The sequence below is a fragment of the Xenorhabdus griffiniae genome, assembly GCF_001028135.1.
Lineage (GTDB): Bacteria > Pseudomonadota > Gammaproteobacteria > Enterobacterales > Enterobacteriaceae > Xenorhabdus > Xenorhabdus bakwenae.
In genome coordinates this window covers 1-53,379 of the sequence record NZ_LDNM01000057.1, presented here as the reverse complement: position 1 = coordinate 53,379, position 53,379 = coordinate 1, and the positions used below count along the sequence as shown (strand labels likewise).

35 protein-coding genes, 1 tRNA gene and 1 pseudogene are annotated in these 53,379 nt (G+C 49.1%); 7 read left to right on the top strand and 30 right to left on the bottom strand.

The features are described 5' to 3' along the window. From AAY47_RS13095 to tssB, 18 genes are all read right to left on the bottom strand, one after another. The coding region (locus AAY47_RS13095) for a PAAR domain-containing protein (protein ID WP_047770586.1) at positions 1 to 3,128 on the bottom strand (3,128 nt) is incomplete at its 3' end. 12 nt (positions 3,129 to 3,140) lie between these two features. Then, positions 3,141 to 3,560 carry a DUF1795 domain-containing protein gene (locus AAY47_RS13090; protein WP_047770584.1) on the bottom strand — a complete coding sequence of 140 codons (420 nt, stop codon included), beginning with the start codon at positions 3,558 to 3,560 and terminating at the stop codon, positions 3,141 to 3,143. Between the two features lie 97 nt (positions 3,561 to 3,657). Continuing rightward, the gene (locus tag AAY47_RS13085) at positions 3,658 to 5,586 is read right to left on the bottom strand and encodes a type VI secretion system tip protein VgrG (RefSeq protein ID WP_369813285.1); all 1,929 of its coding nucleotides are present in this window, start codon (positions 5,584 to 5,586) and stop codon (positions 3,658 to 3,660) included. A 153-nt stretch (positions 5,587 to 5,739) separates the two neighbouring features. Then, positions 5,740 to 7,146, bottom strand: a complete 1,407-nt coding sequence (locus tag AAY47_RS13080; protein ID WP_047770580.1) for a VasL domain-containing protein — start codon at positions 7,144 to 7,146, stop codon at positions 5,740 to 5,742. A gap of 83 nt (positions 7,147 to 7,229) precedes the next feature. Next, positions 7,230 to 10,838 carry a type VI secretion system membrane subunit TssM gene (gene tssM / locus AAY47_RS13075; RefSeq protein WP_047770578.1) on the bottom strand — a complete coding sequence of 1,203 codons (3,609 nt, stop codon included), beginning with the start codon at positions 10,836 to 10,838 and terminating at the stop codon, positions 7,230 to 7,232. Then, a complete protein-coding gene (gene tssA / locus AAY47_RS13070) occupies positions 10,835 to 12,280 on the bottom strand; it encodes a type VI secretion system protein TssA (protein WP_047770576.1) in 1,446 nt (481 codons plus the stop codon). Before tssA ends, tssM begins: the two co-directional genes overlap by 4 nt. A 5-nt stretch (positions 12,281 to 12,285) precedes the next feature. Next, positions 12,286 to 12,954: a type VI secretion system-associated protein VasI gene (gene vasI / locus AAY47_RS13065; protein ID WP_047770574.1), complete on the bottom strand. Its 669-nt coding sequence runs from the start codon at positions 12,952 to 12,954 to the stop codon at positions 12,286 to 12,288. After that, positions 12,951 to 13,748 carry a hypothetical protein gene (locus AAY47_RS13060; protein ID WP_047770572.1) on the bottom strand — a complete coding sequence of 266 codons (798 nt, stop codon included), beginning with the start codon at positions 13,746 to 13,748 and terminating at the stop codon, positions 12,951 to 12,953. The genes vasI and AAY47_RS13060 overlap by 4 nt, the downstream gene beginning before the upstream one ends. Continuing rightward, the gene (tssH, locus tag AAY47_RS13055) at positions 13,748 to 16,465 is read right to left on the bottom strand and encodes a type VI secretion system ATPase TssH (protein ID WP_047770570.1); all 2,718 of its coding nucleotides are present in this window, start codon (positions 16,463 to 16,465) and stop codon (positions 13,748 to 13,750) included. The genes AAY47_RS13060 and tssH overlap by 1 nt, the downstream gene beginning before the upstream one ends. Before the next feature lie 9 nt (positions 16,466 to 16,474). After that, positions 16,475 to 17,242 (bottom strand): type IVB secretion system protein IcmH/DotU, encoded by a 768-nt coding sequence (gene icmH / locus AAY47_RS13050; protein ID WP_047770568.1) that lies wholly within the window; start codon positions 17,240 to 17,242, stop codon positions 16,475 to 16,477. Positions 17,243 to 17,244: 2 nt separating this feature from the next. Continuing rightward, positions 17,245 to 18,597: a type VI secretion system baseplate subunit TssK gene (gene tssK, locus AAY47_RS13045; protein WP_047770566.1), complete on the bottom strand. Its 1,353-nt coding sequence runs from the start codon at positions 18,595 to 18,597 to the stop codon at positions 17,245 to 17,247. A 2-nt stretch (positions 18,598 to 18,599) separates the two neighbouring features. Further along, positions 18,600 to 19,154 carry a type VI secretion system lipoprotein TssJ gene (tssJ, locus tag AAY47_RS13040; protein ID WP_047770565.1) on the bottom strand — a complete coding sequence of 185 codons (555 nt, stop codon included), beginning with the start codon at positions 19,152 to 19,154 and terminating at the stop codon, positions 18,600 to 18,602. Beyond that, positions 19,138 to 20,433 carry a type VI secretion system-associated FHA domain protein TagH gene (gene tagH, locus AAY47_RS13035; protein ID WP_047770563.1) on the bottom strand — a complete coding sequence of 432 codons (1,296 nt, stop codon included), beginning with the start codon at positions 20,431 to 20,433 and terminating at the stop codon, positions 19,138 to 19,140. The genes tssJ and tagH overlap by 17 nt, the downstream gene beginning before the upstream one ends. 5 nt (positions 20,434 to 20,438) lie before the next feature. Continuing rightward, positions 20,439 to 21,491 (bottom strand): type VI secretion system baseplate subunit TssG, encoded by a 1,053-nt coding sequence (gene tssG, locus AAY47_RS13030; RefSeq protein ID WP_047770561.1) that lies wholly within the window; start codon positions 21,489 to 21,491, stop codon positions 20,439 to 20,441. Beyond that, positions 21,455 to 23,287 (bottom strand): type VI secretion system baseplate subunit TssF, encoded by a 1,833-nt coding sequence (gene tssF / locus AAY47_RS13025; protein WP_047770559.1) that lies wholly within the window; start codon positions 23,285 to 23,287, stop codon positions 21,455 to 21,457. Before tssF ends, tssG begins: the two co-directional genes overlap by 37 nt. Beyond that, positions 23,288 to 23,728, bottom strand: coding sequence for a type VI secretion system baseplate subunit TssE (tssE, locus tag AAY47_RS13020; protein ID WP_047770557.1), 441 nt, complete (start codon positions 23,726 to 23,728; stop codon positions 23,288 to 23,290). It abuts the gene before it with no gap. A 2-nt stretch (positions 23,729 to 23,730) separates the two neighbouring features. Continuing rightward, the gene (tssC, locus tag AAY47_RS13015; protein WP_047770555.1) at positions 23,731 to 25,209 is read right to left on the bottom strand and encodes a type VI secretion system contractile sheath large subunit; all 1,479 of its coding nucleotides are present in this window, start codon (positions 25,207 to 25,209) and stop codon (positions 23,731 to 23,733) included. 20 nt (positions 25,210 to 25,229) lie between these two features. Beyond that, complete coding sequence (gene tssB, locus AAY47_RS13010) at positions 25,230 to 25,727, bottom strand: type VI secretion system contractile sheath small subunit (RefSeq protein ID WP_047770553.1); 498 nt, start codon at positions 25,725 to 25,727, stop codon at positions 25,230 to 25,232. Positions 25,728 to 26,644: 917 nt separating this feature from the next. On the opposite strand from tssB, the gene AAY47_RS13005 reads away from it, so the two are divergent. From AAY47_RS13005 to AAY47_RS12985, 5 genes are all read left to right on the top strand, one after another. Beyond that, on the top strand, positions 26,645 to 27,163 hold the full coding sequence (locus tag AAY47_RS13005) for an Hcp family type VI secretion system effector (protein ID WP_047770551.1): 519 nt from the start codon (positions 26,645 to 26,647) through the stop codon (positions 27,161 to 27,163). A gap of 626 nt (positions 27,164 to 27,789) precedes the next feature. Next, entirely contained in the window at positions 27,790 to 29,460 is a 1,671-nt protein-coding gene (locus AAY47_RS13000) for a ShlB/FhaC/HecB family hemolysin secretion/activation protein (RefSeq protein WP_047770549.1), read from the top strand. A gap of 110 nt (positions 29,461 to 29,570) precedes the next feature. After that, a complete protein-coding gene (locus AAY47_RS12995) occupies positions 29,571 to 34,016 on the top strand; it encodes a hemagglutinin repeat-containing protein (protein ID WP_047770547.1) in 4,446 nt (1,481 codons plus the stop codon). 140 nt (positions 34,017 to 34,156) lie between these two features. Then, on the top strand, positions 34,157 to 35,134 hold the full coding sequence (yhjD, locus tag AAY47_RS12990; protein WP_047770543.1) for an inner membrane protein YhjD: 978 nt from the start codon (positions 34,157 to 34,159) through the stop codon (positions 35,132 to 35,134). Between the two features lie 76 nt (positions 35,135 to 35,210). Beyond that, positions 35,211 to 35,417 carry a 2-hydroxymuconate tautomerase family protein gene (locus tag AAY47_RS12985; protein ID WP_047770541.1) on the top strand — a complete coding sequence of 69 codons (207 nt, stop codon included), beginning with the start codon at positions 35,211 to 35,213 and terminating at the stop codon, positions 35,415 to 35,417. Between the two features lie 74 nt (positions 35,418 to 35,491). On the opposite strand, the gene AAY47_RS12980 is transcribed toward AAY47_RS12985, so the two are convergent. From AAY47_RS12980 to glyQ, 11 genes are all read right to left on the bottom strand, one after another. Beyond that, complete coding sequence (locus tag AAY47_RS12980; RefSeq protein ID WP_047770539.1) at positions 35,492 to 37,633, bottom strand: phosphocholine-specific phospholipase C; 2,142 nt, start codon at positions 37,631 to 37,633, stop codon at positions 35,492 to 35,494. A gap of 300 nt (positions 37,634 to 37,933) precedes the next feature. Then, complete coding sequence (locus AAY47_RS12975; protein WP_047770537.1) at positions 37,934 to 39,403, bottom strand: insulinase family protein; 1,470 nt, start codon at positions 39,401 to 39,403, stop codon at positions 37,934 to 37,936. A 107-nt stretch (positions 39,404 to 39,510) separates the two neighbouring features. After that, the gene (locus AAY47_RS12970) at positions 39,511 to 40,218 is read right to left on the bottom strand and encodes a HAMP domain-containing protein (RefSeq protein WP_047770535.1); all 708 of its coding nucleotides are present in this window, start codon (positions 40,216 to 40,218) and stop codon (positions 39,511 to 39,513) included. Positions 40,219 to 40,470: 252 nt separating this feature from the next. Continuing rightward, on the bottom strand, positions 40,471 to 41,487 hold the full coding sequence (gene dppF / locus AAY47_RS12965; RefSeq protein WP_047770533.1) for a dipeptide ABC transporter ATP-binding subunit DppF: 1,017 nt from the start codon (positions 41,485 to 41,487) through the stop codon (positions 40,471 to 40,473). Then, a complete protein-coding gene (gene dppD, locus AAY47_RS12960; RefSeq protein WP_047770531.1) occupies positions 41,484 to 42,464 on the bottom strand; it encodes a dipeptide ABC transporter ATP-binding protein in 981 nt (326 codons plus the stop codon). Before dppD ends, dppF begins: the two co-directional genes overlap by 4 nt. A 12-nt stretch (positions 42,465 to 42,476) precedes the next feature. Beyond that, the gene (gene dppC, locus AAY47_RS12955; RefSeq protein ID WP_047770528.1) at positions 42,477 to 43,379 is read right to left on the bottom strand and encodes a dipeptide ABC transporter permease DppC; all 903 of its coding nucleotides are present in this window, start codon (positions 43,377 to 43,379) and stop codon (positions 42,477 to 42,479) included. A 9-nt stretch (positions 43,380 to 43,388) separates the two neighbouring features. After that, entirely contained in the window at positions 43,389 to 44,408 is a 1,020-nt protein-coding gene (gene dppB / locus AAY47_RS12950) for a dipeptide ABC transporter permease DppB (RefSeq protein ID WP_047770526.1), read from the bottom strand. A gap of 143 nt (positions 44,409 to 44,551) precedes the next feature. Next, positions 44,552 to 46,162: a dipeptide ABC transporter periplasmic-binding protein DppA gene (dppA, locus tag AAY47_RS12945; RefSeq protein WP_047770524.1), complete on the bottom strand. Its 1,611-nt coding sequence runs from the start codon at positions 46,160 to 46,162 to the stop codon at positions 44,552 to 44,554. A gap of 841 nt (positions 46,163 to 47,003) precedes the next feature. Further along, a tRNA-Pro gene (locus AAY47_RS12940) sits at positions 47,004 to 47,080 on the bottom strand. Positions 47,081 to 47,180: 100 nt separating this feature from the next. Beyond that, positions 47,181 to 49,253, bottom strand: a complete 2,073-nt coding sequence (gene glyS / locus AAY47_RS12935; protein WP_047770522.1) for a glycine--tRNA ligase subunit beta — start codon at positions 49,251 to 49,253, stop codon at positions 47,181 to 47,183. A gap of 9 nt (positions 49,254 to 49,262) precedes the next feature. Beyond that, positions 49,263 to 50,171 (bottom strand): glycine--tRNA ligase subunit alpha, encoded by a 909-nt coding sequence (gene glyQ, locus AAY47_RS12930; RefSeq protein WP_047770520.1) that lies wholly within the window; start codon positions 50,169 to 50,171, stop codon positions 49,263 to 49,265. Between the two features lie 192 nt (positions 50,172 to 50,363). Between glyQ and AAY47_RS12925 the strand changes: the two genes are divergently transcribed. Both AAY47_RS12925 and AAY47_RS12920 read left to right on the top strand, forming a co-directional pair. After that, a complete protein-coding gene (locus AAY47_RS12925) occupies positions 50,364 to 50,927 on the top strand; it encodes a DNA-3-methyladenine glycosylase I (RefSeq protein WP_047770518.1) in 564 nt (187 codons plus the stop codon). Positions 50,928 to 51,149: 222 nt separating this feature from the next. After that, complete coding sequence (locus AAY47_RS12920; RefSeq protein ID WP_047770516.1) at positions 51,150 to 52,406, top strand: valine--pyruvate transaminase; 1,257 nt, start codon at positions 51,150 to 51,152, stop codon at positions 52,404 to 52,406. 351 nt (positions 52,407 to 52,757) lie between these two features. Here the strand turns inward: AAY47_RS12920 and AAY47_RS12915 are convergent. Beyond that, positions 52,758 to 53,321, bottom strand: a pseudogene (locus AAY47_RS12915) (transporter); the annotation flags it as partial. Positions 53,322 to 53,379 lie beyond the last annotated feature (58 nt).

Genomic DNA, 53,379 nt, shown 5'->3' with positions numbered 1-53,379 from the left:
GTAAGATGTGTATAAGAGGCAGCAACATAACGCAGCCACTGCCGCTCATCGTTTGCGGCCACCAGATTGAGTGCCGCATCGTAGCGATATTCCCGATCCAGTCCCGCCAGTGTCGGCTGAGGGATATCGGCCACTTCATGGGCTTCAAAAAACTCAGTGTTACGCCCGGCACGTTGAGCGGTCAGTTGCCCCATCAGGGAGTGTTCCTGCCGCAGAATAAAACCTTTATCCGACTGACGGTGCCATTCATGGCCGTCGTCATCCCGTTCAAGGCTGAGTGTATGTTCACCGCTGAAACTGACTCGCCGCAGTTCACCGACTTTATTGGCTTCGGTTTTTGCCCGCCAGCCCTGATTATCGGTGGTGAGCAGTGTTCTTTCGACGGTGGCGCTGTCCGGGTAATCACGCTGGATGTCGCCGTGTGCCTGCGTTTCTTTCACGATGCGGTCTTTATCATCGTATTCGAACGTCAGCGGTGTACTGTCAGGCGTTGTGACGGCCAGCAAACGCCCCAGAATATCGTAACCGTAGGTGGTGGTGCCTTCGGGGGTGTGCATGGCCGTCATGCGGCTGGCTGCATCATACTCAAAGCGGGTGATATTGCCTAACGCATCCCGTTTTTCAATGCAGTTACCGTTGCCATCATAGGCATAGTGCCACTGCGTACCGGCATAGTCGGTTTCGGTGATCACCCGCCCGTCTGCATCCAGTGTATAACGGTAGCTTTCGCCCTGCGGATTAATGACCGCCAGTAATTGCAGGCTGTCGGGATCATAACGGTACTGCCAGCGGTTTCCTTCGCCGTCGATGCGCCCCACCGGCAGGTCAAACGGCCCGTATTCGATATGCCATTGCACACCACGCGCATCTGTCCACTCGGTCAGATTACCGTGGCGGTCATGGCGAAATCGTTCCAGACTGTTGTTGGGGCGATCGCTTAACGCCACGCGATGATGGCGATCGTATTCCCACAGCCACAGTGCGCCGCCCCCCGAGGCCAGTCGCTGCAAGCGGTCATGGCTGTCGTAACCCAGCCGCAGGCTGCGGTTCTCTTCATCAAACAGTTTGCTCAGGCGCTTATGTTCGTCATATTCCCATGTCCGTTTATGCCCTTCATCGTCTTCAGCCGCGATAACCAGGCCGAATTCATTACGCGTCAGCGTGGTTTTGCTGCCATCGGGGGCAATAAAGCATGCCGCATTGCCATTATCATCGTATTGCTGCCACCAGACACGCCCGAGGGGATCGGTCATGCTGACAAGGCGGTCAGTCTCATCGTAGTGATATTGCCATGTTGCACCGGTGGCATCGGTAAATGCCGTCACCAGCCCGGTATCCGCCAGATAATCCAGTTGCAGAACCTGCCCTTCCGGCAGGATCTGCCGTTGCAGGTTGCCCCAGTCATCGTATTCATACCGCGTGACGTGACCGCACGGGGTTTCGACCCGGGTGACCTGCTGTTCGGCGTTATAATGCCAGGTGGTGGTATGACCCTGTGGCGTGGTGGAGCGAGTGGTACCGGCTTCATAGTCCAGCCGGACGGGATAATAGCCCCCGCTGCCGACACTTTCAATGCAGCGTCCCTGTGCATCATACACATAATCCACGGCTGTCTGGTCACCGTCTGACCAGCGGCTTATCAGTCCCTGTGCCTGATAGTCATAGAACAGGTGAAATTGCTGGGTACTGTCCGCTTCCGCCAGCCAGCCATTATCGTGATAGTCATAGCGCACCAGCACGTCACTGAGACCACTGTCGCGGCGGCGGATATCGGACAGCAGGCCATCCTCGCGGTACAACAATATCAGCTCCGGGCCGTCGCTGTGGGTGACCCGGTTTAGCTGGCCTTGTTCGGTGTAGTGAAACCCGATGGCATTGTCGTTGCGGTCACGCAGGGCGGCCAGTTGCCAACGCTGTGTGCCGGCAGTCACTGAGATGCCCGGTTGGGTAAAATATTTTCTGACCGGATTATTACGCTCGGTCAGAACGAAGCCCTGTTTTTGCCGGCTCAGTGTAAATTCCGGGTGCTCCGGGTTGATACTGTGGTCAACGCTCCGGGGCAGGGCGAAATGCAGGGAAGCGCCTTCCAGCGTCAGGATTTCTATCCGGTCGCCGGTGACGATAACGGACTCGGAGAAGTTGTCCAGCCAGTTTTCGCCGAGCAGGCCCCGCAATCCCGGTGACCAGCTGCGGGTAAAGGTCAGGGGTATCGTCTGCCCCAGTTCAAACTCGGTACGCTGGTCAAACAGGCTGCCAGTGGTCACGTCTATCGGGTCGCCCGTGAAGAATTTTTTGGTGGCCTGAGTGAAACGTTTAACCCCTTTATTGGCTTTAAACGCGGCTTTGGCACAAATCAGCCTGCCTTTCAGGGCATGGCCGGCTTTTTTGGCTCCCAGCTTTGCGCCAGTCAGCACCGCCTGCGGGCCGGTTTTGGTCAGCAGTTTCCCCGCGCCTTTGAGCAGCCCGCGTGTCGGCGGCACCAGAAATTCCACCGCCACCAGTAACGCCCGCTGCCAGCCGGAGAACTCTTCTTCAATCTCAAGGTAAGTCCCCTGACCGGAGCCGATAAAGACTTTACTCGCCCCCCCTTTGATGGCCGCACCACAGACCAGCTTGTCACCGACCCGCGCCGCTGGCTGGCCGTTGATAAATACGGATTCACTGCCCTGTGCTATCAGGGGCGGTGCCGGGTGTTTGCTGCACGCCGCTATATCGACGGTGGCCCGTGCCGCAGGTTTTCCTTCAATAATGACGTTACCGGAACCACTGCTCAACGCCCCGTCCGGTGAGCCGAAGCTGTCGATAAAGTTTGTGACGGCCGAGCTGGCTGCCGCAATGGCATCGCTGGCCAGATAGGTTAATCCGCTGCCGGCGGCCGCCACAATCAGCGTCGCCCCTAACCCGCCGGTGCCGGCAACCAGTAACCCCACGGCGCCGAAAATCGCGGCACCAATCAGGGCACCGGCCACCGCCCCCATCAGGGCACCAAAAAAACTCTTATGCTGGATGGGGTCACCCTGACGTGCTGCGGCCGGCCCTCTGGCACCGCTGGCTGGCGGCAGGGGAGGCCGGGCATGGGTGGCTCCGACCCGGGCAATCCGGGTAATAATTTCATCACCTAATCCCATATCGGCTTCTCCTTATGCCGCCTGAAAACTGCTCACCACCGCCAGTAAAACTTCCCGCTGTCCACTGTTCATGGGCTGCGGCGAGGTCAGGTTAAACGCCAGCAGCTGACTGCCCCGGATTTGCAGCACCACCGACTGGTGCATTTCCCCTTCCGGGCTTTGCCACTGGTAATCCAGCCGCCACGCCATGTCACCGCTGAGTTCGATTTGCAGCCGCTGATGCTCCTGATACCCCGGCAGGTGGGTCACAAACTGCGCCAGTGTCTGTTCATAATACGCCTGGCTGTCGGTGCCCACCGGCACCGGGGTGCGGTTAATCACCAGATTGACGCCGCTGTCATCCGGCAGCACAAACACGTGCATCGATTCATCACGCCAGCCGGCAGGCAGGGTCAGGGTGCCTTCGTTCATTTGGTAGGGTTGTGTGCTCATGATTTTCCTTTTCACTCTTTTTACCTGATTAATATTCAGCCCGCTGCCGAAAAATCCGGCAGGGCGGGTTTCAGTCTTATTGTTGGTCTGCCCGGTATCAGTTCAGCGTAATGACCTCTTTTCCGTTCACAATGACGGTGTTACCGGTAATATGGATATTGCCGTCTGCATCAATCGAGATACTCCCTTTGGTGTTGCCAAGGGTGATACCGCTCTCGGTGGACTGAATGGTAATTTGTCCTTTGGCACTGAGTACGCTGGTTTTTTCCACGGTGACCTGCCGTGTCCCGATGCTGCTCACTTCCATGCCGACGACTTCTTTATGCCGATCAGCCCGTACGCTGAGAGCCTGATTGTGTCCGACACTTTCGGTATGGTCGTGCATCACGCGGGTACTGCGGTCATTCAGTACGGTGGTATCCATGTTCCTCTGCGCATGTAATGACAGCTTTTCACTGCCCTTAGCATCCTCAAACAGCAGCTCGTTGTAGCCTTCGCCTTTGTGGGTTTTGGAGCGGAAGGCCATCTGGGTTTTGCTGCCCGGCAGCCCGCCCGGCGGAAGGTTGCTGGCGTGGTAGGTTCGGCCGGTGACGATCGGCTGATCCGGATCGCCGTGCAGGAAATCCACCACCACTTCCTGACCGATGCGCGGGATGGCGAGCATTCCCCAGCCCTGACCGGCCCACGGCTGGGTAACGCGTATCCAGCAGGAACTCTGGTCGTCGCTCTTGCCGTAACGATCCCACGGGAACTGGAGGCGAATACGTCCGTACTGGTCACAGAAGATTTCTTCGCCGGCCGGTCCCACCACTTTGGCAATCTGTGGGCCGTCGATAACCGGTTTTGGCCGGGGGGCTGGCCGCCAGTGCTGGTTATGGCGGATAAAGTGGAAGTGGCTGTGCAGGGTGGTGCCCGTGCCGCTGTTGGCCGTTTCCAGCGCCTGCGGCTGGCTGCCGGTATGACTGGCGCTCACCACCTGCCACGGCTGGTTCAGGTCTTCACGCGGGTGGTTGCTCAGGGTGAATAATTTCCCCGGCTGAATGGCAATGGCGTTACCGCTGCCTTGTCCGGTCATGGCATTGTTGCGCAGGGCTTCCAGCCGGTAACGGGTAAAATCTTTCCCGTGAGCCTCATCCTTAAAACGCCCCGGATAATCGTAGTGCTCGTAATACCGTTGTTGCAGGGTGTCTTCCTTCATCTGCTGGCTGAATTCGGCGGGCCAGGCCGGGTTTTTGAAGGTGTAATCTTTCAGTTGCACCTGAGCCGGTCGCACCTGGGCGCGACAGGTCAGGCTGCTGATGGCGGGTTCACCCACGGTGCTCGCCTCGCCCGGCTGGTAAGGGAACACTTTGTCTGGCGGTACCGAACCGGCATCATCGGCAAACACCAGCGTGTTACGCCCGTTACCACATTCAAAGAAGTAGAAAATCCCCTCTTCCGCTGTCAGCCGTTGCAGAAAATCAAAATCACTTTCCTGATATTGCACACAAAATTCCCGCTCCGGGTGGGCGTGGCGCAGGCTGAACACCACGTCACGGATACCGTGCTCTTTCAAAATCGTGGTGATAATGGCGGAGATATTGAGTTGCTGGAAAATGCGCGAATTCTGACGCAGGGTGGTGCGCCACAGATCCGGGCGAATACTCATCTGATAGGTGGTCTGGTGCAACCCGGTGTTACCCTGCTCAAAGCCGGCCACCATCCCCGTGATGCTGCGCTGTTCAATGCCTTCCTGCAAAATGGTCAGGGTTGCCGTGCGATCCAGTACCGCCGGAAAGTCGATCGCCGGATCCGCACTCGCCAGCCCCACGTCCAGCGTGAACGGCTGGGAAAAGTGTTCATTCAGGGTAAAATCGGTGACGACAAAGGTCTGCGGGGCCAGACTGCCCGCCGTCAGGGTAAATTGCAGGCCGCTCGGGACGCTGTCACCGCCCCCCAGCATCTGGGTGACTTTTTGCAACGCCTTCACGGCGGCAGACTGGCCGCTGGCGGCCCGCTCAGCCAGTCCCTGACCACCGGCGGCCATTTGCCCGACCCGGCCCGCTATCCCCGCCGTCTGCGAGGCTATGTGAGCAGCCTGCTGCCCCTGCTGGACAAACGACTGCCCCTGCTGGACAAGGGCCTGCCCCTGCTGAAGTTTCGCCCTGTGCTTTTTCAATGACATATTCTGTCTCCCTGATTAATGCCCACCGTCCGGTATAACCGCGAGGGGCTGGTTTAGGGCCGGAGGTTCGGCCGCAGTGTGGTGATGACTTTCCCGCTGTTCACTCGTCTGGCGCAGCCGGTCATAGCGCCCGAGCAGGGCGTTAAAGCGGTCATCAATGCTTTTCAGCAGTACCGGCGGTGCCGGCTCCCCTTTGGCCGCATAAACGCTCAACTGGCGCAATTGTTCTTCCAGTGGCACGTCACTGCCGTGGCTGCACTGGATGTCATAGACTGCGGTTTTCAGGTAGGACAGCGTGAAACTGCCACGGGTACGCTCCTGCAACAGGATTTTATCCGCCAGCTGCTGAAGCTGATCGCGGGTGGTGTTCCAGCCACCTGTCAGCGGCACGCTGTCAATCCGGGCGGTGACCTGCTGCTGCCATTGGCGGGTCGCCTGCTGCTGAACCGGCGACTGCGGCCACTGCTGTTCCGCAGTCGCGGTCAGGCGGCGGGCCGCCTCCCAGGTGACCCGGGGCGAGGTCTCAGCCAGCCGTTCCAGCTGGCGGGAATAATCCGCCAGTTCCGGTTGATACAACCACGCAAGCCTGGCTCCCCCGGGGTGGTCGGTGATGGCCCGGAGTTGCTGTTGCAGGGGCTTGTAGCACAACAGCCAGCCGCCCACGAACACCAATAAGCCCAACAGGGTGCCCAGACCAAAACCCTGCCACGCATTGAGACCCTGCGGCGGATGTTCGGGAAACCGAACCCGCACCCGCGGTTGACTATCGGGAGCTGGCTGAGGGTCATGGCGCAGGGGCGGCGGGGACGGAGGCGTTTCCGGCTCGGCTTCCGACTGGGACAGGTAGACCAGCGGTGGCATCTGCACCGGTTGTGACACCGGTTTCGCCGCCTGACGGGGTTTTTCCAGTTTTTTCGCTGCGTTCTGGAAGAACCACAACAGGTTTTCCACCCTCGGCAAGCGTTTCAGGTCGGATTGCTGCAACCGGTCGATAATCAGCTGGAGAGCACGTTCGGCGCGGTAAATCATCCGCAGGTCGCTGGCAGTAAAATCCCACTGGCGCAGCACGCTGCCGGTTCGGGAATGGAACCACTCCAACAGGTCGGTACGCACCTGCGGCTGGGCTGGCCACAACGTCTCCCATTCACTGACAATCACCCCCGCCAGTAGTTCACAACCCTCGGTGAACCCCGACAACCCATTGAGTTGCATCCGCGCCAGAGTGTAGTAAATCGCGGTCTGTAAATCGACCCCGTTGGTTTTGAACAGCGTCAGGGACAGGGATTCCACCAACGGCCAGTTCACTTCTGGCTGCGCCGGATGGCTGGTTTTATTGATTTCATCACGGATAACGGCAAATTCCGGCAAATTCAGCGGACTGCCGCCAGCCCGGATGATAAGGTTTTCAGGATGTTCGCTCATATTCTCGCTTTTCTCCTTAAAAAAACCCCTGCCCGAAGGCAGGGGGCGGGGTGGATCTCAAGACTGACGTGCTGCCTTCCCCCTTAATAAAGGGTGTCCGGCAGTTTGAACTGACTGAATAGCCCGCCTGCAAACGGGTTATCCGATTCATCCACATAGATGCGGTAGGTCATCTCGCCATTATCGACGCTAAAGCGCACATCAAAGAAGCCCGGCTGGACGTGAGTCAGCTTGCCACTGTTAATCAGCCGCAACTGTGCCCACGGGCCGCTAAAGCTGACAGAGCGCGGCGCCTGATTGCTTTTCGCCGGCATCAACGTCAGCTGGCTTTCCGTGCCGGCGCGCATCGAGTTTGGCCAGACCAGCCGCGCCACATTGCTGCGCCCGTGAGAATAATCCACCAGCTGACCATCCAGATTCAGCAAGGCTCGGCGTTTGTTCCCGGTCAGGCTGACCGGTTCCACGGCAAACTGAGTGCCGAGGCCGTTTTGCGGAGTAAAGAAGGTGGTGCGGATACGATTCGCCACGGCCAGCTGTTTCATGACGTCGGGACGGATCAGCATCTTGCCATCGGTGCCCGTGGTCAGGTTATTTTCCACAAACGGTTTCAGGCTTTGCTGATAGAAGGCGTCCAGCGTCCCGCCCGGCCGGAAGAAGCGGTCAAATTCGCTCAACGGCACTTCTTCGCGGGCATTCGGGTTGAACGGATAGCGCCCCGCCAGATAGGTTTTATACTGTTTGACCACCGTGTCGTTCCATTCCACTTCCAGCGAGCGAACCGCTTCCATCATCACCACGCGCCACGCCTGTTCAGCCAGTTCGCCGACCCAGCGGTTCAGCGGCTCCGGCAGGTTTTTCGCCATCTGCTGCACTTCAAAAATGGCGTCACTGTTGTTTTTGTCCAGACGCATCTGGACGGCCTGCAAGGCGGCCTTACCCGGAACCGGTGAATTCTGGATCGCCAGCAGGTAACGGTGCAGGGCCATCAGTTTTTGGTAGACGCTTTGCAACGTGCTGCCCTTGTCACCGCGTTCAACCAGCACCCCCGTTTCCGGGGCAAAGTCGCGGCTGATGCGGTTTAACAGGCGGTAGTCTTCTTTTAACGTCAGCGCCTGTTTTTCCTTGTCACTCAGCGAAGGACTTATCAGCGACGGATTGGTGTTGTCGCTCAGGATTTGCAGCGCCCGCTTGAGGGGCTGCTCACCACTGATCACCTGTTCGATAGCACTGATGGCTTGCGGCAGGTCATCAAAGTCACGCACTTCAAGGTTGTTCATCGCTGCCCGCCAGGTTGCGGTGTACTCGGCCACGTACAGTTCGGTGATTTCGCGCTGGATGCGCGACTGATCGGTGTCACTGTACTTATCGTTCACCGGTGACGACGCCTGTTCGGGGTATTTCTCCGGGCTGTTATTCTTGATGTTCAGCACCCAGCTGTCCATCGCCGTCAGCTCCACCAGCTCATTGCCCTGCTGGACGAAATAATCCATCAAGCCGTGGCGGGTCAGGAATTGCGGTACCACCAGCCGTTTTTCGTTGCTGGCCACAAACACGCTGTCAAAGCTCGGGCCAATCTGGTCACGCAGGTTGATCGGGGCGGGCAGGGCATCCTGAGCCTTGATACGCAGGTTCTGATACACCCGCTGGTTGACGGACAACGCTTTCAACTCCTGCTGCACCTGCCGGATCGGTTTGACAAACGGGGCGAAGCGATCCACCGCATCCTGTTCGCCCTTATCCCGTTTCTCCTTCCAGTCAGTCCGCTCCAGCGCGTAATTCAAGTGGGTCAGCAACGCCGCCTGCACATCACGCTGACCGTGGAATGCCTTGCTCCAGCGCTCACGCATATACTGGGCCACCAGCCCGCTGTTACGCTTGCTGGCATCTTCCATCATGCGCATCACGCGCAAGATCTCGAGTTTTTCTTCGCTGCCGACCGGGGCCTGATTTAAGTCATCCAGTAATCCCAGCATCAATGCCGGCATGAAACGCTGCTCCAGTAGTTTCAGGTAGGTGCCTTCCACATACGGCCCGACCCCGCCTCCCTGATATAACGCCATGTCGGTCAGGAAGGATTTATTGTCGTGATAGTTACCGTAAGCCAGAGTCGCATCCCGGATCGGGTTGAGCAGCGGCAACTGGAGGTTACCGTAGCGGTCATCCCCTTTCGGAGGCGGGACGGACAGGAAGTTTTTCGCCTGTGCCAGCACTTCTTCACCGGCCCGATAGTTTTTCTGGTAGAAGTAATGCCAGCCCCCCCACATCGCCAGAATGACCGACGCACTGATCACGGAGAAGGTATACAACTGGCGACGATTGCGGCTCAACCAGATCCGGTTTTCCGCCGCCAGATTCGGCTCGGCCAGCAGGACATTTTCGAACAACGAATGGGTGAAGTACGGCAGGGTATCGCCCACCGGCCAGGTCGGGTATGCCTGCGATCCCAGGTGATACTGGGCCGACGCAGACTGAGTGAACAGGTCATCCATCTGTCCCCGCTGATGGGCTGATGTCAGATAGACACCGCGCAAGGTGGGACGGTGGTGTTCGTCGTTATACAGAATATCGTCCAGCATCTGGGTGATATAGCTGTGCAGCCCCTGGATCTGGCGGGTAAAACTGAACAGGGCGCTGCGCTGGTTGGCGTCCACATTGTTCAGCATCATATCTGGCATCGCCGCATTCAGGTTGCCCATCCACTGTGTCCAGAACGCGTCCAGTTCACTGCGCCACGCTTTTTCATCGCGGTTATTCAGGCTGAATGTCACGCCCAAAATCTGGTCGCGCAGTTTGCGATCCAGGGACTGGTACATCGCCTCAAAGCCGTGTAACAGGTCAATTTTGGTCATCACCAGATAGAGCGGCAACTGGCTGTGGAAGGTCAGGCGAATGTCTTGCAGGCGCTGGTGGATCTCCCGTACATAGCGTTCACGCTGTTCACGGCTATCAGACATCAGACGCAGGGTATCCACGGTCAGGATAATGCCGTTGAGGGGCTGACGCTGACGATTTTCAGTCAACCAGTTCAGCAATGTTTCCCACAGACGGCTATTGATTTGCGGTTTGTCGCTGTTAAGCGGGACTGGCTGGTCTATTAACTGCCCTTTCGGATCGATAATGACCGCTTTTTCCCCTAACCAGCAACGCAGCATCAGGGGCACTTCGCCATCCTGACGCAAATATTCCGGTGCCGCGATTTCGGAGAGCTTATAACCTTCCTTGATCAGTGAGGATTTACCGCTTTTCTGGCTCCCGATGATGATGTACCACGGACGTTCATACAGGTAATTGTACGAGTCCAGATGGCGTTGCAACTGGGATTTCCAGTGGTCGAGATAGCGATCCTGATGTTCAATATCCACCCGTACCGGATCAACTACTTTCAGTTCAACGTCAAGGTTCAGTTTTTCCAGAGTCCGCAAGCGACGCCAGGCTTTCATGCCAACCCAGAACACGACCATCATGACAATGATAATTGTTGCCAGCCAGCGGGCGGCGAGGCTTTCCAGTGGATAATCGTTGCGCAGTTTCCAGTCCGGTCCCCACCACCAGACCGCAATTAACAGCAAGCAGGGAATAAGCGCCAGAACCAGTGCCATCAATGCCTTGAGACGTGGCAAGGATTTAAACTTTGCCAGTGTCGGCAAAGCTGATTTCAATGGAGCCAAAGATGACAAAGAGGGCCATTTCATGGGTTAACACTCCTGTTTGAAGCCGTATCCTTGAGAGGAGAAGGGAGTTTTTCAGCCAATAAAGCCAGCAGGCTGGGTTCCCATTGAATAAGTTGCATGTGTTGTCCCGTGTGTAACAAATTCCGGTAATGCTGTTGGGCCAGCGCTGTCATGCCAGCTTCTTCAAGCAATTGGGCATTGAGCCATTGACCATAGAATTGATCCCGTGGCTCCGTTAACTGTTGCTGATGTGCTTCCAGCATTTTCAGGGCTGCTTCCAGTCCCTGTTGCTGGAAACATTGCCAGATAACTTCCTGATCAGCAGAAACGGAACCCTTGCCCGTTGCCACAGGTTCAGGCGTGAGCCAGTCGAGGGTTTCAGGAGAAATAAACGGGCTACTGTCAGAAAAACTTAAGGTTTTCAGTACGGGCAACCGTGCTAAAAAGGCATTCAGTTCATCACGAATGGCCTGAGCGACATTGCCATATCCCAGTTGCAATGCGGCTTGTGCGGCAATGGCATGACCATCCAGCCAGTAAGGAGCCAGCGTCAGGCTTTGCTCGATTTGCTGGAGCAATTTGTTGTCCGCCGTCGGTAATCTCGCCACATAGTCGGCAGTACGATCGGCGGAAGTCGGTGCCAATGGGGTTTTGCCTGTTGCATTCGCCATCGGTGCCGTGGTGATGGTGTGCCATACCGCGTGACGGCGCAGGGAATAACCCACAGGCAATTCGGGATAGCGTTCACACAGCAGATCTGCGACGGTCATCAACGTCTGCTTCCACGCTTTTTCGCTCGAACTGTTGACATCGACGTCTGGCATCGGTGCAGCTTGAAAACCCTGTGGCGTTTGCACCACAGATTCGGCTGAAGATGATGTGGGCACCGCAGCAGGGGCAGGCTTTGTCTCCACAGGGACGGTTTCTGGCTGACGGTTATAACGAATGCGCAGTTGGTCAACGTCTTTAGCAAGATCCGCTTCATTAGCATGCCAGCATTGGGCGAGATGGGCTAACGCCCCTTGTGCATCCTCCCGTTCACTTTTGCTTGCCTGTTCAATAAAACTGCTCTGGGCGGAGTCGAAACGCTTGAGTACTTGCTGTGCCAGCCGACGTTTTAACTGTGGCTTGGTTGGCCAGGCTTTTTCCCAGTAGTTTTTGATATATTCGGTCAACAACTCCATTGCGAGGATCAGTTCAGCCGCGTTGCCAGCATGTTGCAGGGTACGCAGCAGATGAACCACCAACCGGAAGTCTTTGCTGTTTTCACGCAATAATTGCAGTGCCTGACGCTGGATCTCGTCAACATCCAGCGCCCCATGTGACAGCGAGCCAAATTTGATCATTTCGCCGTCAATGTATTCCCATGCGGGTTCGTTGTCTCCCAGCGCCTTGCCAATCTGTTCGTCGGACAGGGGGGCCAGCAGGGAGCCGAACCAATCGAATTGTGTTCTGATGTCCATGTCGATTACCAACGGCAAGCAGCACGTAATGGCTTCGCTGCCTGCTCCAACTGAGAAATGTTAAAGGTTATCTGGCTACCATTACTGCCTGTAATACTCATCCGGTCGCTGTTCATCAGGCGCTTGATTTCTTCAATGCCCGGTAAACCCCGGCTGGATTCCCACAAGTAACCCTGTTCCCGCACGAACCATTCAGTACGGTACTCGGTTCTGTCTGTTGCCACAGTGACAACCCCTGACTCTACGGGCTTGGGCAGTGCCACCTGCAAGCGGGTGATACTGTCAATGCAACTCAACATTAATACGGGACGTGGGGGGGCTACGCCAATCGCGGGCGTGGTCAAGATAATCGGTGCCGCACCATTCTCTCCCTGCGTCACAATGAAGCTGGTAGAGTAATCGGTACGTTTCATCTCCTGTTCCATCGCTTGCCGCCACAGATGCCCCATATTTTCGATAGGGATTTTCACCGTTTTGAACTTGAGGTTATTCAACGCGCGGTCATAACATGCCAGCCGGATAAGAGGAGACGGCTCAAAGCGGCATTTATGCAACTCATCTAAATTTTGCTCTTCCTTCACCGCAACCACGTCCTTGAGTTCTGCCACCTCTGCAAACTTGGGGTTCCCTGTCAATGAAGCGAGCAATGAACTGATAATTAAAACAATATTCATAATCTACACCCGTACTTAGCCAGTTTGTAAACCAACGTCCGCTGGGCAATACCCAGGCTTTGTGCGATCAATCTGGTGTCATTGCCAAACTGACGCTGACGTTGAATCAACACGGCGCTTTCAAATTCTTCTATGGCCTTTGGCAGATTATCGATATGACTGTAATCCACGGAGATACGGCTGACCGCCGCCGGTTTTTTCGATTCACTCAGGGAAGCCAGCAATTCATCCAATTGTTTTTCTTTTTGGCGTTGAACCTGAAATACCTGGCGGATTTGGCGTAACTGTCCGCGCAGTTGTTCGAGTTCCTGCAATTTTTTCAGGCGATGCTGCATGACATGGCAATAGATGCCGAACATGTTTTCATTGTTGATGAAATGGCGGACATCTTCGGCAAAGATAGCGATCACCCCACAACCCTGCCCATTGCAGTCAAACAGGGGAATGCCGTACAACCCACAATTATGCGGTAGTTCCGCGATAAACGTGCGGAAGTATGGCTCATCAATGCGTGCCCCGTGATTAAGGGAATCCCAAACAGTTGGGGTTCCCTTGCGTAATACCTGTATCAACGGGTTATTGACGTCATCAATGTCCACTTGCAATCGGCGCGAACTGGTTTGCTGAGTCGCCGGCAAGTTATAGCATTCCAACCTGTTTTCGTTGATGTTCAGCAGGAAAACCAACAGGGCATCAAAACGCGAGCTATGGCTGATCTGCAAAAAATGGTCAGCCAGTTGTTCTACAGTGTCATTTTCCAATAACGCTAACGCGCTTTTCAGCCGCTGTTTCATTATTCTGCCTCCTCAACCTCTGCGTGGAATTCGTGTTCAACCACGGTTAAGCGAATGGCCCTGATGGGAGTCCCCGCCGCCATTTTCTGCAACAGCAGTAATGAAATTGGCGGTAGCAGTGCGCCATCAATGATGGACTCCAACATACGGGCACCATTTTCCGCGCGGGTAGCACGTTGCAGGATCTCTTCGGATACCTCGTCGCTGATGGTGACTTCTGCGTTGAAACGTTGGGTCAACAGGGTATCCAGTCGGGCCAGTTTGCCCTGAATAATGATTTTCAGCGTTTCATGGCCCAATGGCAGGTAAGGGATCACTTCCATCCGCGCCAACAGGGCGGGTTTGAAGAATGCCGCTAATTCAGGGTAAAGCAGGTCGTTGATCTGCGCTGGCTGTTCGGCACTGTCTACGATGGTTTGATAGCCCAGGTTTGACGTCAGGAAGAACACGACGTTTTTACAGTCGATAATGCGGCCTTCTCCATCCGCCAGCTCCCCTTTGTCGAAAGCCTGATAGAACAGGTTCAGTACGTCAGGGTGAGCTTTTTCCACTTCATCCAACAAGACAACTGAATACGGTTTCTGGCGAATGGCTTCGGTCAGTACACCACCTTCACCATATCCGACGTAACCCGGGGGTGAACCGATCAAACGGGAAACCGTGTGTTTCTCCTGAAACTCGGACATGTTGATGGTGGTAAGGTATTGACGGCCACCAAACATCAGTTCCGCAATTTGCAGGACGGTTTCTGTCTTACCGACGCCACTTGGCCCGACCAACAGGAATGCCCCAAGAGGACGCCCCGGACGACGTAAATCGGCCCGGGCAGTCAGTAAGTGTTTGTGCAAACACTGGATCGCCATTTCCTGCCCCTTGATGCTTTGCCCCAAGTGAACAGGCAATTCAGTGACAATGGAAAGTTCGCTTTGTGACAAGCGGTTCAATGGTACGCCCGTCCATTCGGCAATCACCGCCGCAATCTGGGTTTTATCCACATGCGGGGAAACCAGTATTTGCTTCTGCTGTAGTTCTGCCAACTGGACATTAAGCGTCGCCAGTTTTTCGATCAAGGATTGTTCGTCAGCGACTTTTTCTGTTATCCCGGCTATCCCGGCTTCTTCTGCGGTCTCACCCGGCTTAGTCGCTTCATGTTTATCCTCATCCCCGACAATCTCTTCAACCGTATTTTCAACGAAAGAATCATCCGCCAGTAATTGGTGGCGCAGTTCGATGATGTGTTTCACCAACTCTTGCTGCTGTTGCCAGCTCATTTCCAACGCGGTGAGTTGCTGCTGAACGTCTTTTTGCTGGTTTTGCAACGCGTCCAATCGTTCAGCATGGATGTTCAATCCCATGCGTTGTTCCCTCTCCAGCACGTCGATTTCCATTTGCATCTGGTGCAGATCAGTCGTTAACGAAGAGATCTGACGCGGGGGTGAAGTCAGGTTGATGGCAACACGGGCACAGGCAGTATCCAATACGTCAATGGCTTTGTCCGGCAGTTGGCGGCCGGAAAGGTAACGGTCACTCAATACCGCTGAGGCTTTCAGGGCTTCATCATCAATCAGCACGCCGTGCGCCTGCTCGTAAATGGCTCGCAGGCCACGCATGATGACGGTTGCTTCATCCGCTGTTGGCTCAGACACTTTCACCAGTTGGAAACGACGGGACAGCGCGGCATCTTTTTCAAAATATTTCTTGTATTCGCTCCATGTGGTGGCGGCGATAGTTTTCAGCTCACCACGTGCCAAAGCCGGTTTCAACAGGTTGGAGATATCCAAACCTCCCGCTTGATTGCCCGCACCGATCAGGGTATGGGCTTCATCAATAAACAGGATGATGGGTTTTGCCGATTGGCTAATTTCAGCCATGATGCCTTTGAAGCGTTTTTCAAATTCACCCTTAACTGCGGCCCCAGCCTGCAATGCCCCCAGATCCAGTGTCATCAGTTCACTGTTACGCAATTTTTCCGGTACGCGATCGTTAATAATGCGCAATGCCAAACCTTCAATCAGGGCACTTTTACCGACCCCCGCTTCACCCACGACGATGGGGTTGTTTTTGCGCCGACGACACAGGATGTCGATCATCAGATCGATCTCGTTATCGCGGCATAAAACCGGATCCAGCTTGCCCTGACGTGCCTGTTCGGTCATGTTCTGGGTAAAGCGTGCCAGCAAATTGTCGCTGTTTGCCGGATGTGCGCCCTGCCCATCTTTATTACTGTTGTCCGCAAAAGGCTGTTCAGCCGAACCATTCGTCCATTCTGCAAAGTTTTGGCGCAATAATTCGCGGTTGATACCTGCCAGCAGACGTGCAGTTTGTGGTGCCAGGTAACGCAGCGGGCTGAATAGCAATGCAATCAGCATAACGCCGCTGCGCAGTTCGGTGTGCTGCATCTCTGTGGAAGCCAACAACCAGCTATCCTGTAACCATTCCACCAGCATTGGGGAAAAATTGGGGTAGGCCTGCACCAGCGTTTGATGGTGCGTTATTACCTGATCGAGCTGTTCTTTGAGCAGATCTTTATCGATGTCTGCTTTATTGAAGATGAGTCGTACATCACTAAGTGGCGTATCGATCATTTGGAGCAGCAGCTGCGCAACCGTGATTTCAGGTTGTTGCTGACTGACGCAGGATGCCGCCGCCACTTCCAGTGCATGGCGGGTCATCGGGTTTATACGATTTACAAGGGTAGGCAGATCAATCTGGATCATGGCGACTTCCTATCTCAATAAGTTACTTAGCTGCTTTAATATGTCTTGGGTCTGATCACCGAGGCGAATGGCATAAAAGCTGTAAACAGCCACCAGCAAGCCCACGCTAATCACGAACAGGTGCTTGATAGTCCATCGTCTGCTCAGGCGATAACGCGCATTACTCTCGTTGACGTTGACATACAACGTGGTCGGCGGAGTATCCCCGCGCAGTGAGTGAAGCTGTTGCTGCAACCGACGGAACAAGCGCTCAAAGTCATCGCTTTTCTGGGCGCTGACTTTGTAGCGCCCGCGATAGCCCAGACAGAGGCAGAGGTAAATGAACTCCAGCAGATGCTGGTAGCGCTGTGCCTCTCCCATCAAACGTTCAAGCAAGACGAAAACCTTCTCCCCTCCCCAGGTTTCATTGTGGAAGTGCACCAACAGTGATTGCTTCAACCAGCCATTCTGGCTGTTCCAGCCGTGCCCCAACGCAGTTTCATCAATGAAGGTGCACAGTACGTAACGGAATGAAACAATCGCGCCGGGTTCATAACCCTTGGTTTGCAGAGACTGCTCAATGGCCCGAATGTCAGTAACAACCTGTTGGTAAAGCTTGTCTGGCAGTGCCTGATCCGTCATATCCTGCAAACGCAAGACCATCCCCAACAAGGGGGTGGCGGCATCGATCATGGGGTTGAGGCTTTCACCACGCAACGGTAGCTGGTACTGGCGTTGAGACGTTTGCAGCGTTTCAGACTTTTCCAGTGACGGACTGTCAACATTGATATCACTCATGATTATTCCTTACCGCCCCTGATAGCCCAGAGCTGCATATCTAAGTCAGGGAAATCCCCTGATACGTGGAACGCGATGGAATTTCCTTGCAGGATCTCTTTCCACGCCGGACTCTTCTGATCCAGACGGAAGTAGGTATATCCAGAGTGATACGGCAACTGGCGTGGCGCAGCAGACAGGGCAATCAATGGCACACCCGGCAACTGGACGCTGACCAGATCGCGGATTTTTTCCATTGATGTGACTTTGGTTTGCTGGACGAACTGGCGTCGCAACTGCTCCTGCGGTGTGCTGGCGCTGATTGCCAGTACGAATTCGGACTTGCGCAACAGATCGTTGTCGTGCAGGGTTGCCACACGAATGCCACCTTCGTTCTGTTTCAGCGCAATCGACGTTGCACGTGGGGTCAGAACCACATTCAACGCATCACGAATTGCGTGCATCACAGCCTGGAAGGTATCGGTCAGGTTATTGTGGTCATACGCCAATATATTCCCCGGCAGGCGGCTTGAATCGGTGAACGTCCTCAACTCGCCACAAGTCTGGAGTAGCTCGGTATACAAATGTAGCGGGTGCAAAACGGTTTGTTTGGCATAATGGTTGAACAACGGCTGAACGCGGTTGAGCAATTGCAGCATCATAAATTCGGCGACATCCGCCACCCCTTGCTGACCCGGCGAACCAATGCGTTTAGCCAGTGTTCTTGAACGCTCGGTCAGCAGGCCATCAATTTCCACCATGAAACGCCTGAGTTTGTCAGCCACGAAGATAGACAAACAGGTCGGGACAAATTCGTTATCCAGAACAATGTTGCCATTTTTTTGCTTTTCTTTGATACGGCACAGTGGAATGGTGGTGTAAGCACTCATGTCCTCGGAGCCTTGCATCAGAACGGGCGTCAGTTGGGCAAGCTCCACGGCAGTGGTATCACCACCTTTGGTATGAAGGTCTCGGATATTGGTCGGTAATTTGCGATAACGCACCGTACTTTGCGTTTCTGCATCCGGATCGGCAATTTCCAGAATGGTATCGCTGGACATAGGCAATGCCAGATAAATATCTTTGCTTTTCTCGCCATTGGTATTCTGGATATCCAACGGTTTTGGCAGCATATCTTGACCAGGTGCAGAAAAAACAGTGCCATCCGGCATAATGCCACTGGCTTCGGTGATCCCGATACGTCCCAGTTTGAGCAAATCATCATTAATGCTCAGGGAGCTGAAACCGTGCGCATAAGGTGTCAAGACTGAAACAAGGCTATGTGCCAGATAATCAATATGTTTTTGTTGTTGCTGAAAATGTTGGGGTTTGATGAATAATCCTTCGTGCCAAATCACCCGATTTTTGCCTGGCATGATTACTCCTCCTCTTTTCTAAGTTCGACGTCGTTATTTCTGACATGCACCAAGATGTGATAATGGCGGCCGATGTCTTTTACCCGGATGATCTTTTTCCATTCAGATTGATTTGCATCTGCATAGTGAACGATGACCCCGATGTAACGGTTTTTCTTTTCCAATGCGATCTGCTCCAGGGGTTTGTATTGTCCTGGTAACAGGGTGTAATCCTGATGATCGATGTAGTTTTTCCCCAGTGCTTTTTCGAGCTTATCGCTATCAAGCTGGTCATAGTCGGCAGCCAGAAAGCGTGAATCCTCACTGAGATAAACCAAATTCATTTCAACAGGAACCGCTTCACCACTTTCATTGGGGTTGATGTCGGGTTCGGCCAGCAATGTAATGTTGGCAACAGAGACCTGCTCATCGGGTTTACCTACCGGTGTGGAAGGGTCCCAAATGACCTGGCCCACTTTTTTTGTTGCGTTCCATGCACTGCTACAGCCGTTCAGCAACATCACTGACAGCAATAAAATCCCTACAGCCCATATACGGCGACTAGCGGAATGTGTCATTGCTGGATTCCTCCAAGCCCTGACGCAATGCGCGGTCATAAGCCTGCTCATACACCTCGCGGAATAATTTTTCGAATCCTTGTTGGCGACTGGAAGATAATTCTCGGTAATAGTTGGTGTACATGTCCCAGGCCCAGGATGCGTCTTTATTCCTGGCTTCATTGCTACGACGATAGTGTGAGAACCGACGGAGCAATTGCTCTGGCGCAAAGGCTTCCAGCATGGTGTCCAGTGCGGCAGAGATGGCAATTCGGTTAGCCTGATAGTGTAATTGCAGGTTTTGCAAACTTTCCGCTACCGCAGCCGGAGCGGAGAGATGAACCGGACTTTTCTGATCAGAAAACATCACCTGCATGGTCGTGTCGTAATCCATATTCAGGCGCAGTGGATTATCTTCGATAGGCCGGAGCTGTTTATCACGTAACCCATGTTGTTCACGCTGGAGAGCCAATAACCCCTCAATGGCGGCTTTCATGGTTTTACCCATTTCTTGCAGAAAATCATTTGCCTGCTGGCTGTCGTGCAAAGGCAAACGTGCTTCCAGCCCACGCATGAGAGGGGTAATGGCGACATGATCAACATCCATACTTTCGTACTGTCTGTCGGAATCGATGCCCGGTAAATCAAGGAACTCCTGATCCATAACACTGCCTCGGTTATCAGAAATAGGGTTAGCAAATGGGGGGGTCTGGTAATGATCCGGCGGCAAAAGTTGTTCCGTATCATCAGCTTCAACCCTGGGTTTCAATGTGGTCAGGCTCTCGCTATCAAGTACCCGTAGCGGATCATCACTGAAACGATGCATAACCGTTGGAGCAATGCCTTCATCGTGGGCAAACGCCGATTTTTGTACAGGTGCACCTTCCATCATGGCATCCAACGGATTGCTATAACTGGAAACCAACGATTCGGGGGATATCATTGAAGGATCAACACGATCTGCCTCAGAAAAACTGATATGGGTCTTGATCGACAAATTACCTACGTTGATTTGATCGCCTTGTTGTAACAAGATCAAACCCGACTCTGGCGTCAAAGCCGCACTGTTGATTTGCACTGATTCAGCAAATACTTGCAGGCAAAATGCCCCATCCTGCCATTTAATGGCGAATTGGGACGGGCAGACATTGCCCTGCTGATCCTGCACTGACCAAAGGTGGCTTTCACTGCTACCGACCGTACCACCCTGTATCGAGAACTGGCAGTTGGCGGCTTTACCACTTTCCAGCTGTTCACTGTTAAGAACCCGCAATGAAAGGATTGGTTGATTTTTTTCCATGGTCGTTATTCCATAACTGAAATGATGACAGAAGGTTTCTGTTCCGGTTCGCCGAGAAAACTGGTCCATCCCAAATGGTTATTCTGCGTTGCCCCCAATACCATGCCGCTGACCTGATTTTCAGCCAGACTAAGACGCAGTTCCCAAGCAAACTGGCTGCGCATGACAAAAGAGATGAACATCACCAATGGCAGATAGTTTTTGCCATCAGGCAGGAATGAAAGGAACCGGTCCCGAGTTAAGTTATTAATACTAAGCAAAAACTTACCACTATAATCCCCAACCCAAGCACCAATGGTGAAGTTGTCTCCTAATACTGATAATTTGGTATCACCAACTTTTAGCCCCTTGTTTTCTCCCCCCAGACGATTCTGCTGATACACGGGAATGGTGACTTTCCTGAATTGCCAGCCGTGCAACGTGACGTCCTGCAAATCAAAACAGTGGGAAACAAGGCTGCATATGACTTCTGGCGAACGTCCGGGGCTTGCCAGTAATCCGGCGTACGCCAGCATTTTGCTGTGATTGATGTTCAGCATCCGGCGGTTGACATCACTGCCTAACCCAACGAGAGAGAACATACGTTGAGAAAAATAATCTTCCCCACCTTTCTTGAAACAGATGTAATAGCGGTATTTCCGCCAAATCTGATGCAGGATCGTAATTAAACGGTGGTTGAAAATGTTGAGAAAATCCGTCAGACGGTTTTCCCCCTGAGCATCTTCCCATGCCAGTGAATCCAGATAATAGCCTGGCATCGGGGACTGGCTGCCATGCAACCCCATAAAGGAAACTTCCAGTTCGAAGTATCCCTTTTTGGATTGCGTAAGCGAGATGACATCCCGGGTCGGAAATGCCAGGCTGGCGCTGGAACGAAAACGGACAGATTCCAGATCAGGACGATCTGTCTCTCCGGTTTTATCCCACGCTACCGCTAGCTGGTTAAGCAGCTCAACCAGCTGGTAAAAGTTGTACTGTGAGATATCCAATGCCAGCGGCGTGGCAGGATCCTGTTCAGTGATTACATCAACGAGTGTTGACCTATCTGTACCGGCCATTCATAACATTCCTGATTATCTAAATTGATTACCTTCAACATATGAAACGCATTGACGCTGGCATACAGTGAGAAAAACCGTGACAGAATCGTACTGAACAGATAAAGCTCGCCTTCCGAGCTGAATGCCTGTTGCCGGATATACAGGGTTGAGCGCAATCCACGGACAGGCTGACCACGGAATAGGTGATCTGTCGGCTTTGTATCAATTTTTTCAATAGCATCAAGCCGTTTCTGCGATGAACGCTTGGACTGCCGGTTATGAATACTGGGGAAATCGTAGGTACGTAGCACCTGTTTTAGGGCATCCTTATCCAGCAATGACATATAGTTGAGCGACATATTTGACAGCAATGACCAGTGCAAACCGCCATCCAACAAAGGGTAGAGAGGCACTGACGGCCGCGTAATATTGCGGAATGACGCAAATGACGGGCTGCCGGTTGAAGGGTAATTAATGTCGCCAACCCGCAACTCTAAAGGCAATTCACGGTTAGTACAGGTCAATCTGATCGAAACATTTTCTTTCAGTTTGAGTCTGAGCAGATCAGCCTCATCGTTCCGTACCAATGAGATGAAATGTTCCAGCCCCCGGCGGAAAGGCGACTCTTTCACCCGGATACGGTAATAACGCATCGAACGTTCATCTTCGTCATCCATTTGGTGGTTGAAACTTTCAAACGGGGTATAGACTCGCTCACCAAGACGGGCACGACTGCGTTCACCATTTTCCCCCGTCAGCCAGCTTTCTACGCTATCAACGGAGAAAATGTCGTAGTTATCCGGGAAGCTGTAACTGGCTTTCAATGGGTATTCCGTCTGGCTGCCATTGAGTTCAATGGCTTCACTGTCCATGGGGAACAGGTTGATTGCGGGTGTGCAGTGCAGACGAAAAGTGTCATGGCGAATCTTGGCTTCTGGTGGCAATGCCTGAGAAAAATGTAAATTCAGTTTGAAATCTTTGGTCTTGAGATCTTCCGGCAGTTCCGGGAAGCCTTTCACATCAAAAAACAGGAAACTTTCCGCGAAACAGAAATATTCCTGCAAGATACGATATCCCATATAGGCATTTTTGGGGTAAGGCAGTAACGCATCTTCCCGCTCAAATCCCACAGGCACAAAATCAAAATCTGGCAGCGGGATCACGGTATCGCCTGCCACCAACTCTGCTTTTCTGAAGTAGTAGCAAAGCCAGAAATAGAGCTGGGAGGTGGTATAATTATCACCGCTCAAATAAAAACGCAGTTTGCCTAGCTCCAACTCATGCAGGCTCAGTTCTGTTTTCGACGTAAAATTCAGGCCGATAATTCCAGTTTCATTACTGTTATTGACGGTAATGTCACGGATGGAAAGCGGAAAAAGCCAGACATCGCGGCAGAGCGTAAAGGTGCAGCGATCTGGATCGTCTTTTTTGCCAGCCGATTTTTCGTTCGAAAAAATATCATCCTGAGCCGACAACGAATGGCTCATAATCTGTGTGCCACGCTTGACCTGTGTCGCTTTCGTCACCACGCTCTCATCCGGGGTATACTCGATGATGGTCATGCTGGGAGTTGGACGCAAATAGTTCGGCCACAGCATATTGAGCAGGCCGTGGGTCAATTCAGGGAATTGATCATCAATCTTTGCCCGCAGGTTACCCGTCAGGAAGGCAAAACCTTCAAGCAAACGCTCAACGTCGGGATCAGAACCCTGTTCTGACAAAAATGCGGCAAGATGAGGTCGCTCAACTGCGGCTTCTTTTCCCAGTTGCCGCAGATAGTTCAACTCATCTCTGAAATATTTTTCAAATGACATTTATTGGGTTCGCTCCAGGCAATAGCGCCGGTTGTTATCCAACTGGATGCTAAATTCCACAAGATCGTTGATATCATCCAGAGAGATTTCAGCGCTGATATGAAAGCTCAACAGCAACGGATCTGAATCATCATTGATGGCGCTGACAGAAACCGCTGATATTCTTGGCTCATAATTTCTGATGCACCCTTCAATCGCCCATTCGATACTTTGCTTGAAATCCACCGATGTTGCGGTCGCATCATTGAGATCAATGACCCCTAAATCTACGGCACTTTGGCAAGCACCCGGACGGGAATTCAGCACTTCATTCAAATGCTTCCTAATAGAATCAAGTAGTGCACGCATCCTTGATTGACGGGAAGAGCCACCGCTCTTCCCTTGAATGCGCTCGAACAGACTGGCAGAGCTGCCCCTACTCCAACTGTACAGCGCAGCCATGATTATTCCTTATCCAAACGTCCAACCAGCGACAGTTCGAAGCTTGCACCCATGTATTTGAAGTGCGGGCGAACTTGCATCGCCACCTGATACCAGCCTGGATCGCCTTCAACATCCAGTACCTTAATCTCAGCGGCACGCAGAGGACGACGGCTACGAACGTCAGTTGGTGGATTTTCCTGATCAGCAATGTACTGTTTCAGCCACATGTTCAGTTCACGTTCCAGATCCTGACGCTCTTTCCAGGAGCCGATCTGTTCGCGCTGCAACACTTTGATGTAGTGAGCCAGACGGTTGATGATGAACATGTATGGAAGCTGGGTGCCCAACTTGTAGTTGGTTTCGGCGTTCTTCCCTTCACGAGTATTGGGGAACACTTTGGGTTTCTGAACCGAGTTTGCCGAGAAGAATGCGGCATTATCGCTACCCTTACGCATGGTCAGGGTAATGAAGCCTTCTTCTGCCAGTTCGAATTCACGGCGGTCAGTGACTAAAACTTCTGTTGGGATCTTCGCCTGAATCTGACCCATTGCTTCATACAGGTGAACTGGCAGGTCGCTGACTGCACCACCGCTTTGTGGACCAATGATGTTTGGACACCAGCGGTATTTAGCAAAGCTGTCAGTCAGGCAGCTAGCCAACAAGTACGCAGTATTGCCCCACAAGAAATGTTCGTGCTCACGGCTGACATTTTCCTGATAGTTGAAGTTCTTGATTGGGTTTTCAACACTGGAATAAGGCAGACGCAGCAAGAAACGAGGGGCGGTCAGGCCTAAGTAACGTGAATCTTCTGACTCACGCAGCGCACGCCATTTAGTATGTGAAGGGCCTTCGAAGACGGATTTCAGATCTTTGATGGCAGGCAGCTCAGTAAAGCTGTTAACACCAAAGAATTCCGGTGAAACGGAAGACAAGAATGGTGCATGAGCCATCGCACCAACCGAACTGACATACTGCATCAGTTTAATATCAGGCGTGGTGTTGTTGAACGCGTAGTTACCGATGACGGAAGCAACAGGTTCCCCCCCAAACTGGCCGTAGCCTGAGGCATAAACGTGCTTATAGAAGCCAGACTGAATAATTTCAGGAGAGAATTCAAAATCTTCCAGCAATTCATCTTTAGTGGCATGAAGGATGTTGATTTTGATGTTTTCACGGAAATCTGTGCGATCCACCAAAATTTTCAGTGAACGCCAGGAAGATTCCAATTCCTGGAACGGCTTCGCGTGCATGATTTCATCCATCTGCTCACTTAGCTTTTTATCCAACTCAACGATCATCTTATCAACAAGCAGCTTGTTGATGGGTTCGTCGTTAGAGCCAGTATCCAGGATGCTACCGATAAACGCAGCAACACCTTGTTTAGCAATATAGTAGCCGTCATTTTCAGGAGTCATTCTCGCTTGAGACATAATTTCATCAAGCAAGGAAGTCGTTGCGCCAGAAGCAATAGCTGTGCTGTTTTCTTCGCGTTGAGCCATTTAAAAATTCCTTTAACCAGTTATTTTTTATTGACGATTTCAAGTTCTTTCAGGAGTTGCTCACGAACGGATTCATCATCCAGTAGTGACTGCAAACGAGCACGAAATGCTGGGATATTTCCCAATGGACCTTTTAATGCAACTAATGCCTCACGAAGTTCGAGAAGTTTATTTAATTCAGGCACTTTCTTCGCGACATTATCTGGCGAAAAATCATTCAGCGATTTTATTTCCAGATTAACCGGCAGATCTTCTTCGCTTTTTTCATCGAGACGATTAGGAACGTTAAAAGTTAGGTTGATGTTCGCTTCATTCATTACGGCATTAAAGTTGTTCTTATTGATAGAAACTGTCTGCCGCTCTTCAATTGGCGTATCTTCGCTTTTTCCTTTCAAGTCACCAACAACCAGAAGATTTAGAGGTAATTCAACTTCTGCGGTCTGGTCACCATTATTAGGAACATACTTAATATTAATTCTTTCTTTCGGCGCTACGCTACCTGGACTATTCTTACTCATATTTGAATCCTTTGGCTAATACAACCATGAACTGTCTAACAACCCATTATTGGTGAGAGAATGATTCCAATGTTCACCCATATAATAAATACAGAAAATCTTCCTAAAAAATAGGCTAAAGAAGACAACTATATTTGCAGGCACGAATAGTTTTATATCAACATATAGTTAAATAATCAGATATACCCTATCCAATCGTGGAAATAACATCGATACGAAAATCGTCAAGTTCGAGTTTGACATTTTATTTTTTTGATGTAAAGCCTAAACACAAATTGATAAAGACCTCTATTCAAGCCTTTAATCTTCCTATCAAAATCCATAGCAAGTTATAAACATTTTTTTGCGCTCAAAATAGAGGAAAGTTTGGTTTTACTCTCTGTAAGAGTACGTAACCCCACTACCTATTATTTGCGTTAAAAGAAATATTTTTCATCTTCACCTGAATAAAATATAACCTTACAGACCGTTATCAATAATCATCATCAATATCATTTTGTATTTTATCCTGATTAATTATGCGCCATAACAATTCAGGTTATTTCCATTTTTTTGATCTAGTTAACACTTTTCAAATGATCATAAAAAACATTTAAACAAAAAAATAAAAAACATTAAATATCAAAAGGTTAAAAAAACAAAAAAGTCATAGATCATTTTTAAACCAGTTGAATGAGCTTATTGTTTATAAAAAATCAGCTATAAATTTTATAACGGCAATAATTATAAAATTATTATTTGTCATTGAATTATCGTGCATGTTGCATTTTTCAAATGACTTTGCATCAGGCAATTTCAGCTTTATTATTCGCCCCGAGTGTTTGGTAAGCGATAATTTCATTTTATTAACAGATGGAATAATCACGCAAGAAATGAACACTTACACTAATATTGGTAACTTTTTATAGGATATTCATATGCCAACTCCATGTTATATTTCCATCCATGGTAAAACTCAGGGTCATATTACCGCTGGTTCATTCACTGCTGAATCCGTAGGTAATATCTTTGTTCAGGGTCACGAAGACGAAATGCTGGTTCAAGAATTTGACCACATCGTCACTGTCCCCACTGATCCACAGTCAGGACAACCTTCTGGCCAGCGTGCGCATAAGCCATTCCGCTTTACCGTTGCATTGAATAAATCAGTTCCTCTGCTGTACAACGCACTGGCTTCTGGCGAAATGCTGCCTACTGTAGAATTGAAATGGTATCGTACTTCAATCGAAGGTAAACAAGAGCATTTCTTTACGACAAAACTGGAAGATGCAACTATCGTTGATATCGATTGCAAAATGCCACACTGCCAGGATCCGGCTAAATCAGAATTCACGCAATTAGTTCGTGTATCTCTTTCTTATCGTAAGATTACTTGGGAACACACTACTGCGGGTACTTCTGGTGCTGACGACTGGCGCGCACCGGTTGTTGCTTAATATCTTATTCATTAAATATTAAGTCATAATTTTTCAGCCAATGAATATTATTCATTGGCTGAATCATTCTAACATCTCAAAATTCCCGCTAATTTACTTTAATTCCTGTTTTTCTATTTTATATTTGTTTTTCTGCTTTTTTTTTCGCTGTCAGATTTTCATATAGTAATTATTTTCACAACAAATAAAGATAGATGAATTTATAGTTACATGCATGATTGATTTTACGCCAAGCAATCTGACTAAAAAACCGCTGTTCTTAATGTGTTACATTTCCGCCACTTCAATACCTTTCATCAACATTCCATAAGTAAAACTTGCAAATAAAAAGCTGAAAATACAGAAAAAGCCCCTAATTCAATCTCATTATTCTGCTGAGCATTGATTAAGCCAAATTAAATTTCACTTAACTCTTCACATTGAGTTAATACATAACTAAAATGAATTATCATAAATCACTAATGTAAATTTATAACTGGAAATTATAATTCCTGACAAAACACATTTGTTAATCAGAACAACATAAAAGATTTTCTATGCTCTAATGCTTAATTAATAAACCAGGATGTTTAAACCTAACCCAACACGATACATTTCCCATCAACTATTGTCATTTGGGTATTCCCATGATTAAAAGGACGACAATCTTCATCTTATTATGTACTGCATTTCAGGGGAGCGCATCGCCTGATACGCCTAATCCCGCTTTTCCTACAGATGAAGCAAGAAGAACCTTACAAGATAGTTCTCGAGAAATAGACCAATTAATTGAAGAACGCCGTCATCAGGGATTGATTAATCGCACCGATAACGTTTCACCACAAACTGTCTCACCCGTCGTAGTGGAAGCACCGCCATGTTTGGCGGTTAATGGGGTTTATCTTCAAGGCATTACCTTACTCTCTCTGGGGGATCTGAATACCCTCAGTGCCCTGCCCGATAGCTGTATCACCCGCAATGACATCAACACGCTGTCAGCGGAAATCACCAACCTTTATATTGCTAAAGGTTACATTACGGCGCGGGTACAGTTTATTCCCCCCAACGCAAATGGCGAGCTAGGGATCAATGTTGTTGAAGGTTTTGTCGAGGCGATAGAAGGTGCTGACCGTTGGGTCAATAGCCAAACACTCTTCCCACGTTTGGTAAATAAACCACTCAACCTGAATCAACTTGATCAAGGGCTGGATCAGGCAAATCGTTTGCAGTCAAACAAAACCACTCTCGATATTCTACCGGGTACAGTTAATGGGGGTTCTGTCGTCAGGCTACATAATCGGCACGCTTCTCCGTGGAGAATAACCACTACAACCGATAATTATGGACAGAAAAGCACAGGAAAATGGATCACGCGACTCAATGCCAGTGTTGATAGCCCATTAGGGTTATCTGACTTTGTTAGCCTCAGCGGCGCCAGTACCATAGATAAACCCGATACCCAATATAATCGCGCCTATACTCTGCTCTATTCACTCCCCTATGGAGCCGTAACATTGAGTGGATTCAACAGTTATTCCCAATACACCAGTCATCCTCGTTTAAAGATACATTCGACTAAATTGTACGGGAATTCAACGCAAACGGGCATTCGTGCCGATTGGGTTTTTCATCGTAACCAGTCGCAGATTAGTACATTAAACACCCAGTTAGTTTATAAGAATTACACCAACCATTTCCAAGAAGCCAGGCTCACCGTCAGTAGCCAGACATTGAGTGTCCTCGAACTGGGTATTCACCATTTACAAATTATCCCTTCAGGCCTGCTCTCTCTCAATATGAGTATTGAGCGGGGAATGCCGTGGTTTGGTGCCCAAACCACGACAGCCAACCTGAATAAGCAGTTTACCAAAGGTAAATTATCGGCAAATTTACAACAGCGTTTCACACTCCTGGATGTGCCTTACCAATTCAGCAGCCAATTTTATGCTCAATACAGCAAAGATGGGCTACCCGGTGTTGAGTGGCTCAATGTGACCGACCGGAATGCGGTGCGAGGATTCAGCAAAAATGTGTCATCGGCTGATAATGGCTGGTATTTAAGAAATACATTTTCTCACTCAATCCCCATTGCCAAAGGCTCACTTTTGTTGCGTACCGGCGTGGATATCGGCCAGGTTAAAGGCTATCGCAGCCAGGACAGCTGGAAAAGCAGTGCCGGATTAAGTGCAGGTTTGACACTACGCTATCAGCAACTGTTTGCGGATGTTGAGTTCAGCCGAGGCAAATTGCTTTCTCACCAAAATAGGCACACGGATGAACCTATGCAGCTGTTAACCCGCTTCTCTTACTCTTTTTAATTTTTTGAACCATTTGATTTTTTTAACCGCAGCCCGTTGTGGGAATGATCAGAACCATGATCCCCAGAGCGCTGCACATGGCAATAAAAAGAAGCAAATAAGGAAATTATATGAAAAGTAAAAAATTTAAACTGTCTCCCACGGGCAAGCTTGCCGCCTCTATGGCAATTATTCTGGCAACCTGTTCAGTCAGTTTTGCCCATGATATTACGCCCGGTGGCGATGCCGCCCACAGCCCGGATGTTATGCAAGCTGATACCGGGGCAACCGTGGTCAATATCGTTGCGCCTTCCGAATCAGGGTTATCACATAACCAATACCAGGATTTTAACGTCAATCAAACGGGGGCGGTGTTCAATAACTCTCTGGAGGATGGAACATCACAATTGGCAGGGGAATTATCTGCCAACAGTAACCTTAATGGACAAGTTGCCAGTGTGATCTTAAATGAGGTTATTAGCCGTAACCCTTCATTCTTGCTCGGCGAACAGGAAATATTTGGTATCGCCGCCGATTATGTCCTGGCAAACCCTAACGGTATCACTTGTGACGGCTGTGGTTTTATCAATACCAATCAGGCATCACTGGTTGTCGGTAATCCACTGGTGGAAAGTGGGATCTTGCAGGGCTTCAACACCTTTGATAACCAAAACGCCCTGAATATCAGAACCAATGGGTTATCCCATCATGACGTGCTGAATCTGATTGCCCCCAAAATTGACATCAATGGTCAGGTGATCACCACAAAAAGTCTCAATATTACAACGGGGAATAACAAGATTTCGGCCGATGGTCGCATCCTGGATACCCAGCAAGCCAATATCAATGCACTTGACAGCTATTATTTGGGCAGTATGCGGGCAGGACGCATTCGTCTGCTGAATACCGCAGAAGGAAGCGGCGTCAATTTAAAGGGTCAGGTAACCGCCAATGATGGGATTGAAGTTGAATCCTACGGTGATGTGAAGTTGGAAGCGGCGGAGCTAAAAGGCGGGGATATCACCTTGAGCGGCAAAAATGTGCTGTCCCAGGGTCGCCTGAATCAATTTTCATCAGACAAAACAGGCAGCAACAATCACGATAGCACTTTTAGTGGCATTTATACCGAACAAAAACAAATCAGTGAATCTGTTGCCCGTACCCAACTGGCAGGCAAGAACATCACGCTGGTGGCCAGACAAAACAATCACGTGATGGCAACCGATATTGAAGGGGATAATATCAAACTGACTGGTGCCAACCTGAAACTGGATGGGCAACAGCTTCACCAACTTGACCGTAACACGAACAATCAACGGGAGTGGGGCTGGCAGTACGATGTCACCAATGAAAGTGAAAAATATCAGCACGAAGGCAATACCGTTAACGCGCGTGAAAATATCCAGTTGACCGCCAGTGAAGGCGATGCCGAAGTTCTTGGCAGTAAGATCAAAGCGGGCAACCAGTTGTCCGTATCCGCCCAGAAAAATGTGAAGCTGGCGGGTTTAGTGGAATCAGAAATGACCTTAGAGAAGGGATACAAAAAGAACCATCGGGCATCATTGCAAACGGGTAATTGGAATGAGGTCAATTCCACCCAAAGAAGCACCGGCAATGAATTAAGCGCAGGCGGAGACTTAGGGATTAAGGCGAAAGGCAATGTTGACATTATCGGAACCCAGATTAACTCAGGCAAAAACCTGCTTATTTCTGCGGATCAGCAAACTCACATTACTGTCCAATCCCTCGTTGATGATCAGATCCTTGCCAAGGATAAAACCTATTGGGGCGGGATTGCCGGTGGCAGCAAAAAAGATAACCGCGATAAATCAGAAACCCATCATATTTCCGAAGTGACGGCTGACGGGCACTTGCTGCTGACAGGTACAAAGGGTGTCACCATTACGGGCAGTAATGTCAAAGCGCAAAAAGGCGCTTATGTTCAAGCCAATGAAGGGCCGTTAATTATCGATAATGCGGTCAGCTATATTTCTCAAGAGGTGGATGAAAGAAAGGGAACAATCTTCAACATCACCAAAAATACGAATCAGGAACACAACAAACAGCAAAAATCTTCCGGCAGTCAATTGATTTCCGATGTCGATCTGAAATTACTCAGTAATAAAGACATCAATGTCATTGGCAGTCTGGCAAAAAGTGCCGGCAAACTGCAACTGAATACGTCAGGTAATATCAATATCCTGAATTATAGTGAGAACAATCAATATCAACAGGAAAAAACCCACCTTGACTGGCAGTACTACGCCAAGGAGATGAAAGATAACCAATATCGTGCGGGTGTGGGTTTTGAACACACTACCGATAAACAGAAAAATGAAAGTACAACTCAACGCCCATCAGAACTGAATGGTGGCAGCCTTAGCGTAAATGCGAGCAACAATGTCACTGTAACTGGCTCTAAATTGGTCACAACCCACGGTGATGCGAAAATTAGCGGCAATAACATTGCGTTGCTGGCTGGCGAAAACAGCACATCAACCTCAGCCTCACAAGAAAAACTGAGCAGCAGTGTATTTGTCACTGGCGGTATGGACAAACTCGGTAGTGGTGTTGAAGGAACTTACAACAGCAACGGAAAATCTGACAACCGGACAACGGCAGAAGTCACCAAAACCCAGGTAACGGGTAACCTTGAGCTGAATGCGATGGGTGAGTTGAAGCAACAGGGCACGGATCATCAAGTACAAGGTTCTTATCAGGCGAATGCCGGCAGCATTAAAAATGTGGCAACGGCCAATACCGCATCCAGCTCAACCCATCAATTACAGGCAAGCGGCGAGATTAGCGGGACTGCCGATTACAGTGCAACCACTCGGCCTGTAGAAAAAACAGCCAGGGCGGCCGCAGATAAGAAACTGGATGCTTCGATCACGAAAACGGGTTTGCCTAATGCCGGTATTGAACTGACCATGAATGGCAACAGTCGTTACACCAATAACCATCAGTCCAATGCGGTAGTCACGACTATCAAGGCGGATGATGTCAACGTCACAACGAACGGTGATATCTATGACCAGGGTACGCAATACCAGGCCAATAAAGGGGGTGTCTCGCTGACGGCCGGCAGCCATACCAGTGAAGCCGCAACCAACAGTCAACGCTCCCATACCGCTGACACAACTGGCAATGCCAGCCTGCGTGTCTACACCACAACCGGTGCAGATATCTCCGTCAATGGCAAAGGCAGTGGCAGTTATCAGGAAACATCGAACAGCACTACCCGTGCAGTAACCAGCGGCATCAACACCCAAAATGGCGTTAATGTTCAGGTGACCAGAGATGCACGCTACCAGGGCACGTCAATCAATGCCGGTGAAGGTTCAGCCAATGTTAAAGCGGGTGGCAATATTCAGTTCAATCAGGCCACCAACCGTAATGAGAAACAAGGTCATGGTTACAATGGGGAAATTTCCCTGACCGTGGGAACCAACCCGGATGGCAAGAATTTCAGTGGTAGCCTCGGTGGCGGTTATAACACCGCCAATCAGAATAACACTACCGCCCAAACCAGCAATATCACGGGTGGACAAGGGGTAAATCTGAATGCAGGCAATAATCTGACATTACAAGGTGCCAACGTTTCCGCCAAACAGGTAGATTTAACCGCACAGCGTGGGAAAATCGAACTGATCTCGGCTCAGGATACGGCGAGCGCCGAGGGTTGGCATGTCGGTGCTAAAGCTAAAGGCGGCATGTCTTCTACCGCCCGCAAAGAAGGAGGTGATGGCGCAGCAGGCCATGCTTCAACAACAAACGATCCGGCCAACAGAATTTTCGACAATAAATATAATATGGGTGGTGAACTGAAATTGGGTGTCAATAACCTGACGCAAACCACACACCATAACGCACAGGTTTCCGGCGGCAATGTTAACCTGACCAGTGCGGGTGATACCTCACTTAAAGGGGCGAATGTGGATGCTGATCAGGTAACGGGCAACGTCGGTGGCAATTTCAATGTCGAAAGCCGCAAAGACAGCATCCATAGCCTGAATGTGGGTCTGGATGCGGGCGTGGGTTATAGCAAAACCGTCAAAGGGGATGCCGCTTCTAAACAGGCTGTTCCTACCACAGACGCCTTGTCAGAAAACATAACAAAGACCGTAACTGAAACTGCGGCTACCGGTGACGCTAAAACCGGGGATAAAGCCCCAAGTTTGACAGATCAATTGAAAGCCACATTCAAGGGCTTCAATGGCAAACTCAAAGGCAACTACGATTCTCTCGATCGGGAAACTGTAGGTAAGCAAACAGCATTGACCGGTACTCAAGGGGTTAATCTGGATGTCTCTGGAACAACCTCTTTAATGGGCAGCAAAATTGACAGTGCACAAGGTGCTGTCTCGCTGAACACGCCACAAATTAATCAACAATCTGTCGCCGGATACGATAAGGGCAAAAACTTAGGTATTAATGTACCTGATTCCCTCACCAGTCTGGCAACCTCTGCACAAAAAGATATTTTCTCCGGTAAAGTGCCTTTTGTGAAAAATGAGGGCCACGATACTGAACTGCCCACTATCCACAGTGAAGTTAAGGGTCGTCAGTTAGATTAATCATGATGACTAACGATTGATCCTCTTGTGCGGTAGCCAATATACGGCTACCGTATTTCTTCATATTCCCCAACCTGTTGCCTTTTCCATTTTGCCTGTTACTCTTTTTTTGCAGACATATTTTTTCGTCAGGGGATGTAATGCCAGATAACCATGAAAACAGGGAGCAACGCCATACAGGGAAGCGTTTCACACCGTTAGAGAAAGGGCTATATGGCAGTAAAAAAGCACTTTCCGTAACCATCCGTATTGGCAATGTCATCCGCCGTATTCCTTTTATCGCCCACTTTATTAGGGCGGCACAACGTTTTAACGACCGCATGGGTAGCCAATTCGGGGCTGCCATCACCTATTTTTCGTTTCTATCCTTAATCCCAATTCTGATGCTCTCTTTTGCCGTCGCAGGTTTTGTGCTGGCTTCCAACCCTGACTTGCTGACACGTTTGATTAATGGCATCGCCAATAGCATCAGTGATCCCGCGCTCGCCAACACCCTGAAAAACAGCGTAGACACGGCGATTAACCAAAGAACAACGGTGGGATTGACGGGTTTGGCGATTGCACTTTATTCAGGGATGAACTGGGTTGGTAATTTACGTGAGGCAATACTCGCCCAATCCAGAGATGTCTGGGAACGTCATCATGAAGATAAAGAGAAAATTTACTTTCAATATATCCGCGACTTTTTCTCTTTATTCGGTCTGCTGTTTGCATTGGTTATCACCCTTTCGCTGACTTCCATAGCAGGCTCTGCCCAGGCGACTATCGTCCACGCCCTCGGACTGGAAGGCATCGAATGGCTCCGGCCAGCATGGACATCAATTGGCATGACCATTTCCATTTCAGCCAATTATTTATTATTCCTGTGGATATTGTGGATCTTGCCGCGTCATCGCCCTGAAAGAACAGCGCTGTTTAAAGGCACCCTAATGGCCGCCATTGGATTTGAAGTGATTAAATATATTATGACTATGATGCTGCCACGCCTTGCCAGCTCCCCTTCGGGTGCCGCTTTTGGTTCGGTGATTGGCTTAATGGCATTCTTCTATTTTTTCGCTCGTCTGACACTGTTTTGTGCCGCCTGGATCGCCACAGCGGAAGAGAAGAAAGCCAAGTAAACATCCACATATCAGGTAAGACTGTTTTTGGGCTGTACCCACGTGTCTATAACAACCTCAAAAAGGAGTTATTTTTATGCCATTTGTGAACATCAAAATTACCCGTGAAGGCGTCACCACTGAACAGAAAAAACAACTGATTGAAGGAGCCACCCAATTGCTGGTGGATGTACTTGGGAAAAATCCGGCAACAACCGTTGTGATCATCGATGAAGTAGAAACAGATAACTGGGGCATTGGGGGTAAAAACGTCACGGAGTTACGGGCTGCCGCGAAGAAATAAGTTAATGGTTTCAGAAACCATTAATTATTTAAATCAGGGCGGTTTAAACCGCCCTGTTATTCGACGCAGTAGCCTTATTCTTTTCCCATCAACGGATCGCTGATACTGTGCTCACCGTTTTCCAGTCTGCCAGCCAGGCGGCGGTGCCATCCTTTCGGCCCCACCAGTGAAATATCGTACCAGCCACCACTGATGCGGGTGTCAAAAACCTGGCTGTGACAGCTTCCCGCTGGCATGTTAATGCACCACGGTCCCTGCAATGTATAAGGACAGCGGTTTATGATGATCTCCACCGTTTTGTCACCCGGATTGTTCAGTTCCAGTTGCAGGCAAGTATCATTCATGATTTGACTCACTTCTGGCTCCCGCTGTGTCAGTGAACCGCTCAATGCACGGTGAAAACCATTGGGTCCTAATAACCAGAGATCATAGTTATCTGCCGTCTGCCAGTCATCACTGAGCGACTTTCCCGCCTCAACGGTGTAACGCCGCGGGATCTCATCCAGATGTAGTTTATCGTAAACATGGAATACCACACCCTGTTCACCCATGTTGTAAAAGCTCAGTGTCAGTAAACCCTTGTCAGGGTAAGCCGAGGCTTCAACATTAAGTCGGTAAGGTAAGGCGCGGGAAGGACGAGCCAGCCGCCATTGATACGGCAAGTGCTGGTTTTCAACCTCCGGTAACGGCACAGGCGATAACGCTTCCTGATCCCAACGCAGGTTGTCTGCTATCTGTCGTGTAATGGCAGGCAAGCAGGGTACTTCATTGTTGGGATTAACAAAGTTGAACGCGGAAGTGAGGTCACCGCACACTGCACGCCGCCAGGCACTGATATTCGGCTCACGTACCCGAAAGCGTTTTTCCAAAAACTGTAGGACTGAGGTGTGGTCGAATACCTGTGAGTTAACCCAACCACCACGACTCCAGGGTGACAGGATCAGCATCGGTACTCTCGGCCCGGGACCATAAATGCGCCCGTCTGGTGGTGGCTGCTGCGATCCCTCTGGGGCTACGTGTTGGAAGATCTCAGTGTCGAAGGGTAGCGTGGATTTGCCGGCGAAACTACCATCTTCCCGTAGCGACGGTGCGGAGGGTGAAGGCATGTGGTCAAAAAAACCATCATTCTCATCGAAATTCACCAGCAATACCGTTTTGCTCCACACCTGTGGGTCATCTGTCAGCGCATTGATGATTTCCTGAACGAACCAGCCACCCTGCACAGGGCAGGACGGCCCTGGATGCTCACTATAGGCCTGCGGTGCGACGATCCAGCTTACCTGCGGCAATCGGCCCTTCTTCACCTCGGCGCGAAATCCAGCCAGTATCGTCTCCAAATCATCACCACTGGCAGCCGGCAGAGTATTACCATTGCCCTTGTACAGTGGAACTCTCTCGTTCAGTTCATCACTGTAAGGTACAAAGTCGTGGAAACCTTCCGGTGGCTGTGCCGGATTACCCGCCTCGACACTGGCAGCACGGTACTGGCGGAAACCGGCCAGCGGGTTATCACCGAAGTTGTCCGGCAGGTATTGATAAATTTTCCAGCTAATGCCGCTCTCCTCCAATCTTTCTGGATAGGTTTTCCACGTATACCCTTCTTCTGGCGGGCCAGGCGCGTCCCACTCATTGATCACTGTGGCGACGTTAGCCGCACTAGGACCGTTGGTGCCGGTCCAGAGGAACAGACGATTGGGATCAGTGCCGGCATGGATCGAACAGTGGTATGCGTCACACAAGGTGAAGGCGTTGGCCAAAGCAAACTGGTATGGCAATTCAGCCTGACGGTAATAGCCCATTGAGTTTGCCGTCTTATAGGTTGGCCAGGCACTCATACGGCCATTGTCCCAGGCGGAGTGTTCATCATCCCAGGAATGAGGCGTCCCCTCAACTCTCTGTGCATTGCCACATCGACTGTCCAGATAATATGGCAAGATCAGCCGCCCATTCCCCTGCTGTTGCCAGATATTGCGGCCACCGGGGAGTGGAATGGTGATACGGTCACTGAAGCCACGTACACCAGACAAGGTGCCAAAATAATGGTCGAAGGCACGGTTTTCCTGCATCAGGATCACGACATGCTCCACGTCGTCAATAGTACCGGTACGGTTGTTGGCTGGTATGACCAGCGCCTTGAGAATCGAGTCAGGCAGCAATGAACACGCTGATCCGGCGGCGGCAGCTTTTAATCTTTCTCTGTGTGAAAAGTTTGGCATAATTCATTCCTGAGATGTCTATTGGAAAGAGCCTCGAGAGTAATAGCCAAATATTGCAGGAAAATGAAGCCAAGGAAATCGAACTAGTCGGATATATACGCGAATATCTCAAAGCTCTGAGTGAAAATCGGGTTACGGCAGCAAGGCATCAGTAAAAAATATCCGTAACAAGATGAAATTCCAAACCTTATCAGTAGATAAACTGATATTAATATAATAGTTTCTATTAGAAACTATTAATCATGATAGCGCTGTTCACATTTAGACTCAACACCAGTTTGCTCTTTTATTAGTCACTATCTATTTCCCCTCCTTCACCCTTTCAGGCTCTTTCGGTTTCTCCGGCAATGGACCGGGGCGCATAATCTGATTAAAGCTATTTTTAATCTGATTCACATCCATCGTCGCTTCACCTTTTGGTTGCACCAGAATAAAAGAGATTTCCTGGGACAGCATCTCTTTCAGCCTCTTATTCAAAATTTGGGGTGTCAGAGAGGATAAAAACGCCTGCCTTAACCGCTGGAATTGTTCAGGGGCGATATCTATCACATTATTTTGCTGTGACAACAGACGTTGATTAATCAAAACATCGGTATCAGTGCGGGCATACATGGCAAATAACTGCTGGAGCTGACTTTTTTTCTGCGCGTAAAGCTCATCAAATTGTTCCTGTGGCAAGCCATGTTCCCGCAATGTTGATAGCTGGGAAGCCAGATAAAGCGTGGATTTCATCAGCTTGTCCGCAGAAGAATCCAGATTTAGTGAGCAGTTTGCCCGCTGGTATAGCACCCGGCAATCCAAGCCTAATTTCATGTCATCCTGCTTATCCTTAAGCCCCGATTGCAGGTAACGGTAAAGCGCTTCACGCGTCAGGTCATTTAACCAGTACTGAATCAGGGTTTCCGAATTGTTAATCGGCAACCAGTTCAGGTTCCAGATTAACGATAAGCGATCTTGTTCGGCCTTATCACTCACTATGCCAATCGTTGCTGCTCTCAGTGGCAGCAAGGTAGAAACAGGAACCGGTGTCTGCCGTTTCCCCGCCAATGAGGCAAAGATCCGGTTAATCCGCTCTGACAGTAATCGGTTGTCAACATGCCCTGCGATATACAGCGTTATCGCATCCGGCGTGTACCATTGATGATAAAAATTTTCGACTTTTTTTACATCGACAGGCACTGATATGGACATACCGGGATCATGGTCGATAAGTGTCGAACCTTGCAGACGCATACGCCACACAGGATCCTGAATATCAGATGGGAACGTCGTCACAAGATGTTCATCCCCTTTTATGGCCTGTGCCAGTGTCTCCGGTGTAAATACCGCACCACCAGCAATATCGGATAACCATATCAATGCATCCTGCAATAGATCGGGACGATTATTTGGCAGGCTCAGACTGTAAAGGGTGAAATCATAGGAAACAATGGCAGGCGGAAAGAGATTTTTAGTGTCTATCGCATTGTGCCATAGGTTTTCCAGTTTCTGCGATGATAAATCTTTGCTGCTGGATAAGACGATTTTCGGAATCAGGGAGGTATAGCCCCGTTGTTGGGTTTTTTCAGACAGTGAGCCAGTCTTTACCAATAACCGCAACTGTACTCTGTCATTAGGCCGCTGTGGTGTTTGCAGGATTTGCCAGCTAAATCCATTTTCAAGTTTGCCTTGTTGCCAGGCTGGATCTGGTTGCAAGGTCTCAGCCTGTGCCAAACAAGTTGTAACCAGAATCGCACCACCAATAAGATATCCGATTTTATTGCTCAGCATGTTCACTTACCCCTACCTGTTTAATTTTATCCTGCGATAGCCTAAGACAATCATTCATCCCTGAATATTATCATCAAGGATTAGACTGTTATTCATCTTGTCAGGTTTCATTTTGATGGCGTTTTCTGCTTATTAACCTGACGATTATAGCCTTTCACCAACAACCCCAGCTCATCATCCTGATGGTTTTTCGGGCAAGGCATAGGCTCTGGTGCCTGTTCTTCATTCAGTTCCCGCGCAACATCACGCAACGGATGGATGACAATGCGATTTACGCACCAGCTTATCGACACCGTAAGAATAAGTGCGAGTAATAAATAAGTGGTCAACATTAATGCAAGTGTATTCAAGGCAAAACGATACACTCGATTGGAATCAACCTGTAAAATAAGGTGCCCCTGTGATTGCGCTATTTTTGGCGAAACACCATAAACATAGAGAGGAATATTAACCTCAACGGGAATGCCAAAAACCTGCTTTGCCAGTTCAGGTATGGGACGATGAGTGGCAAAATCCAGGCTCATTACCCGAACGTTATCAGGTAACAGTACATCGGCCCGACCCAGAATGCCTGAGGTCTTTAATCCAATCAACAGCGTTTTCGCTTTATTGAGATCTGAACTCAACAAGGCTTCTGCCAAAGGAGTCTGGATCTGTACGGCCGCATTGTTAAGCTGACTGATATAGTCATCTTTCCGCTGCTGTAACAGATGAGACAACTGGATGGTGATGAAAATAGCAATGGTAACCAAAGTGACTCCTGTCACAGCGGCCATCTGTTTAATAGTTAACGAACGTTTGACACGCAATTTCATCTTATCCAAACCAACACTGAGATAATAATAGTGAAAACACTGACCAGCACATCTTAACAATGTGAGTGAGTATACTTGATCTTACTTGTGGTCGTCTTATTTTGATGAATACAACAGAGAAATGACCGGGATATAACGGTATCACTCAATAAAGCGCATAAAGTGATTGTATAAGTTTCTACTACTACTACTTCTACTTCTTCTACTACAACCTACCACAATGCTTATACGTTATACCACGGTCAGATATGATCAGGTGGATGGGTTTTCATCCTGTTCGACCGCGAAACACGCGATCAGTTGTCCGCCATATTGCTTTAACTTCGGCTGGAATTGGGTACATGGGTTAAATGCACGACGACAACGGGCAGCAAAAGCACACCCCGTCGGCGGATTCATCGGGCTTGGCAGTTCTCCTGTCAGCTTAATGCGTTCACGGCGCAGCTCAGGATTCAGACGAGGCGTCGCCGACAACAACGCCTGTGTATAAGGATGACGAGGCGTGTTGAAAATCATTTCCTTACTCCCTTTTTCAACACAGCGTCCCAAATACATCACCATCACTTCATCAGCAATATGTTCGACGACTGAAAGATCATGGGATATAAAGACGTAAGACAATCCCAACTCCTGTTGCAAATCCATCATCAGGTTCAGAACCTGCGCCCGCACTGAAACATCCAACGCTGAAACGGGTTCATCTGCAATGACCACATCTGGGTTTAACATTAATCCACGGGCAATGGCGATACGCTGACGCTGCCCTCCAGAAAACATATGGGGATAACGCGCATAATGTTCCGGTTTTAATCCTACTTTCTCCATCATCTGTAAGACTTTTTCCTTACGTTCATGCGCAGTAAGTGAAGTATTAATCAGCAACGGCTCTTCCAAAATCTGCCCTACTTTTTTACGGGGATTTAAGGAAGCATAGGGGTTTTGAAAGACAATCTGGATCTTCTGGCGACGAAGTTTTTCTGCTTCTTTATTTGGCACTAAGAGGTCTTGTCCCAGATAATAAAGTTCCCCCTCAGTCGGTTTTTCAATCATGGTCAACAAGCGGCCCAATGTGGATTTTCCACAGCCCGATTCGCCGACAACCGCCAACGTCTTGCCTTTTTCCAGTTCAAATGAGACACCATCCAACGCCTTGACCATACGCTCAGGCGAAAATAAGCCTGTTTTCACCGGATAATATTTTTTCAATTCAGTGGCTTGCAGTAAAGGTACTGTCGCCTTTTCTTGTTCCCTGTTTTGTTGAATGCTCATACTGTCGGCCTCCCCTCATCATCCAGTGGCATGTGACATTTAACCTGACGCTCTCCTACTGATTTCAGTGGCGGCTCCTCCTGGCGACAATGCGCATTGGCATAAGGACAACGCGGGTTGAGCAGACATCCCATTGGGCGATCATATTTTCCGGGAACAACACCGGACAACGATGCCAAACGGGATTTATCCACTGCAAATTCCGGCAATGCCCGCAATAATGCTTGTGTATAAGGATGGCGTGGCGCACGGAAGATTTCCGTTGCCTTGCCAATTTCTACCACCTGCCCGGCATACATCACAATAATATGGTGGGCGGCTTCCGACACCAGCGCCAAATCATGGGTGATCAAGAGTAATGCCATGTTTTCCCGCTGCTGCAATTCCAGCAACAACTCGATGATTTGTGCCTGAATGGTGACATCCAGTGCCGTCGTCGGCTCATCGGCAATCAAAAGCTTCGGGCGGCACGCGATAGCCATTGCGATCATCACACGCTGGCTCATTCCGCCAGATAATTGATGCGGATAAACATCCAAACGAGAAACCGGATCGGGAATACCCACCAGGTTCAACAAGTCTATTGCCCGCTGATATCGCGTTTTCCGATTGCCGCCCTGATGGACTTTCAAGGCTTCCATTATCTGATAACCGACGGTGTAGCACGGATTCAAACTGGTCATGGGATCCTGGAAAATCATCGCCACTTCCGCCCCTACCAACTGCCGGCGCTCTTTTTCTGAAATTTTAGTCAGGTCACGGCCCGCGAATTCCAGTTTTTCGGCCATGACTTTGCCCGGATAATCAATCAGCCCCATAATCGCCAATGAACTGACCGACTTACCTGAGCCGGATTCTCCAACAATACCGACAACCTCTCCCTGCTCAACACGGTAGCTGATACGGTCAACGGCGCGGAATGGCGCATCTTCATCCCCAAAATGCACAGACAATTGGTCTACATTCAATAATGCCATTTCACAATCCCCCTACTGCTTGAGCTTGGGATCAAGTGCATCGCGCAACCCGTCCCCCATCAGGTTAAATGCCAGTACCGTCAACAGGATAGCCAGCCCCGGAAAGGTCACAACCCACCACGCACTCTGGGTAAATTGCAAAACATCGGCCAACATGGTTCCCCATTCTGGGGTTGGCGGCTGTGCTCCCATTCCCAGAAACCCCAAGGCCGCCATATCAAGAATAGCGTTCGAAAACCCTAATGACGCTTGCACAATCAGCGGTGCAAGGCAGTTTGGCAGGATATTGATGAACATCTGGCGTATGGCTCCCGCACCCGCCACCTGGGAAGCCATCACATAATCGCGGTTAACTTCCACCAGTACCGCCGCTCTTGTTAAGCGGATATAGTGAGGCAGGGCGACAAAAGTGAGTGCCAGGGACGCATTGACAATTGATGGACCAAAGATCGCCACCAGCACCAATGCCAGCAGCAGGCTTGGCAAGGCCAACATAATGTCGACGATACGCATGATCATGGTATCTACCACACCGCCGAAATATCCGGCCAATAATCCCAGAATGATGCCCATGATGAGTGACATCACTACCACCAGACAGCCCACCAATAATGAAAGACGTGCCCCATACATCAGGCGGGACAGAATATCGCGCCCAACATCATCGGTGCCGAGAATAAATTGCCAGCTTCCGCCTTCCTGCCATACCGGAGGCACTAGCAAGGAATCACGAAACTGTTCTGCCGGACCATGCGGCGCTAATATCCCCGCCAATAACGCAACCAGCAGCATCAGGATAATATAGACAAGGCCAATCACTGCGCCTTTGTTACGTTTAAAGTAGTGCCAGAATTCCTGTATCTGCGTCATTAATTTCGGCGCATCTGATACGACAGGCTCGGTTGTTTGAGTCATCATGTGCTCCTATTTCTTATGACGAATGCGCGGATTGACGATGCCGTACAACAAATCAACCACCAGATTGACCAGAATAATCATGGTTGCCACCAACAATACTCCGCCCTGTACCACCGGATAGTCACGACGTTGCAGGGCATCAATCAGCCAGCGCCCTAATCCTGGCCATGAAAAAATGGTTTCGGTCAGAATGGCACCCGCCAACATGATGCCCACTTGCAGGCCAATCACCGTGACGACAGGTAACAACGCATTACGCAGCGCATGGACGATAATGACGCGGAGACGACTCAACCCTTTTGCCCTGGCAGTGCGGATATAATCTTCGCCCAGCACTTCCAGCATGGAAGAGCGCGTCATGCGCACGATGACGGCTAACGGGATCGTTCCCAGCACAATGGCTGGCAGGATCATGTGCATGACAGCATCAGTGAAATCCCCTTCCTCGCCCCAAATCAGCGTATCGATCAACATAAATCCCGTCAGGGGATTGCTGTCATCAAGAAACACACTATCACTGATTCGGCCAGAAACAGGGGTTAAGTTCCAGTGAACGGAAACCAGCATGATCAGCATGATCCCCCACCAGAAAATGGGCATGGAGTAGCCTGTCAATGACAAACCTATCGCGGTGTGATCAAAGACAGAACCCCGTTTGACAGCTGCCAATACCCCGACCGGAATACCGACAGAGATGGCAAATAACATGGCACAGATACCCAATTCGAAAGTCGCTTTAAAACGCGGGACAAACTCATCCCACACCGGAATGCGGCTTTTTAACGAAATCCCCAAATCGCCATGCAATACGCCATTGATGTAATGAAGATATTGCTCCCAGAGAGGCTTATCCAGCCCCATTTCAGCCAGTAATTGGGCATGACGCTCAGCAGAAATACCTCGCTCTCCCGCCATAATCAGCACGGGATCACCCGGTATCATGTGCACAAATGCGAAAGTCAGCAGCGTAATACCAATAAACGTCGGGATCACTAATCCCAGACGTCGGAGGATAAATTGCAGCATATCCTGAGTTCCCTTTTTAAATACCAGTGCGGTTCTTCGGACCGCTTGGTGTCTACAGAGTTGACTTGCCCATCAAAGAAGCGAAACCATCCCCCCAGAAAAATCCGAGGGGATGGTTAATCACAACAGCTCAACCGCAAGAATTATTTGAGATCAACGTTGTAGAAATGATGTTTACTGAAAGGATCGACCACATAACCTTTCACTTCTTTACGAATTGGCTCGTAAACCGTAGAGTGGGCAATAATCAATGCCGGTACTTGTTCGTGCATAACAACCTGCGCTTGTTTGTAAAGTTCAGTACGCTTGTTGATATCAGCAGTTTCACGCGCAGGTTGGATAACATCCTCAAATGGCTTGTAACACCATTTAGAATAGTTGGAGCCTTTTTCTTTGGCGGCACAGCTAAACAAAGTGCCAAAGAAGTTATCAGGGTCACCATTGTCCCCTGTCCATCCCATCATCACGGTCTTCGGTTCACCATCTTTGGCTCGTTTCAGGTATTCCCCCCATTCATAACTGACAATTTTGGCTTTAACGCCAATTTTCGCCCAGTCAGCCTGAATGATTTCCGCCATGCGACGAGCATTCGGGTTATACGGGCGCTGTACCGGCATGGCCCACAAATCAGTTTCAAAACCATTCGGGAAACCCGCTTCTTTCAATAGCGCTTTAGCTTTGGCAGGGTCATACGCATAGTCTTTAATATCATCGTTATAACTCCATATCGTCGGTGGGATTAGATTTTTCGCTTTCTGTCCCGCTCCCTGATAAACCGCATCAATGATGGCATCTTTATTGACCGCCATCGCCAGAGCCTGACGGACTTTTTGATTATCCATCGGCGGCTTAGTGACATTAAAGGAGAGATAACCGACATTCAGCCCCGCCTGTTCTTTCAAAACAATGCCTTTATCTTGTTTCATGCGGGCGATATCAGCCGGATTTGGATATGGCATTACCTGACATTCGTTTTTCTGTAATTTTGCATAACGAATAGACGCATCAGGGGTAATAGAGAAAACTAAACGGTCAATTTTCGCTGGCCCTTTCCAATAATCTTTAAATGCCTTATAGAGGATTCGGGAGTCTTTTTGATATTGCACCAATTGGAATGGGCCTGTACCAATCGGGTTAAGGTCAACCTTTTCAGGTGTTCCAGCCTTCATCATGACATCGGCATACTCTTGAGACAGAATTGAGGCGAAATCCATACCGATATCAGCCAAGAAAGGGGCTTCTGGACGAGATAACACAAAACGAACCGTGTAATCATCGACTTTTTCTACTTTACTGATGATGTTACCCAGATCCATACCAATAAAGTATTCATAACTCCCCCCTGACACTTTATTATATGGATGGTTTTCATCCTTCTGGCGCATGAAAGTAAAAATCACATCATCAGCATTAAAATCACGTGTTGGCTTGAAGTCCTTACTGCTGTGCCACTTCACGCCCTTACGCAAATAGAAAGTATAAGTTTTTCCATCCTCACTCACTTCCCAGCGTTCAGCAAGACCAGGGATGATCTCTGTTGTACCTAACTTAAAATCCACTAAACGGTTATAGAGTTGTACAGAGCTAGCATCATAAGTTGTGCCAGAAGTGAATAGTTGTGGATTGAAACCTTCAGGAGAACCTTCAGAGCAGTACACCAACGTTTTGGCCTGAATACTGGCGGTAACAACCAGTGCGACAAGACCGACACCCAGTTTTAACAAACCAGACGGTTTTTTCTTGGAAATTGTCATTACTTGAACCCCGTTTGTGATGTTTATGATGTTTATGATGTTTAACTTGTTTTATTATTTTTCGCTTATCAATTAATCAATTGTTATGCCTGACGTCAACATCATCAAACACAACACCAGAAACACAAGAAAAACACAAAAGAAAAGAATTATTAACAATCATGGTTAAAAAACATGACGGAAAGCACATGAAATAGACAAATAAACCAAAAATTAAGCGAATGTAAAGAATTAATCTCTGGTGATGATAATTTTGAATTTGCGACCAAATGCTTAAATAATAGGCAATGTAGCTTATAAAAAGGTGGGGATATATGAGATGAAATCTGATCCGATCAGGAGAATTGATTTAAATATAAATAGTTAAAGTAAGGCAGAGAGATGTTCACCTATTACGGATTGCTGAGAAAATAATCTTTGATATTTTGGAATGCGTAAAATACAATTTTTAAACATTTTACTTAAGGGGCATCAAAATGATTTGGTTATTTTTTACGATAATCATTCCATCGATAATTGCATTTTTTGCATTTAGTTATTGTGCCAATGATAATAATCACATTAAGAGCAAAAAAAAGTCAATGTGATTGCATAGTTAACTCATTGTCAGCTTTGGTAATTATTTAAATGTTTCATTTTTGAAGCTGAAGCTAGAGCTAGGTGATTATGAATTTTCTTCCCTAACTAAAAAGCCCCTATCGATTCCAACTTCAAGAGGCGTGTTATATTTCCCCGCTACGCTGAGAAATATAAGGTCTTGCGTTGTCTTGCAGATTACAACTTGAAGTTTATCGAGCATATAAGAAAAAACCCCGCTCATAAGAGCAGGGTTTCTGAATGCTGGTCGGCGAGAGAGGATTCGAACCTCCGACCCACTGGTCCCAAACCAGTTGCGCTACCAAGCTGCGCTACTCGCCGAAAACGAGCCGCATCTTACTGCCAGAGCCACAAACCGTCAATATCTTTTTAAAGATAAGTGGTTAGTTGACCATAAACCATCCAATATGACCGATATAGCCTATGACTGGAGCAGGGAAATATCGGCGACACGCAAGAACAGGTCACGCAATTCACTTAATAGCGTCAAGCGATTGACCCTGACCTGGCTGTCTTCATCCATCACCATCACATTATCGAAGAACGCATCCACCACTTCACGCAGGGAAGCTAATTCAGCCAACGCATCCTGATAGTTGCCTTCGGCAAACAGAGGAGCCAGTTTTTCCTTCAATACCACAAGGTGTGTCGCCAGTTGGATCTCTTCTGCCGCTTTTAACACGGAAGCAAGGACAGTATCATTCAACGGTTCTGCTGATTTCGCCAGAATATTGGAAACGCGTTTGTTGGCTGCCGCCAGCGAAACGGCAGCATCCAGAGTACGGAAATGCGTAACCGCTTTCATTCGGGCATCAAAATCTGCCGGTTGAGTCGGACGACGCGCCAATACCGCCTGAATAATATCAACGCTATACCCCAGCTCTTGATACCAGGCGCGGAAGCGACCGAGCATAAACTCAACTACCTCATCCACCGCTTTTTCGTTGGTCAGCTTGTCGCCATACAGACGTACCGCTTCTTCTGCCAAAGTCTGGAGGTCGAGAGGTAATTTTTTCTCAACGATAATGCGCAGAACACCCAGTGCCGCACGGCGCAAAGCAAACGGGTCTTTATCCCCTTTCGGATGCTGGCCAATCCCGAAGATCCCAGCCAAAGTGTCCATTTTATCGGCAATGGCAACGGCACAGGAGACGCCTGTTGATGGCAGTGCATCACCAGAGAAACGTGGCTGATACTGCTCATTCAGTGCCAGTGCCACATCTTCCGCTTCGCCATCATGACGTGCATAGTGCATCCCCATCACGCCCTGCGTATCGGTGAATTCGAACACCATGTTGGTCATCAGGTCACATTTGGACAATAACCCAGCACGCGTCGCATGATTGACATCTGCACCGATTTTTTCCGCAATCCAGCCAGCCAGAGCCTGAATGCGATCCGTTTTGTCACGCAAAGTGCCCAATTGTTTCTGGAACAGTACGGTTTCCAAACGCGGCAGGTTGTCTTCTAAACGTTGCTTACGGTCAGTCTTGAAGAAGAATTCCGCATCCGCCAGACGTGGGCGAACCACTTTTTCGTTACCGGAAATAATTTGCTGAGGATCAGAAGATTCAATATTGGTGACAAAAATAAAGCTCGCCATCAATTTGCCGGCCTTGTCGTAAACCGGAAAATATTTCTGGTCACCTTTCATGGTATAAACCAGCGCCTCAGCAGGAACTTGCAGGAATTTTTCTTCGAATTTCGCCGTCAGTACAACCGGCCATTCCACCAGCGAAGCCACTTCTTCCAATAAACTGTCGCTCAGATCCGCTACACCACCCAGCTGTATTGCGGCCTGTTCGACATCACGCTTGATCATCGCCTTACGAACTTCATAATCCGCGATAACCCGCCCCCGCTCCTGCAAAATAGCCGGATACTGCTGCGCGTTCCCAATGGTAAATTCCGCTTCACCCATAAAGCGGTGACCACGAATAATGCGATCCGATTGAATACCCAGAATTTCGCCTTCAACCACTGCGCCGCCCAGCAGCATAGTGACCGTATGTACCGGACGAACAAACTGGGTCTGTTTATCGCCCCAACGCATCAGCTTAGGGATCGGCAACTTACTCAGAGAACTGCTCACCATATCCGCCAGCAGCGCTTTTGCTTCGCGGCCTTTAACTTGAGCACGATAAAGCAGCCATTCCCCTTTGTCCGTTACCATGCGTTCAGCCTGATCAACGGTGATACCGCAACCACGCGCCCAACCTTCTGCGGCTTTGGTTGGTTGACCTTCTGCATCGAACGCCTGAGCAATCGCAGGGCCACGCTTTTCAACTTCACGATCAGCCTGTGCTGCCGCCAAATTGGCGACTTTCAGTGCCAAACGGCGAGGAGCCGCAAACCAGCTAACTTCACCATGACCCAGATTGGCGTTATCCAGTTCGGCTTCAAAATTGGCCGCAAAAGATTCAGCCAATGAACGCAGCGCCTTTGGTGGCAGCTCTTCTGTGCCGATTTCCACAAGGAAAGTCTGTTGAATCATGATGGCCTCTTATTTCTTGTTACACATAGGGAAGCCAAGCGCCTCGCGGGAGGCATAATAAGCTTCAGCAACCGCTTTGGTCAGGGTACGGATGCGCAGGATATAGCGCTGACGTTCAGTCACGGAAATCGCTTTGCGGGCATCCAGCAAATTGAAGGTATGGCCCGCTTTTAAAATGCGCTCATACGCCGGCAATGGCAGCGGCGTTTCCAGCGCCAGTAATTCCTGTGCCTCTTTTTCGTATTGCTCAAAGCAGGTAAACAGAAAATCCACATCTGCGTGCTCAAAGTTGTAAGTCGACTGTTCAACCTCATTCTGGTGGTAAATATCGCCATAGGTGGTTTTACCCAACGGGCCATCGCTCCATACCAGATCGTAAACGCTGTCCACGCCTTGAATATACATCGCAAGACGTTCCAATCCGTAAGTAATTTCGCCCGTTACTGGCTTACATTCAAGGCCACCAACTTGCTGAAAGTAGGTAAACTGGGTGACTTCCATACCGTTCAACCAGACTTCCCAACCCAGCCCCCATGCGCCCAGAGTTGGGTTTTCCCAGTTATCTTCAACAAAGCGGATATCGTGAACAGTCGGATCAAGTCCTAACGCTTTCAAGGAACCCAGATAGAGTTCCTGAATGTTCTCTGGAGATGGCTTGATGATAACCTGAAATTGATAGTAGTGCTGGAGGCGGTTTGGGTTTTCGCCATAACGACCGTCCGTTGGACGACGAGAAGGTTGCACATAAGCTGCTGCAATAGGCTCTGGTCCCAAAGCACGCAGACAGGTAATAGGATGAGAGGTTCCTGCGCCGACTTCCATATCCAGTGGTTGGACAATGGTACAGCCTTGACGCGCCCAGTAATCCTGTAATGTCAGGATAAGTCCCTGAAAGGTTTTGGTATCAAACTTTTGCATGTTGACCCCGCACGCGATGCATATGAATTTAAACGAAAGCGGTCAGTATACCCTTTGGACGTAAGATATACAGCACTGATCATCCTCAATTTTATCGCAGTATAAAAAATCTTATTCAGGGCGCTTTACTTGTATATTTATACAGCTAAGATTAGGGTCATTATCAACCACTATTTGAGGTAAGTTCAATTCATGGACAAGGAAATAACGCGCTGTGGTTGGGTAACATCCGCCCCTGATTATCTGGCCTATCACGACAACGAATGGGGAATCCCTTTAAGAGATAGCCAACAACTTTTCGAACTGCTTTGTCTGGAAGGACAACAAGCCGGTTTATCATGGTTTACCATCCTGAAAAAACGGGAAGGCTATCGAAAATGTTTTCATCAGTTTGATCCGGTCAAAATAGCCAAAATGGATGAAACAGACGTTGAGAGACTGATGGAAGAACCGGCTATCGTGCGTAATCGTGGCAAAATCAATGCCATTATTCACAATGCCCGCGCTTATCTGAAAATGGCTGAACAAGGTGAAGACTTCAGCGCTTTTATCTGGCGTTTCGTTGATCACTCTCCACAAATGAATCACTGGCAAAATTTATCAGAAGTTCCTGCCAAAACAGCCAATTCCGATGCACTTGCAAAGGAGTTGAAAAAACGGGGATTTAAATTTGTTGGTAGCACCACCTGCTACGCTTTTATGCAGGCAGCTGGTTTAGTCAATGATCACCTCATAAATTGTTTATGCCGGAAATAAGTGGCTGAGGTGAAAAATTAAAATTAGTGCATAAAAATAAACAAAAATATCACCTTAAAATATAAAACTGGATTAAACGCAATTATCCAGTTTTAAAATTCAAAAAAAAGACAAAACAAACGATACAGAACCGCAGAATATCCGTTTTATCCCATTGCGCCCTGATAGTGAGCAGGGTATGGTGTTTTCTTCTCATACAAAAAAACAGACGCAAACGCCACTATGAAATTTTCGCAATTCGGAAACAAATTTACACAAGATTCAGGAATTACCCGTCTGATGGAGGATCTCAATCAGGGCCTGAGAACACCTGGCGCAATTATGTTAGGCGGCGGCAATCCTGCACATATCCCAGCAATGGATGCCTATTTCCAGCAGATATTGACTGACATGGCGTTAGACGGTCAATTAAGCGAAACACTATGTAACTATGACGGGCCACAAGGGAAAAACACCTTGATAGCAGCATTGGCTCAGGAGCTAAGAGAAAAGCTCGGCTGGGATATCCACCCACAAAATATTGCCCTGACCAATGGCAGCCAAAGTGCCTTTTTCTATCTGTTTAACTTATTGGCCGGCCGCGCTGAAGATGGTTCAATGAAGCGCGTTTTATTTCCTCTTGCGCCAGAATATATTGGCTATTCCGATTCAGGTTTGGATGAAGGGTTATTTGTTGCTAATAAACCGAATATTGAATTGCTACCCAACGGTCAATTCAAATATCACGTTGATTTCGATCACCTGAATATTACCGAAGACATTAACCTGATTTGCGTCTCTCGTCCCACTAATCCAACCGGTAATGTGATCACCGATGAAGAATTACTGCGCCTGGATAGTCTGGCTCAACAGCATCAGATCCCCTTATTGATAGACAATGCCTACGGTGTCCCCTTCCCCGGTATTATCTTCAATGAAGCTACGCCGCTGTGGAATCACAATGTTATTTTGTGCATGAGTCTGTCCAAACTCGGACTACCCGGCTCCCGCTGCGGTATCATTATCGCCGATGAAAAAATCATCAATGCTATCAGTAATATGAATGGCATTATCAGCTTATCCCCTGGAGGGATAGGGCCGGCCATCGCTCTGGAAATGATTAAACGTAACGATCTGTTCCGCCTGTCACAAAATGTTATTCAACCGTTTTACAAACAGCGGGTAGATAGCGTGATTACCATCATTCGTCGCCACATCTCGGAAGATCGCTGCCTTATCCATAAACCGGAAGGGGCCATATTTCTCTGGCTCTGGTTCAAAGACTTACCCATCACGACAGAAGAGCTTTATCAACGGCTGAAGAAACGCAAAGTGCTGATGGTGCCGGGACATTTCTTCTTTCCGGGACTGGAACACGATTGGTCACATGCCCATCAATGTATGCGAATGAACTATGTTCCTGATATTGATAAGATCGAAGAAGGTATTCGTATTCTGTCTGAAGAGATTGAAATAGCACATCAAGCAGCAGGACGCTGAATCTTGCATCGCAATCTGTCCTTAGCAATAAAATAAAAAAAGCTCCCTCATTTTAGGGAGGGAGCAAGATGATAACGAGGACTTTTACCTGCGAACAGGACAGTAGTTATTAGAATCCCAAAAGAATTCTTCACACACAATAGGAAAGGAAAACACTCCTTGTTTTTATACCTTCCCTGAACTGCGTATATTTAACCAAAAAAATATTATTCTAATGAATTGAATAAGCAGGGATTTTTTACTTTAAATTGCCTCTACTATCTCAAATTGAAGCCAAATTAAGATAATTGGGCCGTATTCTGTGATCTAAAGCACATTTAATGAATCAAACAATATACTTAATGCACTAAATCATAAGGCCCAGAAAATAACGGCCAAAATTTGGGGAGACATAATCCTTAAAAACATTGCCAATGGATAAACTGTCGCATATGACAACGCCGCAGCCCCGCTGGTACTATGAATTCCATTCGCAAAAGCCAGAGCGGGAGGATCGGTCATGGCACCAGCCAACACCCCACATAAGCTGAGATAATTCATTTTTATAACAACACGTGCCAGCAGGCTTACAACTAACAGGGGGACTATTGTTATCAATGCACCATAACCAATCCATGCCAGCCCTTCGCCATGCACCAGTGTATTAATAAAATTACCGCCGGATTTCAGCCCTACCACCGCCAGAAACATAACAATCCCCAATTCGCGTAATGCAAGGTTCGCACTAGGAGGCATAAACCAATAAAGTTTACCGATCGTGCCAATCCGTCCCAAAATTAACGCAATAACTAAAGGCCCTCCCGCCAATCCCAAACGTAACGCAGCGGGAAAACCAGGAATAAATAGAGGAATCGAACCTAATAAAATCCCTAACCCTATTCCTATAAATACAGGCAACATTTGTACTTGCTGGAGTTAATGAGATGGTCTTCCCCACCTTGTGAACCATACTCTTTATAGAGTATTTTTTCTG

Bases quoted from the DNA above. Each gene is read 5' to 3' on its own strand.
- AAY47_RS13090 (WP_047770584.1), bottom strand. From the start codon at position 3,560: ATGAGCACACAACCCTACCAAATGAACGAAGGCACCCTGACCCTGCCT.
- AAY47_RS13085 (WP_369813285.1), bottom strand. From the start codon at position 5,586: ATGGCCGCCGGTGGTCAGGGACTGGCTGAGCGGGCCGCCAGCGGCCAG.
- AAY47_RS13080 (WP_047770580.1), bottom strand. From the start codon at position 7,146: ATGAGCGAACATCCTGAAAACCTTATCATCCGGGCTGGCGGCAGTCCG.
- tssM (WP_047770578.1), bottom strand. From the start codon at position 10,838: ATGAAATGGCCCTCTTTGTCATCTTTGGCTCCATTGAAATCAGCTTTG.
- tssA (WP_047770576.1), bottom strand. From the start codon at position 12,280: ATGGACATCAGAACACAATTCGATTGGTTCGGCTCCCTGCTGGCCCCC.
- vasI (WP_047770574.1), bottom strand. From the start codon at position 12,954: ATGAATATTGTTTTAATTATCAGTTCATTGCTCGCTTCATTGACAGGG.
- AAY47_RS13060 (WP_047770572.1), bottom strand. From the start codon at position 13,748: ATGAAACAGCGGCTGAAAAGCGCGTTAGCGTTATTGGAAAATGACACT.
- tssH (WP_047770570.1), bottom strand. From the start codon at position 16,465: ATGATCCAGATTGATCTGCCTACCCTTGTAAATCGTATAAACCCGATG.
- icmH (WP_047770568.1), bottom strand. From the start codon at position 17,242: ATGAGTGATATCAATGTTGACAGTCCGTCACTGGAAAAGTCTGAAACG.
- tssK (WP_047770566.1), bottom strand. From the start codon at position 18,597: ATGCCAGGCAAAAATCGGGTGATTTGGCACGAAGGATTATTCATCAAA.
- tssJ (WP_047770565.1), bottom strand. From the start codon at position 19,154: ATGACACATTCCGCTAGTCGCCGTATATGGGCTGTAGGGATTTTATTG.
- tagH (WP_047770563.1), bottom strand. From the start codon at position 20,433: ATGGAAAAAAATCAACCAATCCTTTCATTGCGGGTTCTTAACAGTGAA.
- tssG (WP_047770561.1), bottom strand. From the start codon at position 21,491: ATGGCCGGTACAGATAGGTCAACACTCGTTGATGTAATCACTGAACAG.
- tssF (WP_047770559.1), bottom strand. From the start codon at position 23,287: ATGTCATTTGAAAAATATTTCAGAGATGAGTTGAACTATCTGCGGCAA.
- tssE (WP_047770557.1), bottom strand. From the start codon at position 23,728: ATGGCTGCGCTGTACAGTTGGAGTAGGGGCAGCTCTGCCAGTCTGTTC.
- tssC (WP_047770555.1), bottom strand. From the start codon at position 25,209: ATGGCTCAACGCGAAGAAAACAGCACAGCTATTGCTTCTGGCGCAACG.
- tssB (WP_047770553.1), bottom strand. From the start codon at position 25,727: ATGAGTAAGAATAGTCCAGGTAGCGTAGCGCCGAAAGAAAGAATTAAT.
- AAY47_RS13005 (WP_047770551.1), top strand. From the start codon at position 26,645: ATGCCAACTCCATGTTATATTTCCATCCATGGTAAAACTCAGGGTCAT.
- AAY47_RS13000 (WP_047770549.1), top strand. From the start codon at position 27,790: ATGATTAAAAGGACGACAATCTTCATCTTATTATGTACTGCATTTCAG.
- AAY47_RS12995 (WP_047770547.1), top strand. From the start codon at position 29,571: ATGAAAAGTAAAAAATTTAAACTGTCTCCCACGGGCAAGCTTGCCGCC.
- yhjD (WP_047770543.1), top strand. From the start codon at position 34,157: ATGCCAGATAACCATGAAAACAGGGAGCAACGCCATACAGGGAAGCGT.
- AAY47_RS12985 (WP_047770541.1), top strand. From the start codon at position 35,211: ATGCCATTTGTGAACATCAAAATTACCCGTGAAGGCGTCACCACTGAA.
- AAY47_RS12980 (WP_047770539.1), bottom strand. From the start codon at position 37,633: ATGCCAAACTTTTCACACAGAGAAAGATTAAAAGCTGCCGCCGCCGGA.
- AAY47_RS12975 (WP_047770537.1), bottom strand. From the start codon at position 39,403: ATGCTGAGCAATAAAATCGGATATCTTATTGGTGGTGCGATTCTGGTT.
- AAY47_RS12970 (WP_047770535.1), bottom strand. From the start codon at position 40,218: ATGAAATTGCGTGTCAAACGTTCGTTAACTATTAAACAGATGGCCGCT.
- dppF (WP_047770533.1), bottom strand. From the start codon at position 41,487: ATGAGCATTCAACAAAACAGGGAACAAGAAAAGGCGACAGTACCTTTA.
- dppD (WP_047770531.1), bottom strand. From the start codon at position 42,464: ATGGCATTATTGAATGTAGACCAATTGTCTGTGCATTTTGGGGATGAA.
- dppC (WP_047770528.1), bottom strand. From the start codon at position 43,379: ATGACTCAAACAACCGAGCCTGTCGTATCAGATGCGCCGAAATTAATG.
- dppB (WP_047770526.1), bottom strand. From the start codon at position 44,408: ATGCTGCAATTTATCCTCCGACGTCTGGGATTAGTGATCCCGACGTTT.
- dppA (WP_047770524.1), bottom strand. From the start codon at position 46,162: ATGACAATTTCCAAGAAAAAACCGTCTGGTTTGTTAAAACTGGGTGTC.
- glyS (WP_047770522.1), bottom strand. From the start codon at position 49,253: ATGATTCAACAGACTTTCCTTGTGGAAATCGGCACAGAAGAGCTGCCA.
- glyQ (WP_047770520.1), bottom strand. From the start codon at position 50,171: ATGCAAAAGTTTGATACCAAAACCTTTCAGGGACTTATCCTGACATTA.
- AAY47_RS12925 (WP_047770518.1), top strand. From the start codon at position 50,364: ATGGACAAGGAAATAACGCGCTGTGGTTGGGTAACATCCGCCCCTGAT.
- AAY47_RS12920 (WP_047770516.1), top strand. From the start codon at position 51,150: ATGAAATTTTCGCAATTCGGAAACAAATTTACACAAGATTCAGGAATT.